We start from the raw sequence: 56,343 nt of genomic DNA on the forward strand, positions 1-56,343 counted from the left end.
CCACGTGGAGCTGGCTCGCAGGCGGTGGTGAGGCCGATCGGGCCGCCGCCCATGATGACGACATCGGTGTCGAAGCTGTCCGACTGGGGAGCAGACATGGGGATCCTTTCGCCGCAATTGCCGCGGCTGTGACTGGAGACTGGGAGACTGGAGACTGGAGACTGGAGACTGGAGACTGGAGACTGGCAGCGTCGCTGGAGGACAGCGCTCAGGGAAGTGCGTCGTTCATTTCTCGTAGGACCGCGATGGCCACGGCGAGGCGTTCGGCGCCGATCTTGTCGAGAAGGGCTTCGTCAAGCGGCGCGACCGCCCGCTCCGTGGCGGCGAGCGCTTCCTGCCCCGCCTCGGTCAGGACGATAAGCTTTGCGCGTTGGTGGTGGGGGTTGGCCTCGAGCGCGACCAAACCGCGTTCGGCAAGCAGATCGACGACACGTTGCACCGCTTGACGGGTCAGACCCATGTTGCGGGCGATATGAGCGACGGGAAGGGGTGCGGGCGCGTAGCCAAGCGCACCCAACACCTGCCACCATGCGGTGCTGAGACCGAGGGGGCGGACCAACGCGTTACCGGTCTCGACGAGGCGCCCGTTCGTCTCGAAGACAGCGATGGAGAGCTGCCGAACCAGTGTGGATTGATCGCTCTCGTTCATTGACCACCTATCGTCACATCGACAACAGGCTGTCAAATCGGAAGCGAGTGGTTTGGTTCCGCAGCATCGTAACGGCTGAGCATCCTTTAATGGATACATGCCCAACGGATACCTATGCCATCTCAGCGATTGCCAGCGTCGTATTAAGATGGATGTTCCGACAGCCGGCAGCTTTCCTTCTACCTTTACCGCAAAGCGGACCATCCGCTTTCCACCCTACCCCGTCATCACACGTCTCCGAACAGCGACATCTGCGCGGCCGGCGCCCTCGGCTTCGCCACCTCCACCGGCACGCGGACGGCCGGTAAACTCGGCGCCCGAGCCAGCCTCTCCGCGTGCAGCCGTTGGGTCTCGGCGAGGCGACGGGCCTGACGCTCCGGGGTGTCATCGCGCACTTCGGTCGGGTGACAGGGACGGAGGTCGATCCGGAGGAAGCCGAGCTTGCATGCCGCCCTGCGCTCGTCGGGAGTCGACCCCTTCCCGTTCGACGGCTCGTGGTCGAGGCGAGACCAGACGGCCTCGACGAAGGCGATCTCGCCGAGCACACGGTCGAGGACGGGGCCGGTGCACCGCTCGGTGGCGGTGGCGCGGAGGCGGTCGATCTGGGAGATGCGGCGTTCGGCCGGGGTCACGACGCCCTCCTCCCACCCGCCTTGTACGCCTCGACGAAGCTCTCGACGATCGCGGGCACCATCCTCGGGTCGATACCCTCCAGGGCGCGGACGGGGATGCGGAGCATATCAGGACCGCCGAGGTCGACACGGATCGCCCAGTTCGTGATCTCGACCGATCCGGTGTGACCCGGCATCGACCTGACCTTAGCTGCGATCAGGGCGCGAAGACGGTCGAAGTACTCCTCGCGGTCCCAGAACTCGTCGCTAGTGAGCATCTCGGGCTCTGGCTTCACCTTCGACAGAACGTCGAGCAGGATGGCGTCGGTCTCCTCCTGACAGTCGACCTTGTGAAACTCGGGGATGCCGCATCCGGCGGCATAGGAGCGCTCGGCGATCTCGCGGATGGCATTGGCCGGCGCGACGACGATCTGCATGTGGGGCGGCTGGTCCGGATCGTCGTGGTTGCCGACGACGAAGTTCTGGCTGCAGGTCGGTGTCTCGTGAACCGTGTTCATGATTTGTCCTCCAAATGGAAAAGATTGGGCCGAGCGAGCGGCAGGATGAATGGCGGGCAACAGGTGCAGGCGGTCGAGCGCGTCCTCGACGATCTCGGCCGGGGTCTTGCCGTCCAGGTCTGTCACGGGAAGACGGAGCCAGCGGTTCGTCAGCAGGCTGTAGAAGAACCACTGCGTCCCGGCGTACGACAGGACGGCCCACGCGTCCCGCAAGTTCGCCTGGGTCACGATCGGGAACCGGACGAGAGCCGGGGTGGCGTCGAGGTGGAAGCGGACGGCAGGGTTCACGACCTCACCTCCATCCCGAGGCGACTTGCGACGACCGGATGGCACTCGCGCAGCCAGTCGTCCTCGCCCTCCTCCAAATCGTCAGGTCGATCATGACGGGCGAATCCTGATCTCGACCCTCGGATCGTCGCGCAGCATGCGAAGGGCCATCCCGGCCGCCTGGATCGCGATGCACTGAACCTCGTCGGCCGCCCACGTCGGGGTCGCCCTGCGCGACAGTTCGGCGATGATCGCCACCATCGAATCCGGACGAGCCACTCTGGCCTCGCGGTCGCGCATGTCGAGATGGACGAGTCGCCTGTAGACGTCACGGCGGGACACGCCGAGGGCCTTGCGGATGAACGGCAACGAGCGGCCGGCCTCGACCATCTCGCGGAGAGAGGTGTCCATCTCGGTCGACCAGGCGACGGTCGTGCGCTGGTAGCCCATCTGAGCGCGACGCAGGATCACGGTGATGATTGGGATGTCGAACATCTCCGCGATGTCCTTCGACGACATGTCGGATCCTAGAAAGGTGCCGAGGATGGCGTCTTCTTCGAGCGTGTAGTCGGTGTTCCGGGGCATCTTGCTCACGACTGGCTCTCCTCGTTGACGACGGTCAGCACGTACGCCCTCACCTGTCGGATCTGGGCGCCCTTCCGCTTCAGCTTGTGCACGTACACACGCACCTGCTGGATCGGGACGCGGCCGGCGACGGTCAGTTCTTCCGGCGTCGCGGGTCCGGCGGCGAGACGGTCGGCCATCCGGCGCATGACGCGGCTCGTCGACTCGAGGTGCGGCTGGGCATCGGCGACGTAGCGGTGGACGTACTGGATTTCATGACCGTCGGCGCGCAGCAGGGCCATCGACACCCTCACCGCGTTGACCGCGCTCGAACCGGGGGACTTGGGGACGTGAAGCGCCGTCAGGTCATCGACCGTCGCCGCATGCCCGTCCGCCTCCTTCAGCAGATCGAGGATGCGGTCGGCCAGCGTCGGCGTTTCCGGGCGCATACCGGCCAGGCTGTGAGTCGACAGGTGCGGGAGGCGGCGCTCGACGTACTCCGTCGGCAACTGGAGGCGCTCGCCGATCCCGCGAGGCGTCAGACCGCGCACGTGAGCGGCGTAGATCTTCGCATCCATCGGACGCTGCGCCCCTCTGTTAACGCTCACCAAGGACATCGAAAAACTCTCATAACCGGTACGTCATTTACAAAATAAGACGTACCGGATACGAACGTCAATGACCTGTTAATAGGTACGCGAAATAAATCTTGGAGAGGGCTATGATCGCAGCCACGAATCAAATCGAGGAGGCAGCACGGGTGGGCCGGAAGCTCCGATACCCCGAGCACATCAACGTCGCCGTTCCCGAGGGGACCAAGGCTCGTCTCGACGCCCTGCTCGACGACGGCGAGGAGCGGCTGTCTCTGATCCGAGATGCCTTGGAGCGTGAGATCAGGCGCCGGGAGAGGCTGTCGAAAAAGATTTCCGACAACGACTGATTGTCGCTTGCCGAAGACGCGGCCAGTCTGAAAAGCGGCGATCATGCCGCCCGGAGATCAGATCATGTGGAAGGCAATCAGAGCGGCCCTGGGGGCCATCACCAACGCGCTATCAATGACGACGTCGATGTTCGCCAACGGCCTGTGGTGGATGGACCGGACGGTGACGAACACCTGGAACTGGATTGCTCGATCGACGTCGGGAACGAACTACCGGCCGGCCCCGGTTCACGACGCCGAGCGTCACGTGGACGCGATCGTCGAGCGCGCACCCGAGCCTGTCACTCCCGCCGACGACATGGCCGATCGCGGACGTCAGGTCCGTTCCGCGGCGACGCGCATTCTATGTGGTGATCGTACGGCCGGAGCCGATCTCCCGTCAGACGTCAGGCTTTGGTTGCTCGCGCTCGACAAGCCCGACCTGAGGATCGTCCTGGCGGCGAGCGACACGATGATCGGTCGCCATGCGTCGGGTGACGTGTGCATCAAGGGAACTGGTGGCCGGCCGGTACCCACGCCCGACGTCGAGCGTGACCTCCTGACGATCAAGCGAAGGGAGGAGGCACTGACGCGGGACATCTCCGCGCAGGAGCGGCAGCACCTCGAAGACCTCTTGGCGGTTCGATCGACGAGGGCGATGGAGGCTCTCGACGAGCCCGACGTCGACGAGCCGCAAGCAGTCCCGGCCCCTCGCCTCGTCGCCTAGCGCTTCATCATGAGAAGCGCGTTCTGCAGGGCCAAGTCGGCCAGGCGCTTCTCCAGATCAGCGGCCCGTGCAGCCTCACGGTCGGCGCGGGCCCGTTCGGACCGATAAGCACGGGCGAGCTTGTCGAAAGCGCGGATCTCGTCGTCCCTGATGGCCCCGGCATCGGCAGCAGCCTGGTAGGCCCTGGCCCGGTTCACGCCACGGGCATAGGCGCCGGCGGCACCGCCGATGACCATCCCGGTTGCCATGCCCATCGCGGCGACGTGACCAAAGTGCGATGCCATTCTTCGATCCTCATGATCCGGCGGAGTCAGCAGATGACCACACCAGACCCTAACAAACGACTAACGCCAGAAGACGCCGCGGCTCTGAACCGGAGGGCCGCAGCCATGCGCCAGGCCGACCGTCGGGCCCGGAAGAAGCTTCTGGACGCGGAGGAGGCCCGTCTCGTCGCCGAACGTGAGGCCGAGGCCAAGGCCCTTGAGGCAGCACGCGTCGAACGGATGGCCGATCTCGAGAAGCGTCTCCTGGATGCCCAGACGGCCCTGCAGGGATGTCAGGAGAGGTTGGACGACGCGACGACGCTACTGGCCCTGCACTACGACACGGTGAGGATCAATGCTGGGGGCGTGTCTAAAGGGGTGTGCAGGATCATCAACGAGGCGAACGTCATCGCCTTGGATGCCTTCAATGAGGCGACGAAGCGATACTGGACCTGTTTGCCAGAGCAGGCGGTCGAACGGGCTCACGATCTGATCCGGTCGATTGAGCATCGCATCACCACCCTGCCCTCCGTCGACGACCCGATCACGATCGGCAAGGATGTAACCCTGCCCGGCACCCCCGTTACTCAGACAGTTCGCAACGCAGATCGACCAGTCGGCAACGCCGATAGGTCACAAGAGGCCAGCCCGATTTCGGAGGAGGAGCAGGCATGGATCGACCGTCAGGACCGTGACCCGTATGACCCGTACCAAGACTACGTGGAGAGGATGGAGGCGATCGCCGAGGGGAATGAACCCGACGACGATGACGACGGGGAGCGCTTCTGACACACCAGTGTGACGTCGAGCCAGGAACACCCGCGAGGCCGCCCAGGACACCCTGTGGCGGCCTTTCTCGTGCGCGGTGCCCGGATCATCGTCGCGTGACGTCACGGCGATCCTGGGCGATCTCTGACGGTCGTGGCAGGGCGGCCGGCGTGTGGTGGCGTGGTGGCGGGCCAGGAGGGCGTGACGTCACGGTGAAGGGCCGGTCGGAAGCGTGACGTCACGCTGGACGGGATCGGGTCAGGGCCGGCGACCAGGCGGATGGGGCGGCGTCGAGGTCGAGGGTCGGGCGTGTCAGGATGGGATGGTGACGTATCGGGTGGATCGAGGGAGCGAGGGTGGAGGACTGCCTCCCGAAGGAGAGCTTCTCTTTTCGATTCGAGACGGTTACGTCGCGATTTCGTTTGACAGAGGTGCACTTACCTGGATAAGTGAGCGACAGCGAGCTTATCTAAACAATAGTTAGTTCTGTTCGCTACGCTCACAGAACGTACCTTCTGCAGAGATCTCGGTTTGCGTGGTCTTGCGTGAAGAATCGAAAAGAGAAGTTTTTCCTGCGGGGAGAGACTGATCTGACCTCGGTGACGCTGACACAGACTGGAAAGGTGGGTGACGCTGAGATGCTCGGCCCGACCCACTCGGAGACACCCCCGCTCCGGAACACCGCCCCCGCGCCCTGGCCCCTTCTCACGAGGACCAGACACCATGACCACCGACACCGTGCAGAAGTCACTCCCTCTCTGGATCGCCTGTCCCGCCGCATCTCTGTGCCCCGGTGACGCCATCCGGGTGACCCGCGACGTCGGCCTCCTGACCGGACGCCGGATGACCAACGGGCGCCCCGAGTACGTCACCGTGCCGACTGGTAGCGGCCACTACCCTGGCAAGCCAAAGAGGAAGCCCACCACCGTCCGCCTCTCCGGACGCGTTCTCGACGTTGTTGACAGGCCTGCGACCGGAACACGTCCAGCCGGCCGGTACGTACGCATCGAGTGGATCGGGACGGCCACTGCATGCGACCCCCGCGCCGACCTACCGATCCTTTACCATCCTTACGAAGAGGCGGCGGCCAAACTCGATCTACCCGGTATAGACCTCGCCAGGGCGCGTGAGGAAGGTCCCCAGGACCGAAACCGTTCGGCCGGCCTTGAGTGGCTCCGGGAGCGTCTGGTGAAAGCCTGTGGCGACCGTGATCCCGCCGAGGCGCTGTCGCGCTGCGTCGATCCTCGTGAGGTCAGACGCCGCCGTCCGGGTGGAAGCCTCGAAGGCCGACACCTCTTCACGATCGGCTCCCACGTCGCTCAGGACGTGCTGGACGGTGTGGCTCCCGTCAGGGAATGGATGATCCGCCAGATCGACGGACGCGTCGAGATCCCGACCGCTCACCACCTCGACGATTTCGATCCCGTGCAGGTCCAGGACTATCTGTACCCACCCGGCTCGCCGGCTCGCGAAGAGGTCGATCAGGTTCAGGCTATACAGGAGGCTCACCCGACCGCTGTGATCCGCCTTGTTCGCCAGAGACCTACGGACCCGTCCGAGCCCGACGAAGCCCTTCCTACCCCTTCTCCGGCGCCCTCGCCGACCATCTTCAAGGTCGACCCGAGCCTGTACGCGCAGCCCGATGAAGATGACCTGATCTACGAGTAGAGTGCTGATTCCGAAGGAGAAAATGTCGTCGAAACCCTTGCCGAACGCGGGTGACCAGCACATAATCCAGGTGCTTTAGACGTGATCATGACTAGGCCGGCCGGTGACCCCGAGCCGGCCATTTTTTCGATCGGGGGATCGGATGGCAGACCTGGTGGTGTCGATCGACGACCGTGAGATCCGGCGGGCCGCGAAGGCGTACGCGAGGCTCGGTGAGAGCGTTCCGCGTGCTATTCGGGACAGTCTGAGCGAGATCGCTGTCGACGCCCAGGAGAGGCTCCGGGACAGGTGGCAGAGGGACATCGAGGGCGGACCGGCGCGGTTTTCGGAGATCCAGCCTGGCGGCCGGAAGGGCGCCGTCCTGGATCGCAGGGCAAGGCAGGATGGCGATGGGATCACGTCCAGCATCGCCGTGAACAGGCTCCAGTCGACGTACCTAAAATACTCGCTCGGTGAGGAGCGTGTCAGGACGCCGGGAGACGCCGGCGCGGCCTCGGACTACAATTTCATCTGGACTGGAACGAGGGCGGCCATGCGCGGTGTCGGCGTCACGGTCGACAAGCACGGCAACCTGCCGAGAAACTCGCTCCGGAAGCTCATACGCGCCTCGACGTCGCAGAGAGACAGGGACCGGGCCAACGTCAAGAAGAGGGCTGCCGAGGCCGGGCGTGAGGCCACGGACGAGGATTTCAGTGCCTTCAGACAGTCCAGGAAAGCGAGGTCAAAAGGAGAGATCCGACGCGTCGACCAGCGGGTGGGCGCCGGCTCCGGGTCGCAGATTTTCTTCGGGCGCCTGCGTCGAGGTGGAAGCGGTCCGGTCGGCTTCTGGCAGCGCCCGTTCGATTCCGAGGGCAAGGGCCGTCCGAGCTTGCTCGTGCTCGGCGTCGAGAGGTCGACTTATCGGTCAGACAAGCTTCTCGACGGGTGGAACGAGAGCGTCATGCAGGCGGCTGAGGATCTGTCTCGGAAGCTCCAGAAGAGGCTCCAGGCGTCGCTCAACGGGCGTGGGGACAGCCAGGAGTAGGCACACGAAAAGAACGAGAGGATCACCCCTCGCTCCGATTGATGGGTTCCGCTCGTTTACTGGCCCATCTCCTTTCCCTGATCGCCTTAATCGCCTCTCGTCTCGCGTGTGCTGGTTCTGGCATCGGACCAATGATGTCAGACCGGAATGATACTCGTTCCCAGAGATCTGCCAGCCTGTCGAGGACATCGAGAGGAGGGTTCCGCGCCCCGGATGCGTACGATCGGATTGAGCCGACCGAGATATTCAGAAAGGCCGCGGCCTCATCATACGTCATGCCGATCAGAGCGATCAGATGGGCAAATGTCGTTCCGGCCGCCCTTCGGGCATTAGTGCCACCCTTCGGTCGGCCGGCCTTCTTGATATCGGCCTCGTCGGCCATGTGACCCCCTCGGTCCTGTCTTAGAACGCCACCATCGGATCTTCGGCATTACGGCGAGCCTGCTCGTAGCCCGCCTTGATCTCCTCGATCTCGTCGTCCGTGTGCGGGAGCATGTAGACCTCGTTCCAGCAGCGCCCGTCGTCGTTGTCCTCAGGTGCGGTGCAGTCGGCGGCGAAGCCCTTGGTGTACTCGCCGGTGAGGTTGGGGCGCTTCTGGATATTGAGGTGTCCGCACCTGTCGCAGGTGCCGGCGTAGATCGTCATGTGCGCTCTCCTGCCTGATGCAACTGGATCGTTGCGGAATGGTGCACCGACGGATCAGTGCTCACATCCGCAGGGGTCTTGTCAGTTCTCCTCGTCGTCCTGAACCTCGACCTCGTAGATCCTGTCGATAATCTCTTCGCCCTCCTCACGCGACGTGTAGTCGAGGACAATGATGCGGTAGGAGCCGGGAAGCGCCTCATCCTCCAGATGGGCGACCTCCTCATTGTACGCTTCGAGTGCCCATGCCTTCCGATCCTCCGGATTTCCGATCTCGATCGTTCCGTGAAAGGCGATGCCGTCATCGGGTAGAACGGGTTGATCACGATGGTTCGGAGTGAAGCTCATGTGATCTTCGTCCGGCTCTTCGGACCGGACCGTCAGCATCAAGTTGCGACTGGTTTCCCAGGGCTTGATGCCGGTCTGGATCTCGCACTCGTAGTCGTCTGCCTCACGGGCCTCGTCGAGCGTCTGCGGGACATCGCCCCTGTAAATCAGGGCGACCACTGCCGTTGCCCCGTGCCCGCGGGTATCGCAGGTCTCGTGTACCGATCCGACAGTCTGGTCGTAGTTCTCGATGGCCTCGAGCCATTCGGAACCGTCCTGGAGATAAACGAGGGCGCCGGTCTCGACGAGGTAGATCGCGGTCTGGTGCATGGTTGAATTCCTGTCACTTCGTACGGCCATCATGGCCGCCTCCGTGAACGAGAATGTAGATTTCAAATCGACAATCTACAAGGGTCGAGTTGTAGATTTCGAAACTATTTTTGACGTGTGTCCTCGTCGGCTCGAACGGGTCGATCCGCGTCGGCATTCCATCCGATTGTCCTGTAGAAACGACAGGGTGTCGCGACCCAACCGGTTGACGCGTGAAGCTCAAGGCGGTGATCGTGAGGCATGCAGAGTAAGCCTCAACGCCCATCCCGCAAACACCACTACATCCCGGAATTCTAACTGAAGCGGTGGGCGAACCCGGAAGGCAAGCTGACCGAGTTCCGTAGGCATCCTAGGGCCGGCGTTCTACACCGTGAAACCGCGCCTGGAGGGACCGGGTACGAGTTTGACCTCTACTCCATGAAGGGCGCGCCGACCGGGTCATCGTTCGAGGACATTTTCTTCAAACCGATAGACGGGCTTGCATCGGTCACCCTCGACATCATGGAGCGCCACGGCGCTCAGTATCCTTACATGATGGAACATCGTCGCGCCTGGAGTACGTTCGTCGTCTCCCTACTGACGAGATGCCCTGAGGACATCCAGACCTTTCGAAGGCACTGGCATGCCGTCGTCATGTCGAACTCGCCCGATAACCATGAGGAGTATGCACGGCTTCGGCGTGACGGAGATCCCGACAGCCTGGACGAATACATGCAGCGACTCCCGCCTGAGATGGTGGAGTCGAGCATGTTCGAGACATTGACGGACATCATCTCCTCCCAGCCAATCGGGCAGGACCTGAGTTCGCTGAACTGGACGATCCTGACCGCGCCCGTTGGAGCGCGAGAACTTCTGACGTCGGACAGGCCGATCTTATGGAGCGACGACTTCGGAAGTGCGCGTGGTCACATGATCATGCCGATCGGACCCAGGAAGCTCTTGATCGCTGCACGAGATCCAATGTTCGCCACACGGCTCCGCGACTCTTGCGGTGTCGAGGAACTCATAGGTCTGTGCAACATCGATATCGTCCAAGGTGCGGCAAAGTTCGTTTACGCAACGAACCGGAACCAGCACCGCTTCATATCTAACCGGCTCGGGGTAGCACCGGCTGTCCGTCATATGGATCGTGCCATCAACGCACGCATCCACCGAAGGGCTGATCCTCAGGCACCTGCTGGATCGTAGGCGCCAATCTCCATGACCGATCCCGCAGGTTCAGAACTGCCTTCGCTTGGCTGGGGGACCCCATGGATTTTCGCGCACACATGGGTGGTTCGCGAGGGCCGGCCGTGCGTACTTTTGGGGAAAATGGTTCGGACCCAGCAGGCCAGCAGGTTCTGGGGTGTGCTGCATCCTCATCAGTCACACGAGTTGATACGTTCAACCTACTGACATTGCAGCGTCTGTAGCACGTTTCAAACGCTTCGTTCCCCAACGAAATCGCCAGATCGACCTGCTGTAATGCCGGGTGACCATCGCCGTCGGACCCCGCAGGTCTGTCTTCTTGACCTCCCTGACGCGGTTCCGGTGGCTTGTGACCATCCTGCTGGACCATCCATCGGTCCGGGATCGCCGTGTCGAAGCTCACCCCAGCGCAGGAGGACGCCGCCGACCGGGCCGAGCGTCTGATGTCCATGTCCAAGGCAGCGGCCCTCATGGGTCGCGACAGGAACACGCTTGCCGCCTGGGCTGCCAAGGGCATGCCTATCGCCCGGAAGGGTGAGAGCGGGTCCAGTCACCTCGTCGACCTGAAGGAAGTGATCTTGTGGAGAGAGGAGCAGGTCCGTCGTGAAGAACGGACCCGATTTCCAGGCGCAGGCGAGGACGGCCTTGGAGAAGGCATGGGAGGTCGCATGTCTCCATCTGACCTCCTGAAGCTGGAGAACCTCAAGCTCACACGTCTGAAGGTCGGACAGGCGGCGGAGATCCTCGTCGAGCGGTCGATCCCCGAGATGGCCGAGGAGCGTGCGTACGGCATTCTCCGTCAGGCCATCATGGCCCTGCCCGAGCGCCTCACTCGCGAGATGGCGGGCTTCCCCGAAGAGAAGAAGCTGATCTGGCGCCAGAAGGCGCAGGGGTGGTGCCGGGAGGCGCTCAAGCAGTCGGCCAAGGTGATCGCCGACGCCATGGGCACCGTCCCGACGAGACCAGACGATGCGGTATGAGGATCCCGAACTCCTCGCCCGATGCGCCGAACTCACGGAGATCGGAGCCGACGCCTATCTGAAGGCCGCCGCTTTGGCTGCAGCCAATCTCGTTCCCAGCGAACCGGAAGACATTCCGACCTGGGCGAAGAACAACGTCATCATTCCGACGTCGGTCTCGGACCGGTCGGGGCCCTACGAGATGAACGCGATCCAGTGCGCGATCGCACGGATGTGGCAGGACCCGTTCATCCGGCAGGTCGACTACCTCAAGATCGCCCGCGCCGGCGCGACGCTGTTGATCTCGACGGGCATGGCCTACCACACCGGCCATCTCGGCTTCGACTCCCTGTTCTTCGAGAGGACGGAGCCGGACGCCCAGGCATTCCACGACAAGAAGCTGTACCAGATACTCATGGCGTCGCCGTCCCTGGCTGCCATGATGCGGCCAGACACGAAAGCGGGCATCCAGGACGGCTGGTCGGATCGCATCTTCCGGAACGGCGCGTCCCTGCAGCTTCGCTCAGGCAACAAGCCGATCAAGTCGATCAAGGGCTTGTTCGTCGCGATCGACGAGGCCGGCGACGAGAAGTACTCCAAGGGCCCGGAAGGCAACATCGTCACCGTCGTGCGGGGTCGCCTTCAGGAGTTCTGCGCCCCGATCCTGTTCGTCTGCGGCACCCCGACCGTCGTCGGCTGCTGCATCTCGGACGAGTACAGCCGCTCGGACAAGCGGCATTGGTACATGCCCTGCCCCCACTGCCAGGAGATGATCCGGTACGAGCCTGACGTCCGGCCGGGCCGGCGCGACCAGGACACCGGGACCGGGCTCCGGTACGTGCGCAACGAGCGCGGTGTCGTCGAGGACTCCTGGTACGCCTGCGCGTGCGGCGGACTGATCGAAGAAACCTCCAAGATCGAGATGCTCGAGGCCGGCGAGTTCCGGGCTACGGACATCGGCGAGCCCGGTCATGTCGGCTGCTACACCTCGGCCGCTCACTCCACCGATCCGCAGATGACCTGGCGCCACGTCGGGGCGAACCACCATGCGTCGCTCCGGAACGAGAAGACGCGCCAGGCATACGTCAACCTCACCCTCGCCCAGCCGTACGACCCGGCCCCGCCGATCCTCGTCGACACGACGAAACTTCAAGAGAACGTCCTCGACGCCGAGGCTCTCCCCGACGGCATCGACTGCCCCGAGGACGCGGTCTACCTCGTCGCGGCGATCGACAACCAGAAGGGCGTCAGGGACGATCCCCGGAACCCGCCCCGCGGCGAGATGACGGTCATGGCGGCCTGCCGGAACAACCGGTGGCACGTGATCGCTCACCACGTCATCTCGCACCTCGTGCAGGAGCGCGACGGCCACACCAAGAGGATCGGCTTCGACCCGTTCGACGAGGACTACGCCGACCAGGTGTGGGACATCCTCGACAAGGAGTACGTCGCCGGTGACGGGCGCCTCCTGAAGATCAGGAAGTGCCTGGTCGACGTCGGCTGGCAGACCGAGGCCGCATACAAGTTCTGCACCCTGCCCGGCTCGCGTGAGCGTGGCATCCTGCCGATCCGTGGCGACACGACCGAGCGGGCCGGCCGGCGTGTGACCCTCCTGCCGACGAACGGGACGCTCCGGAAGTCCAAGAAGTCGGGCCGGAACTACCTCTGGATCGGCACCAGGGATGCCAAGGACGAGTGCGCCCGTCGCCTCGCCATCCCCGCACCGGCCCCCGGATCGATCTCGTTCTCCCGCAGTTTGCCCGAGACCTACTTCGAGGGCCTGATCGCCGAGCGTCTGGTCGAGACGAAGCCGGGCGTGTCGACGTGGGTCCAGACCGGATCGAACACGGGCGAGCCGTGGGACTGCCTTCAGTACTGGTACGCTGCCAAGGAGCTTGTGATCGTGAAGAACCGCCGTCTCCGTGAAGAGGTCGACGCCGTCGATCCCACCGTGGCCCAGGCCGCGATCGAAGCCCGCCTGGCGACCGAGGAAGCATCGACGATCGTCGAGGGGGCGACGACCGATCTGGTGGTCCAGCCTCCCTTGCAGGGTTCCGGCTCGGACGCCGATCCTCCCTTGCAGGGTTCCGGCTCGGACGCCGATCCTCCCGAGCAGGAAGCCGTCTCGTCGTCGGGGCTTCGTATGCGCGTCGTTGAGCGCAAAACCCGGCGGACCGAGACGACACCGGAGGTGACCAGCAGGATCGAACGCATCCGCAGGCGCCAGTCCCGGTCTGGCGTGGGGTGGTGATGTGAAATTCGATCTGTTCCGGTCCCTGTCGGACGCCGAGCTGGACGCTGCGATCAAGGCGTTGGTCACCCAGATCACGTCCGGCGCCACGACGATCACGTCACCCGATGCCGGCAGCGTCGGATACATGACGACGAGGGAGGCGGAACGCCTGGTCGAGAAGATGGAGCGCAGTCGCTGTTCCCGCCTCGGCATCCCGTTCGATTCCGGGCGTCGCATCAGATACACCAAGGTTTACGTGAGGCAGGGCCTGTGACCAAGCGCACCACGACGCCGGCCGCACCGGCCGTCCGCAAGACCCGTCGCGCACCCGAGAGCAAGGCGACCGGTCGGCGCGCCGCCGTGTCCCGTACCGGCCCCCTTGCCGGCCTGGACGTCGCCGCCCGGCACCCTCTCCTGCCACGACTCCACGCGCCGTCGCCGACGCTGTCTGTCCGTCAGCACGCGTACGAGCGCCTCCTGTCCGGCCACCTCTACGAGCAGGAGCCGCTGGTTACGCGCCTCGTGAACTCAGCTTGCGAACTCTACATCGGCAGAGGACCGGTGCCGGTGTCACGGTTCGCGGACCTCGACGACCTCTGGTGCGCGGTCTCGGAGAACTTCGACAACATCGACGATAGGTCCTTCGGCGCCATGCTGCGTCAGGCCGGCCACCGCACACTGATGGTCGCAGGCGAGTTCTTCGTGCGTCGCCGCGACCGCACGGATTCACCTGAGGCCGACTTCCTCGAGGTGCCGATCGAGTGGGAGGTTCACGGTCCGCAGTACGTGCCGCTTGACTTCACCCAGGTCGAGGGCGGCCTGCGCTGGACATCGGGCATCGCGACTTACAGGTCGAAGGCTATCCGGTACAAGTTCTGGTCCGAGGACCCCTACGACCCGTCCCTGTCGACGCGCCTGCTCGACCTCGACCGGTCCGAAATCTACCATGTCGCCGATCCCTCCCTGGGGTCGAGGCGCGGTCGACCGATTCTGGCGCCGGCCCTGCTCAGGGCGATCAAAATGACCACCCTGGAGGACAGCGAGCTTCGCAGGAAGCAGGTTGCCAGTCTCATGTCCGTTTTCGCGGTCCGGCCTGCCGAGGCGTCCGACGACGAGTCGATGCTGCCCACCGACGAGGAGGTCGACGAGATGCTCGACGCCGTGGCGCTGACGCCCGGTGGCGTCTTCCAGCTACCCTACGGCTTCGACATCAAGACGTTCGAACCGAAGGACGAAGGGGCGAACTTCGAGCGCGCTCTCCGGTGGCAGGTGATGATGATCGCAATGGCGGTCGGCATTCCGTTGAACGAGGTACTCGGTGACGAGGGCGTCGAGCGGTGGGGCCGCATGATGTCCCAGCGCGTCCAGCGCCAGGCCGATCTCGTGCACGAAATGTACGAGAAGCGCCTTCTGAACCGCATGTGGCGCGACTTCATCGACGCAGCAATGGCGGCCGGTCTCTGGGAGCCGCCCGCCGACCTGAAGCCGTGAAAACTCTACGCCTGCGACTGGCAGTGGCCCGTGATCCCGGCCGCCAGGTTGGACCAAGAGCTGAATGCGCGGATGGGCGCCGTCGATCGCGGTATCATTCCGCAGGGCCATGTCACTCGGGCGCTGTTTGGAATGAAGCCGGACGTGGCTGCTCGCGCCGGTGCCCGAGACCAGGCCCGCTTGCAGAGCCTGGGCTTCCAGGCAGGACAGGCCGTGTGGAAGCCGGACACCGAGGTCGCAGCCCGTATCCAGGCCACGGTCGATGCCGAGGAAACGGCCGAGCGGGACCTTGTGGACAAGGCTCTCCTCGAGGACTCGGTCTTGGACTGACGAGAGACAAATTAGAAACGAATGATTTCTAACGTCGTCGGTATTGATTTTTTCTGGGCGGTCTGCCATTTGTCTTCCCGTCCAATCACAGTCGACAGGAGACGAAATGACAAACGTTTTTGCAACACCCGCGAAGATTCAGACCGGCAAGCGGCTATTCGACATCGGGATCGAGTACTTGGAGAGTGAGGGCTACGAGATCACTCGCGTTCCGAAGGCAGGCAAGAAGAGCCTGCGTCGCGTCGCGAAGAATGGTCGCGAGTTCAACGTGGCCGTCAGAACGTCCCAGGACCAGTGGTTCGCATTCCCACGCGGCGACGACGGTAGCTGGCTCGGAATGGACGACGTCGACGTCGAGCGCGTCATCGTCGTCGCGCTCAACACGAGGGAGGAAGGCAAGGAACAGATCGGTCTGGTCCACGACTTCCCCGCGTCCGAGGTCCGTGATCGCCTGAACCGCAACTACGCGGCACGTCTGGCGTCGAACCCCGACCTCGATATCTCCCACGGGAACTGGATCTCGCTTTACGGTGTCGAGGCGAAGGAGCCGATCTCGCTGGTCGGCGCGGGCATCGGTCTCAAGCACAAGCCGGTGGCGCGCATCCCGCTACTCGGCACCAGTGCGGAAACCGAGCTGGACGACGAGGACTACCTTGAGGCCGACGAGTCCGGCGAGAACGAGACGGTCGAGGCGTCCGCGGACGAGGGTCTGACGATCCCCGAGGCGAAGCGTCGTCTGGCGATCACTCTCGGTGTCGATCCGTCCGCGATCAAGATCTCGATCGAGGCGTGACAGAAAGCGCATCGTGAGGATACGGCACCACATAAAACGACACGATCCCACTTGTCGCAGGATCGTGAACGCTTTATAACCTCATTCGCTGGCTCAAACAGCGAAGGAGAGACATCATGTCGAATGAAGTCATCACGATCTCACGTACTGACCTCATGGCTGCGCTTGCGTTCGTACCGCAGGCGCAGCGTGGGGAGTTTGCCCTGACCCTTCTCGGGCTTCAAGAGCCCAAGATCGGGACCACGACGGTGTTCGGTTCGTACCCGCTCACCGTCGATCAGGCCCGACTTCTCAAGTCGAAGCTCGACGACAAGACCAACCTGCTGATCCGCCGTATGCTGATTCAGGAGAAGGACGGTCGGGCCGAGGTTCGCTGGCCCGAACTGAAGAAGATACTGGGCGAAGATACCCTCAAGGGTCCGTTCGCCCGTGGTCGCCTGGGCGGGCTGCATCGGTCGCTTGCGAAGATGGAAGGTGTGCCCTCCAATTCCAAGCTCATGCTAATGGGCGAGTCCTGGGTCGAGAACCCCTCGGTTCCGGACGACTATCTTGATGGCGTCCTGTACATCGACGGTCCCGCCGTCGATGCCCTTAAGGTGGCGTACGATGTCCCGGACTGGGACAACGAACACGGCCACGGCTGACGAAACCGATCGGGAGGGGCGACCCTCCCGATTATCGTTCCGCTACAATCCATGACGATCAACGGTGCCGGAATGCCAGGCTACTCGGAAAAAGCTCAACCCTACCTCGATGCAATCGGCGCCGCAGTCCTGTCGTCCGCCGAAGTCCGTGACTGGATCCTGACCGGCATACCCGGCGCCATTCCGTACCTGGGTTCGACGCCCGTAGCCGACGAACAGCGGGCGAAGCGCGGCGCCACCAAGCAGCCCTTCTGGGCCAACTACTGGTGCGGACGGGACAGCCGATGCACGTGCCGGATCGAGGGAAGCAAGGCTCTCGAGTCGGACGCGATCTTCTTTCTCAGGAACACAGAGGGACGGACGCTTGGCCTCCATGTGGAGTTCAAACACCCTCGCGAGACGTTCGGGTACGGCCAGCCGGAAGGGTATCCGCTCCGGGCGGCCTGCTTTGCGAAGACGTGGGCGGGCAGGAAGACGATGCTGCCGCACGAGGATTGGGCCACGGTCATATTCTGTGGCGCCGAAGCCGTTTCCGATCCGCGCATTGGCTCGTTCCAGCGGATCATCACGCACGCAGAGGCCCGTCAACGGATACGTGATTACCCAGTAGTCTGATGCACCAACAATTGGAGAACGCTGCAGAATCCCATGCTGAAACAAAGGTCGGACGTATCGATCGCTACTGCTGCTAGGCTCGCATTCGAAGTCGGTACTTTGCCGCCTCGCCTTTCCTATCCATCAGATCAAGTTCGTTCCGAGCTAGATCGAAAGCCTGCTGGTACGTCACACCGTAGGCGAGCGCCCTGTAGAAGCCTCTCGTGAACATGGCCGCAGCATCGTCGTCGATCGAGTCATCGCAGCCGATCACGGCATCCACGTGAGCGTCCATCTCACCCGCCATCGAGTCGGAGTAGCAGGCGTTCAAGACCACGCACTTCACCCCTCCCACCAGACCGATCAGGTTCGCCAAGGTGCTGGCAGGGATGTCGTATGAGTTTCCGTCCCTGTCCTCGAAGACGAGAAGACCGGTGTCGCCATGACCACTAAAATGGACGACCTCCGGCCGGTTGTTCAGCATCTCGGATTGAAGCTGATCGGCTCGGACCGCCCACGCGTGCTCGACATCAACCTTGACCTTCGGATCCCGGACGGTCGCGATCTGCGTTTTCAGATCGTTCGCCTCCCGACCGATGTTCAACGGATCCTGGTCCAAGGGGCTCGCGGCCAGAAACAGAACCTTCATGACGTGAACCTTTCTGGTGAGATCTCGGGCCTGACGGAACATTGTATCGAGGCTGCCGGTGTTCCCGAACATGTCGATCATGCCCAGTTGCACGTCACGGTCCCGCAGCCGTCCATATAGGGCCGTCCGCTCCGCGCTCACCAGAAGGCGATCGAGAAGAGCCGGATTGGCCGCGACGATTTCGAGCACCTTCTCGCCGTAGGGTGCGAAGGCATCGGAGAACTTGGCGAAATGCACGGCGATCAGTCCTTTGACGCCGTCGTCGGAATCGAGGTCGTACCAGTCGAGGGTGAGGTCCTGAATGCCGTCGTAGAATGTCCGCGACACGCCCTTCGCGAGGCCCATGCGCGCCTCGACCTCCGACGCGTACGTCCCCCGGTAGACGAGGTCGTGTCGAAGGGTCTTGTCGCCGATGCGCTCCGCACCGAGCTGATAGAGCTTGGCCTGGACGTTGACCGGTTGCTTCTCGATCTCGTCGAATCGCATGCCCAGGTCGTCCAGCGAGAGACGACGGTTCTCCATGACGGACCAGACGCTGTACTGACGAACGATCCTGTCGTCGTACTGACAGAGTTGCCGGACGATGGCCCCGTTCGTGTGGCGCGGGTGCAGAAGGTTCTGAATGTCCCGGTTCAGGCCGACTAGGAGGAGCGCGAGTTTCAGAACCTCCGCATCCGACTTGTCGATGTCGATGACGAGATCCTTCATCTCGATCCTTCGAGGATCGGTCGTCTGCATGGAGGCGAGGATCCGGATGGCCGGATCGATGCTGGGCAGGTCCGCGACCATGTCCAAGGCACCGTTGTAGACCTTCGAGAGCGCGGCGACTGCTGCGCCTACGATCTCGGGTTCGTCCTCGAACCGCCTGATGGCGTTGCTCAGGTAAAGTCCGCTTCCTTGCCTGGTGCCCAGTCGCGCAAGCGCATTGAGCCCCCAACGGACGACCTTCTTGTCCGTTTCACCCAGCAGGAAGCCGCAGATCAGCCGCTCGAAGGCGTGGGCGGCCTCGGCGTTGAGAACGTCACCCTTTCGGTAGAGTCCCGTGAGATCCTGCAGAGCCACCTTCTTCCTGAAGGCCGATCCGTTCTCGATCTCGAACTTGAGTAGGGCCGTCTGCCCATCCGATATGGTGGGCACTAGAACCTTTCATCAGCTTCACAGAATGCGTCGAGAGTGGCCTTGGTCCACGGCTCGAAGTCATCGATGTCGTTATGGGTCCTCAGATCTAGCCAGCGCGGATCGTTCAGAGACAATCGGCGTGTCGTCGGCTCGAACCATGCGGGACAGGTCCAGTCCATCAGGACGAGCAGAACATCCCTACGATCGTCCTCGTGCACCACCACGGACCCGCGAGGCACAGGGTCCGGTATCTCCCCTCCATGCATCGCAACTGCGGAGATATCCAGATCGGACATAAGTGCGTTCAGCGAGTTCTCACGCGTTCCGAAGTCGCCGTTCGAGAAGAGCGTGCAGTCGTAGAAGCTCACGACGCCGGGGAACCCGATCGTTCGCTTGTTCATGAACGTGTCCTGATCGGTCCGATACCGACCCGTACGATACGACAGAACCTCGGTACCCCGGCGAACGACGGAGAAGGTCCACACGACGAGGCGGTCTCCGGCCTCCTTTCGCGACTCAAGATAGTGGATCGCCTTGCAATCCTCCGCTTCTTGCAGAAGCCCATGCCAGTCATGCAAGAGAGCGCTGTCGCAATGGGCGATGAAATCTCTGTCGATGCCGAGGAAGGGGGCGACGTGGAGATCGCGGATGCGCCGTCGCGCCTCGAACTTCTCCTTGAACTTCGCGGGGATCGTAGGATCGGCGACGAGTTCGTTCAGGAAGAAGACGCCTGGTTCGGTCCGAAAGAATGCCGAATACGAGCTGTAGAGCACATCCTCACTGAGGCGGGCCTGCAGCGTCTTGACCTGCGTCCGCCCGTAGAGCCTCTTCGGCACGATTCCGGCGGCGTATGCAGAATCCAGGATGCCGGACGGCGTCATCGGACGCCGAGCAGCACGGAGCACCTGTTGGGCTATTTCGAGATACGAATCCATCAGTCCAGGTTGCACATCGGGATTGCCCGAAGTTAGACGCCAATTTCGCGCTCAGCAAGCGCCCTGCGGTCGCAGCACAACCGCTCGGAGAGCGGTCACAAGTCCCCTTCCGGATAGAACGAACCGCCGAACCCGATCATGCCGCGTCCCTTCTGCAGCTTGGCGTTCGCACAGGCGCCCGTAACGATCGGCATTAGGCTCCCGTCGGCGTTCCCGGAGATCGCGAATTCGACGCCCTTCGTCTTCCCCACGAGCGCATCGAACTCGTCGCCGCTCGCAAACTCGCCGACGCCGACCTTGAGCATGGCGGTGTGTTCGCAGAGACGTCGGCCACCGGGCTTCGTCTCGTCCGCCCAAGCTTCCAGCTTCCACGCGTCACGGCCCTTGCGCTCGATCGACAGGAAGCACGTGACGGTCGGAAGGCACTGCTGCGAGTAGGTCCCATCGGCCGGGACATCGACCTTCCCGGCCAGGGCCGGCGTGGCGGCGAGAATGGCGACGGCGGCTGCGGTGAGCATGCGGATCATGTCGGTCTCCATGTTGACGTGAGACCAGTCCAGCACCCCGCGTCCTAACGCCTTGCTGGCCCGATTCCTAAGATTGCTGGTCACTCCGAAAAATCTTCAGGACCTCCCTGACGCGGTTCCGGTCCCCTTTGAGACGATGCCCTTCGAAACAGATCGAGGGCACCCGTCGTGGGCAAGGTCATCAGCATCGAGAAGGCGCGTGGAGGTGCTCGGTTCAAGCCGATGGCCACCCGTGGTCTGCGTGCTGCCGCGACCCCACCGACGAGTTTCGACCCGAAGGCGCGAACGTTCACGTTCGTCCTCGCGACCGAGCGCCCCTGCCGGACCTACCGCTGGGCGGGCTGGGACGTCGTCGAGGTCGACGAGGTCCTGCCGATGTCTGGTCTCGTCGAGATCGAGCGCCTGGTCGGTTCGCCGATTCTTAACTCGCACTCTTCCTGGAACCTGCGTGACGTCATCGGCGTGATCACATCCGCGAAGGTCGAAGGCGACAAGCTCGTCTGCACCGGACAGCTTTCCGAGCGGTCCGACGTCGCCGACATCGCCCGTGACATCGGGGCCGGTGTCCTGACGTCCATGAGCGTCGGCTTCTCCATCCTCGAGGATGGCATCGCCTTCGTCCGTCTGGCTCGGGGCCTCCCTGTTCGGGGTCCTACGCTGGCCGGTAGCTTCCACGTCCGACGGCCGGCCGCTGCTGCGCGTGTCGACCGACGAGTTCGGTGCGCAGGTCCGCGAGTACCGACCCGTCATTCAGACGGTGGTCGTCGGGTGGACCGTGTCGGGGGGCTCCGGGGACCGCGACGCCGGGTGGACGCTGAATTTGGAGGAGGTCTGATGACCCTGTGGATCGATGAACGTGGGCTACCCTTCAACGCCGCGACATCGTGTGTCGAGGCGAACGCCTACGTCTACGGCTTCAAGATGTCGGTATCGGAAGGCCAGGCGACCGAGTTCGAGTACGAGGCTCCGAACCGCGGGCTCAGTGCCGTCCTGACTAACGCCTTCGAGCGCCTTGTTCACGTCGCCTGGTCTCCGACCGGCCTCGCCTCGGACGCCATCCACCTTGCGATGGGCTACATCGTCGAGTCGCCCGGCGACCTGCTTGCCGAGACGACGACCATTCGTGTGCGTTGCGCACCGATCGACCTCGACGCGGCGATCCTCGCGTGGGCGATGGTCAATCTCGTCAATCGTCCGAACACCGATCTGAGGTTCTCGGAAGATCCCGAGAGCGTCGACACGTACATCATCGGACGCTGCGTCGATTATCATGTCCATCCGACGACGCATGCCGTTTCGGTGTCGGACACCCTGACTGGCGACAGGGTCGTCGACCTGACCGCCGAGCTTGTCGAAGAGGCCGGCATCACTTGGTCGGCCGGTTCATTCGGTGAGCCGCAGAAAGTCCTCTCCCTGGAATTCGAATGCCAGTGGACGCAGGAGGCCAAAGGCGTCGTCGACATCGCGTCCATGATCTCACCGTTTGCAACAATGGACAGCGACCCAGGCTCCATCCTGCAGTCGCCCGTCACGGTGCGCGACGTCGACGGGATCGATATCGTCTCCGGGGGGATTCGCGCTTCGATCGAACACTGGCGTGAGGTTGAATTCCGACTCGCCGGATTCGAGGCCGTCTACGAGACAGAAGTGCTTAGCGAGAAGCTCGTCGACAGCGAAGAGGCCGCAGTCGGGACCGGCAATGGCGGGACGGCCTTCAGGTACAGGTTCAAGACGAAGCCATCCTGGGAAACTCTATCTCTCGATACCTTCCGAGACGAAACCGGAACCATCCCGCCGGGAACGATTCCTGACAACGAGAACGTGAGCATCAATGACTCCGAGATCCGCCGATCCACGTCGGCGACCGTGGCTTACGAGGCGAGCCGCGTCCGCGTCATCGACTACATGGTGTCATGGGATTTGTCCCAGGCTAGGTCCGAGAAACTCGTCATCCAGATGGCATTCCCTGTTCCGTCCTCCCCCCGTGAGAAGCCGGAGGTGCTGACCGCCTCACTGCGCGACGACTACCTCGAGCCGCCTGCCCCGTCGTACGACTACACCGTCGCGTACAAGGCGGGCGACGTCGTGACGTCCGGCGCCAGGCGGTACCGAGCGACAAAGGACATCGAGCCCGGCAAACCGGCACTGCTCCTGTCGAACGGGTGGGCTCGGTATGCGGAGAGCGAGGAGCGCATGTCCGTCGTCCGGTCCGCCCAGGCGATCGAGTTCCAGCAGCACCTGCTATGCCGTCTCCTCCGTGAAGGTCGTCGGAGGCTCCGCTCGGTCAACCTTCAGATCGAGGTGCCGTTCTCCGTCGGCGTCGGTTTGTCGACACGCGACTCCGTAAGGATCGTCGTTCCCTGGACTGAGGCCGAAGACAAGGCCATCGTAGGGAAGGTCATCGGCATCGAGATGTCGATGGACGGAGATGGCAAGGCGACCTGCAGCCTGACCTTGGGCGTCTGCATGTACGGCTCGACGAGTGGCCGTCCAGGCGACCTCGACGACCTCTACGCTCCACCGATCCCCCCGATCGATCCGGAAAGCACCGGCGACTTCGCTCTCGACAAGCGGGTCCGGGCGCTCCGGGCTGGCAACCCGAGAGCCATCGTGAAGTCGGCGCAGGTCCAGAACACCGACACAGCCCAGGTCGCCGAGATGGCCACGCTCGCTGGCCTCGGCGCGGATCCTGCCCTCGCATCGGTCCGTCTGCCGACCAGGCTCGTCATCGATTTCGAACCGCTCGGCGAAGAGGACGAGATCCACACCGACTACATGATCCAGTCGACGCTACTGGACGCACCCAGGGGGTACGCATGACGACGGCAGAGCAGGACAGACAGTTCCGACGGGCGATCCAGAAGACGCTTCGGGACCAGAAGGAGGCCAAGGTCGGTCAGCGCCGGCAGGCCCGACTGAGGGCAGCCCGTCTGCGCGAGATCGAGGACCTCGATGCAAAGGCAACGAACGGTGGGAATGCCGCCAAGGCCCTCTGGATCAGCTTCGAGGCGTCACCGGTCCTGTCCGACACATGGGGCGGGAAGGTCGTCCGGCACCGTCTGAGGTCTATCGAGTACGTCACGGATGACGACGGATCCGGCGATCCGATCGAGCCGCCCGACGGCATGCAGAGCTTTTCCGCCGACGAACTCGGGAAGAACAGCCGTTATCCCGGTCGCATCGGACTGAACAAGAAGAGGGAGTTCGAAACGGTCGACGAGGACGAGACGACCTAGTTGACCATCCTCTTTAGTTCGGTGACCTCTCGCTGAAGCCACTGGACGTCGTGCTGCACATCCTCATGCCATCGAACGTCGTGCTGACTCGCTTCGTTAGTGGCTGCTTCGAGTGACGCCAGCTTCTCGCGCACCTCGGTCACGTCGTCCTCGACCTTATTGAACCGCTCTACGATCGCGGTCCGGGTGACGAGGTTCGCGCTGCTCTCGCTGGCATACATGAACAGCGTCAGGACCGCCGTCGTCGCGTACCAGGGAATCTGAATGATCAGCAGGTACCGGGCTGCGATATCCAACGCGATGGCGATGGCCAGCGTCCTCACCATGATTGAGAGAACCTCGGTCCCGTTCAGCATCACCCACCCGCCCTGCTTGATTCCAAGGCGACCATGACGCCTTTCGCTGGTGCTTGGTGTCAACGGGTTGTCAGGCGACGACCCTGAGCTTCGGCTTCTGGACCGCCCTCGCCTTCGGACTCGGCGTCGCCTCGAGCACCGTCTTCGGCGTCACAACGAGATCGACAACGGTCCCAGCCGGCACGTGATCGCCGACGAGGTAGAGCGCCATCGGCTCCTGTCGGTGCACCTGCCTCCCGCGGGCGGCATTCTGGATCAGGTCCTCGTCCCTTAGTTGGGCGAGCATCCGGGTGTGCCACACGCCCTTCGTTCCCGGCCCTTCGGCCTGGGCGTCACTCCCGTCCCGCATCGGCCAAAAGTGCTCCGAGCGGACCCACTGAATCGTACCGTCACGGCCGACCAGCGCGGGTTCGGGATCGGCGTCGTCGTAACTGAGAGCGGCGGCGAGGTCGTCGAGCGCGTCGGGCGATGGAAGGAGATTCCCGATGATGACGATCGCCTCCGAGGACTCGTACGCGTTCAGTCCCTTGAGCGCGCCGTGGTGGCCGAACCGGATCCGGTCCGGCCACTGCATCATGCCGCGGAGCGCGTCTTCGGCCACACCGCGCACCACGACGAGGATCTCACCAAGGTGCTGCTGCGCTATCCGCGTGACCAGTCCTGCGGCCTCTTCGAGCAGGGGCGACCGGCCGGTCCGCTCCATCTCGTCGACCGCCTTGCGCAGGGCCGTCCCCGACATGCCGTTGTGGCGCACGAGTGTGAGGTGCTGTCTCAATGGAGCGGTGACGTGGATCGTCTTGATCGGCGTCCCGAGGATTTTCTCGTTGATGTGCAGGTCGGCCGAGCCGTCCAGGAGGATCCACGGTACACTGCGGAAGTTGAGGTCGTTCCTCCATGAGAGGTGGACGGTGTCGCCGGACAGACGGATCCGAGCTTCGTGCGACGGGACGACGATGGACGGAACGTCACGTGCGGCGACGATCATGCGTCTCCTCTCGTCGACGATCCTCCAGAACCGAGCCTCCTCACGCCCGTATGCGTCGTCCGCGGACAGGATGTGATCGAGGCTCTTGATCGTGGATTTCGGATTGACGCGGGCCGCACGGCTGTCACCTCGAGCCACGGTCGCGATCGCGCCGACGAGCAACTCCTCGCCGTGCGGGTGATCGGCGAACGCCGGGGCGATGTCGTCGCCGGCCTTCAGGCGGCGGTATGCGATCGCCACTGCATCGTCCCGGTTCGCCCGGTGGATCTCGCCGAAGTGGCCACGGGCGCGCTCGGCAGCGCTCACCGGCGGAATGCCACGCTGCCGGATCAGGGTCTCGAGGGGCATCGTTGCGGAGTCGAGGACGACACTATGAAAGCTCTCGTCGACGATGACGATCTGAGCGGCCTCGATCAGACGCTTGTCGACGGGCATGCTGAGAAGCGCGTGGGGCGCCAGGATCAGGTCGCAGGTCTCCAGGTCCTCGTACTGCGAGAAGGCGGGGCACTCGACGAAGTGCGGGCACTGCTCGGTGCGCTGACCGGCGGCCGACGCCACGACGGCTTTGCAGACACGGCCGGGTGAGACCCCTTTTGCTTCGAGCCGCTCGACGACCGGGTTCTTGCAGACCGACGACCGGCCTCTGATCTGACGAACGACGAGCCCGGCCCGACGGGCGTCCTCGGCGATCTCGTTGAGGTTGCGATGCTGAGGGGCGAGCATGACGGCGCGGAGCGGCGCTCCGACGTCCGACCGGAGCCCGGCCAGCGTCTCGACGATCCGCGTGGTCTTTCCGGTAGCCGGAAGGCCGCGAAGGCAGGATACCGGGGCCGGACCGTCCTCCTCGCGATACCCGAAGGCGTCGAGCAGCAGGGTCTCGATCGCGTTCTTGGTCTCTGCGGTCACGCGAGCCGAGGTCGGCCGGACGTCTCCGGGGATCTCACGAGCCTCGATCAAGCGCTCGCGCTGTCCGCCACGGCGGGAGTAGTCCTCGTGGGTGATGGGCGGCACCGTGATCGAGACGCCGGGGGTGCGATGCGTCGGGACACCGTCCGGGGCAAGCCATGTACCGAGTGACAGGATCGGAAACGGGGCGGCGTAGCTGTCGGTGACCCTCGGCTTGCGGGCTGCCGGCGACGGCATCAGATGGACGTCGGCCGTCCTGGTCTGGCCGCCGGACGCCTTAGAGTACGCCCCTGCGTTCCGGATGACGGGTACGGCGGCGCTGCCCAGCGCCTCGGAGATACGTCCGACCTTGTCGGCGATCTGGTACCGGATGCTCTCGTCCGTCGAGAAACGCGCAACCTGTCGACCGCTGATCGAAGGCGCATGCGTCACGGCCTTCTCGCAAAAGACCCTGTACGTCATCTCGCGCAGTCCGGCGCGTCCGTCTTCGGTCGAGGCGGCATGAGGGTTGGCCCGGACGATCAGCGTGGCGATCCGGAACATGAAACGCTCGCGCCCGTCGGTCACGCGCCCGCGGGAGTCTAGGACGTAACCCGCCGTTGAGATGTGCGGGACCCTGATGTCGTCGCGCATCTCGAAGCGGACGGGCTCCTGGTTCCGGCCCATCTTCCGATCGAAGTCGCGGATGCCGATCTTCTCGTGCACGGCAGCCAGGAAGGCATCGACCTGCTCGACGGTGACGACCGGGACCGACCACGTCGAGGTGGTGAATGGTTCGTACCTGGCGTCCTCCCACGTGTACGGCTTTCCGCTCGCAGCATGCTCTCCATACGCCATGAGCAGCCGGCCGTTCCCGAGGATCGAGAAGCAGTCCGCGGCCTCGTGTGCGAGGGTGAAGTCCTTGGTGATCAGGTCGTCGGGATGGGCGAACCGGAAGATGGATGCGAAGCGGGTATTGTGACCCGACATCCGGGTGAAAGGCGTCGTGGGTAGATGATCGGCCATGGCGGATCGGATGACCTCACGCCCTTCGACGCTGTCGGTGTCACAGTCGATTGCGAAGGTGTTCCCGGAGGGCTCTCCCAGGAGCATCGCCGTCGCCTCGACGTGACGGCTCATGTCCGAGAACTCACGGGCCCAGCTTTCGATCTGATCGAGATTGGGACCGACGCCAGTCCGAACGTACGCCTTCCACGCCTTCATTGGGACGCGGTCGGCCCTCGACGGGATCATGGCCCAGCCGTGCACCGTGGCGACGGGCGCGACGGTCCGGAAGGCGTCGTGGATGCTCCCGCGAGGGCGGTATTGTGGCGTCATGGGGATCGCTTTTCGTGTCATGCGTCGGGCGATCTGACGCCGCCTCGACCCCTACTATGATGCCACGAAATCTTCTCTCGTCTATGGGTTAGACAGTAAAAATCATTTCCCCACATCCTGGGGCGAACTTCCCCCACATTTTCGGACCCTCGTGGGGGAAGTCTTTTGGTAGATTGTACGACTTAGACAACATCGAAAACCCAACGTTATGGGTTCTTGCTGTTCCGTCGGACTGGCCCCGGATCGACCCGATCTGCGCGCGGACGGTCCGTGGCCGTTAACTTTCCGTTAACGGGTCCCGTTATGCCGATGTTGTCGAACGTTTTTTGGCGTTCACCCCCTTCCCCGCAGCCGATTCTCATGTCCAGCTAATTCCGATGCAGGGCGGCGGGGGCTTCCCAGCGAATACATGACGAGTCTGATGCGTTGCTTCGGATATTCGTTCGAAAATTCGAGGATCGGATCCGACTGGCTCGGACTCGATACCGTCTCGACGTGCTGGGGACCGATTCAGCGTGCGCGAATCCGTAAACGTGACTCCGAGGGTGTTCCGCGACGCGATGGACGACATCGCGGTCGAGGCCAGCCTGATGATGAAGAAGCGGGGCATGCGCCTCTGCGACGTCCGCGACCGCATGAAGGTGTCGGACAAGCGGGCGAACGCGATCAGCCGCTACCTGCGGGGCTCGGACCATCCGGTTGGAATCGTCGGAGCCGTCAAACTCGCCGAAGCGATGAAGGTGCCGATCCGCATCCTGGTTGGTGAGGAGGCGGTCCTCCATCCCGAGCGCCCACGTCGCCGGAAGGCACCGCGTCCAGTCTGGGACGGCCAGCTCGCGCTTCCACTCGATATCGTCGAGTACCACCCGTGAGGGTCCTCGCTCTCGATCTCGCGACCAACTCCGGCGTCGCCATCGTCGACGGTGATGCGACCATCGTGTGCACGTCCTGGCCGCTCCTCGACGGCGTCCGCACGTCAGGTCGCCACGCTCCTCCGCTCGACGTCCGTCACGTCCTCGCCGTTCAGTCCCTCCGGAACCGCCTGAAGAGGCTGATCGCGATCCACCGTCCGGACGTCGTCGCCGTCGAGCGCGAGTTCGGCCGGGGCGTCGGATCCCGGCTGCTGGTCGCGCTCTACACCGCCGGCCAGGAAGCCGCCTACGACGCCGGTCTTCCATGCCTCGGCGTCCGGCTCGGCGACTGGAGAAAGCACGTCCACGGGTCGGCCGGCTGGACCACCGACAGATACAAGGACGAGGCGATGCGCTTGGTCCCGGACGCACCCGATGCCGACGCAGCAGAGGCGACCCTGATCGCCCGCTACGTCTCCCAGACCGCCAGATCCACACCTGCCGACGCCCCCTCGGCCAAGCGCTAGAGGAAGGCCGCATGAGGCTCGTCGACGACTACCGCGCCGTTCTGAAGAAAGCTTGGAGCGTCCGCTTCATGGCCGCCGCCTTCGTGTTCTCGGCCCTCGAGATCGCCCTGCCGATGCTCGATGGCCTGCTCCCGATCCCGGCCGGCGCGTTCGCGGCGATGACCGGTCTCTGCACCGGCGCGGCCTTTGTGTCCCGCCTCGTCGCCCAACAGAATCTAGGAGGTCAGTCGTGAGCCTCATGTCCCTCTTCCGGCGGTCGTCGAAGCCCGTCGCTCGCATCTCGCCGGCTGCAAACCAGAACACGAAGCCCAAGGGACGGGTCACGAAGACCCGCCTGGTCGGCGCTGTCTTGGCATCGGCGATCGGCGTCGTGGCCGCGCACGAGGGCCTGCGTACGAAGGCGTACATCCCGATCCCCGGCGACGTCCCGACGATCTGCTTCGGCGAGACCCGCGGCGTCCGGATAGGCGACACGAAGACGGTCGCGGAATGCCATGCGATGCTGGGCCCGAGGCTCCAGGAGTTCGAAACGGCAATCCGGGCGTGTCTCACGAACCCCGACGCGATCCCGGACAAGCCGTACGTCGCCTTCCTCTCGGTGACCTACAACATTGGGTCGGCGGGGTTCTGCGGGTCGTCGATGGCCCGCCTGGCTAACGCCGGTGATCTTCGCGGGGCGTGCGACGCCCTGCTCCTGTGGGACAAATCGAAGGGAAAGCGGATCCCCGGCCTCACCCGTCGTCGTCGGGAAGAACGCGAGATGTGCCTCGCCGGACTGAACGACAACGCAACCCTGACCGCAGACCAGCGTCTTGCCGCCTTCGAGAAAGAGGTCCGCATGGCCCTCTACTACCTCGACCACGACGTCCTGGAGTGCGAACGCTGCACGCACCAGCACAGCGTGTCGACGCTCGACGCCGCGTATACGCTTCGTAGTGCACTGCGCGATCTGGAAGCCTCCAGGTGACCGACGCCGAGATTCCCAAAACCATCGTCGGCCGGACGAACACACCTTCCCTGACACCCGTCCCGTCGACCAGCTTGGCTTGGCTCGCCGAAGCGCATGCCGACGGAGCCCGGAAGTACGGCCCGCTCAACTGGCGCGAGACCCCGATCCCGCTCACGATCTACATCGACGCCATGGTGCGTCACCTGCTCGCTCTCCGCGAGGGTCAGGACTGCGCCCCTGATAGTGGGCTCCCTCACCTCGCCCACGTCATGGCCGGCGCGTCGATCGTGCTTGACGCCGAGGCATGCGGGACGCTGATCGACGATCGTGAGAACGGGAGGATCGATGCCTACGAGTTCACGCTGACGGAGATTGCCCGGATCCGCAGGGCGAGATGTGAACGAGATGCCTAAGGTTTTCGATAACAGTTCCTACCGAAAACTTAACGGCACTCTGAACCGCCTGCGGAAGAAGCTATAAAACTTTGGTTTTTTCTTTATAGCTACCGGCCGGTACATAGGATGCGACCAATCCCGGTTAAGGATTAGCCGCCTGACCACGCCGCCACTTCACGACGTGGACAACCGCCTCGTGTGCGAACACCATCGGATCGGCCGAGATCGCCTCCCGCAGTTCGTCGACCGACCCGTACGGTGCCGGGACTAGGCTGGCGTCACCGTAGACCATCCGCGTCGTCTGCTGTCCGATCGTGACGTCGAACGCCGGGTGGTCGAGGTCGCCGTGATAGACGACGTCGACGCCGGTGGGGAGCGTGATCTGGTACGACCCGTGACTGTCCTGATCGATCGTCATGCCGCGATCCCCGGCCACGTCTTCGCAACGTTGCGCCGATACTGGTGGGCGACCAGGCGGAGCATGCTGTGTGCGCTCGCGCACATGTCTTCGATCACGTGACCAAGCTCCGAGCGGTCCTCGAGGCAGTCCGTCGTGAAAATCGGACCAGCGATCGGGATGACGATGAAGACGCTGTCGCCCGTCCAGACGACGCTCAGATCGTCGGCGCGGTGCGTGAAACCGAGGGCCGTCTCACTGCCGGTGTACGCGTACTGATCCGGCCCTTCCCGTTCGGCGATAGCGATCAGGCGGGCTCGGTTTTTGTCGAACTCTTCGGTCGTCATGACCTTGTCTCCGGTGGATCATTCCACGGCACAAGGATCCTACTGACAGGTTAAAAATCGGAGACCAAAACGCAAATTCTCAATCCAGCCGCCGACAGGTGAGCTTGCTCGGCAGCGGGACTAGGTCGTCGAAGTCGATCATGCTTCCGAACCCCTCCGTCCGGAACTTCGAGACCGAGAAGTCGACGTCGACCACTCGAACCGGCGACACGATGGACTCGGCCTCGACCTCCTTCCGCAGGATCGCCACCACACGCAGTCCGTTTCTGGAGACGAATGCGACGTCCCACCGATCCGCTGGGTCAAAGGCAGGCGCCTCGCGGGTGGACAGAGCGAACCGGAAAACCTGCGTCTCGGGATCGAACTGCATCCGATACCATCCGCTGATCCGGTCCGATCCGTCGTCGCGCTTGTAGGAGCGCTCGCATTCGAGGGTCTTCGGCGCGGCGGTCGCGGCCGAGACCGATGCGGACAGGACAACGAGGCAGGCGGCGAGGATCCGGTACATGGCGCGGATCGACCTTAGAACCTCATGCCATCGAGTTTCTGGCGTTTTGCTGCATCCTCGTCACTCTGCTTCTCCTCCTCATACTTCGCCCTCAGGGCATCCCGCGCCCCGCGATCGAGAAGGTTGTAGAGGACAACGGACTTGGCCCCCACCACGCGTCGACAGTCTAGGGGTCGATCATCGCAGGCATGCACGGTGATCGCCAAGCCCTGACCGCTGGGCCCCGATGCGTCGTCACCGCTGGCGTCGAATGCGTCGCCAAAAGTCGCCGTCAGTGTCTCGGTGTCGAAGGCAACCGGTGGCCCGTAGTGCTCGATCGCCCTCTGCACCACGTCCTTCGGCGACGGGTCATCGGCAGTGAGTACCTGTACGCGAGTCACCTGGACGACCTTGATCATGGTCTCGCCGTCGGTTCGGATCGCTACGCCCCTCTCGGCGTCGTAGCATGAATGTATACCATCGTGGGCCGGCGCGAGTTGGCAGGTGATCTTATTGCGAAGTCCGAGACCGGTCCCAAGAATCTTAAGATCATCTGCGACTGCCGGTGATGCGGCGAGGGAGCCTAGAACCCCCAGTACGACCGTCTTGCGCATGCTCTGCCCCTACCCTCCGCCACATCGATCTGCGCGGGAATCTACCATGGACTACCACGCCCCGCTCGACGCTCGTACTGTCGTCGTACTCCCCGGCGCCGTAAATACGAGCCGCACCCGGCGGCTATGACACATCGGGCATTTCAGCCGGTCAGCGAGCGCGTCGAGTGGGCAGTCGGCACCTCTCGTCCAGACAAGAGTCGCCAGATCAAGTTGATACTTGTGGTGGCATTCCCGGATCGACTTAAGGCCGTCCCGGTTGCCGAACGCGCACCTGACCTCGACGGTCCAGCTTGCTCTCAGAGCCTCGCCAAGCGTCTCGACCATCTCACCAGCCGGCGTCGAGCTTCCGTCGGGCGTTCGAGACTTCGTCCGGCTGTAGAGCAGCAAAGCCGCAGAAGGTCATCAAAGTCGGTTCATGCGCACTGATGAAATCAAGGACACCGACGAAGAAGCTCTGGTGCGAGACAAGCGTTCGAACCTCGTCGGCTTCAATCCCCGTGACGTCTAGAAACCTCTGCATCAGATCCTGATCGGATGCGAGGAACGACAGAGCCTCGATCCCGATCGTCTCCGCATCCTTCCCAGACCTCGTCTTCCGATCCCGCATCTCAAGCATGATCCACTCCTTTCGTCAGGCTGACATGATTCCTATCTGTCAGAACAAAATAGGAACAAATGCTTCCCTGCAAGTCCGGTCGGAGTCATCATTCACGGATCGAATCGCATGGAGATGGACGATGTCGAAGCTCGCAGAACGGATCACCGACCTGTCGTTGAAGGATGACCTCGAGGAGGCGATCGACGACGCATTGCGCGTCACCGGCGGGAACTCAAGGGCGGCCATCGGAGCCTTGATACTGGGTCAGCGAAACCTGCAGGAAGCATATGCAGCCCGGATCTCAGCCGGCTATGTCAAGCGGAAACCTTCCTGACATCATCGGTCAGTCCAGGGATCGCGACACCACGCTTCTCGGCCAGCTTCCTGAGGGTTTCGGCGGTGATCTCGACATGAGCGCCCGCCTTCGGGCGACCGTTCACACCACCGGTTGTCCTCATGTTCTCAAGCGTGATCTCTAGTTCGAACGGCTTCGTCACCTTAAGCCTTTTCTCTCCAGCCCTCGCCTGCAAATCTTGAAGGATGACCAAGGCTGTCCCGGTCATCTCACCTGATTGAATCTTGACGCCAGCAAGTAGGTAAGCCGCCTCCGTCAGCGTGAAGGTTTCCCTCTCCATGATGGAGCGAGGATACTCAGGGTCGTTATCGGACAGGCGCTGTGTGCCCATGTACCAGGCCGCCATGACCCACTGAGCGACGAAGGCCGCCAGTACCAGCGCAATGTAGGACAGAAGGGTTGTAAGCGAGAGCAGCTCGGTCAAGGCGCTCCATTCAAGCTTGGGCATCCCGGATAGCCACTGCCACGCCACCGGCAAGAGCAGGAAGACGGCCTTCCATCCGTCGAAGAATTGAAAGGTGTTCCAGGTTGCTCGCCGCGCCGAGCGCAACAGAACGCCTGGATCGATGTCATCCTTGGGCGCCTTCGCCATGCTCAGATACCTTTCACGTACCCCAAACCCGACCTGCGTCGATCGCTGTGCAGGCGGTCTGATGCGATGTCTCGCGCTCCACCGCAAGACGTCCGTTTCCACGCTAAGTCGTTATCGTGGAAGATGGGATACCTTTTTACGAACGTCTTCCAAGCCGTTGTAATCGCACCATAAAAACGTGCGACAGCTCTTGCGCGCATCCGATTCTTCGACATGTAATTGAGGACCTGCTGATGAAAGCAGACGGCCCAGGGCGGTGTGCTACCACCGACATCCTGGGCCTGACCTCACACATGGATCTGGACCATGCCCAAGGCTCTGAGCACCATAGATCAACTCCCACACCTCCACATCAAGGGGCGTGAGGTTTTCTGTTCGACGCAGGACCTCGCGGTCTACGTCAACAAGACCCACGGCTACGTCTGCCGCGCCGTCAAGGCCGCGATCAAGACGCAGGAGAAGGCCGTCAGACTTGCGGAAACGCAGGGACATCGGGTGCCAGAGGAGGGTCTGTTCAAGTTTGAACACACCCCCTATCAGGGCCAGAACGGCGAGACATACGACGCCTACGACCTGGACCGGAACGCCACGATCGCGATGATCCTCAGCTTCCGTGGTGCCAAGGCGACCATATGGAAGATGAGCTACATCGCGGCGTTCAACCGCATGGAGCAGGAGCTTCTCGATAGGCGCTCCGAGGACCGCACCGGCCTGGTGACCTCAACGATCTCGCTTCGGTGCAGGTCGCCCTGTTGTCGCTCGTGCAGGACAAGCAGAGACTTTTGACGGTCGTCTCCGTGACGCAGGGTCAGTTGGCTGTCGCTGCTCCGAAAGCCGCACAGTGGGACGCATACGGCGACAAAGAAGGCCAGGTCGCGCTGACCGACCTCGGGAGGATCCTCGACTACCCGCCGAAGAAGCTCGTCGATTGGCTCATCGAGAGGAAGGTCCTCTTTCGTCAGACCTCTGGTGCTCCCCTTCGCCCGATCGAAACCTACAGGCGCCGTGGCTGGTTCGTGGTCCGTACGATGGAGATCAACGGCAAAGAGCGCCTACAGACCCTAGTGACGCCCCGTGGGATCCATGAGGTCGCTGCGATGCTCGGGCGCCCGCTCGATATGCTGGGCTAGGTCGACAGGCAGGCCAGCCTGCCGCTGCTCACGCACTGACCGAGCCCGGGGTCTGCTGACTTTTCAGCACACCCCTCTTTTCCTTCCTTCGAAAGTCACGATCATGAAGATCACCGTCGAAAAGTCGGCGCTGCTGGCCGCCCTGACTCCGCTCGCACGCATCGTCGCACGGAAGCCCAACGTCCCCATCCTCGGCAATATCCTGATGCAGGCCGCCGACGGAAAACTGACCGTCATCGGCACTGACCAGGACCGCGAGGTCTACACCGACGCACCCGCCGAGGTCACGATCGCGGGCGAGGTCACCCTGCCCTGTCACACGCTCTTCGACTTCCTCCGGAAGGTCGATTCCGGGTCCGTCTCGATCGAGGTCGAGGACGGCGGCGGTCGCGCCAAGGTCGTCGCCGGCAGGGCCCGCGTGACGCTTCACACCCTGCCCACCGCGGACTTCCCCAACATTGCGGAAAGCGCCGCGACCTCGACCTTCTCGATGCCGGCCCGTGACCTGCGTCGCCCGATCGAGCGCGTCGCGTACGCGCAGAGTCAGGAGGAAACGAGGTACTACCTGTGCGGCGTCCACGTCCACGTCGCCGATGGAGACCTCGCCTTCGTGGCTACGGACGGCCACAGGCTCGGCCGCTCGACGATCCCGGTTCCGAACGGTGCCGAGACCCTCCCGCCGATCATCCTGCCCAGCGAGACCGTGGCCGAGCTTCTAAAGATTCTCGACGTCGAGGCCGAGGCGACGGTTGAGGTCAACGACCGGATGGCCCGCTTCACGGCCGGTCCGGTGACGATCGTCTCGAAACTCGTCGACGGAACGTACCCCGACTACAGGCGCGTCATTCCGTCCGGACACGACCGCACCCTGAAGGTGTGCCCCAAAGACCTCCTCGGAGCCGTGGAGCGCGTCGCCACGATCACCAGCGAACGCGGGAGCCGTGTCACGCTGACGATCGGCGAGGACGGAGTGGGACTGGCGACGCGGTCACCCGAGGCGGGCGACTCCAGCGATCACCTCGAGGCCGTGGAGTTCGAGGGGGACCCGATCAAGATCGCCTTCAACAGCAAGTACGTGACGAACCTCCTGAGTGCCATCGAAGGCGAGGTGGTCGAGTGGAGGATGACGGATCCCGGCGCGCCGGTCGTCATCCACGATCCGTCCGAGATCCAGACGCTCCGCCTCCTCATGCCGATGGGGGTCCAGTGATGTCGCAGGCCACCTTCCAGATGGCGTTCCCCTTCGGGGACGTCGCTCCGACCAAGGCTCCGCCGCCCACAATCGACGATCGCGCCACGGGTATGGTCGTCGAAGCGCTGCGATCCATCATCCGGCCCGGCGCCCCGTTGCCCTTCCACTCCATCGTGTCGTCGCGCATCCGCAAGGGTGCGACGGGCGACATCGCCGAGGCCGACGTCATACTGTTCGACGACGAGCCGGCCTCTTTCGAGTGCCAGAGGATCGGTCGCTTCGACGACGCGTGGATGACGTACTGGAGCCAGTTGGACGGCGAGCCGATCGAGTACGTCGACAGCGCGTGGCGGAGGGCGAGGTCATGAGCCGCCTCACCTCGCCTGCCAACCTCAGCGGCGATCCCGTCGACGACGCGCTCGCCCAGTTCGGCGGCGACGCCAGGGCCTGCATCGCCGACCTACTACGGTATGTCGGTGAACTCGAACGCGAGAACCTTAGGCTCCAGGTCGCGTGCACGATCGCGAACGAGGACACTAGCCACGGTTACGTGCGCGGGGCGAAGCAGGTCCTCTGAGCCGCCTAGGTGTCAGCATCTGAGCCGCTATGGGAATTCCCATAGCGGCTTTTCGTCGTCTGGATCGTCACTCCGCGGCCTCGAAATCCGGCAGGGGCAACCCCTTCTCACGATCCGCCCATGCCTGCCTGACTTCCTTCCACCTCTTCAGCGCGCTGGCGACGACGCCGGCGAGATCGGGCCGTTCCGAGATGTCGTGACCGGCGACGATCCGGTGCGCGACAAGATGTTCGATGTCCGGCAGTCGAAGGGCATGGAGAGCCGCTTCGTCGCTGATGTGGCCCGTCCGATGGTCCTCGAAGACGCGCTGGATGATGGTGGTGTCCTCAGCCGAGGCCGACTCTTCGGTCTCGCGAGCCGTCCTGATCTTCGCCATGGCGTTCTTGTGCCGTCTGGACTCCGAAAGCTTCGGCGTCTTCTGATGCGAACGTCTGCGCTCCTGGAGCTTGCTCTTCCCGGCGACCGGATCGTAGCTGTCGATCGCATCCGCAGTGGGCTTCTCGATCGCCTGGACCCACTCCCGAAGGATCCTCGCCTTGACCTTCAGGAGCTGTGCGAAATCGTAGTGGAGATCCGTCGAACCGATCCGCCCTTCCCTGTGGTCCAGGATCAGCTTCACCATCAGCTTCCTGTTCGCGATCCGACTGAAGACGGCCTCGGCGTCGAGGTCGTCGTCATCGTCATCCTCGTCATCCTCCATCCCGTTGATCACGGACGTGAAGGCATGACGCAGGCGATGCGGGGAAACGTCCGCGGAATAGCTCATCCCGTGAGACAGGGCGCTCAATGAGATGTGTCCGGGATCGGGGTTCTCGGTGGTACGCTTGCCCGTCCGGATCTCCGGGAAGAGGTACTCCGATCCCGACTGCTTCGAGATCTCGATAGCCTCGTGGACGATCTCGAGGGACCGGCCGAACAGGGGGATGGCATGACCCTGCCGAAGCTTCATCCGCTCACCGGCGATATCCCAGTACGGCCGGCGCCCGTCGAGCATCATCTCGTCCACGCGAGCACTTGCGATCGTCTGTCTTCTCTGCAGGGTCAACACGACGAACTCGGCGGCGAGTGACGTCGTCGGGTGCAGCACTCCGGATCTGGCCACAGCGATCGCCAAGCCCACGCCGGGCAGACCCGGCACTCGCACGGTGGAACCCCTCGGCCTGTCCTCGGGTCGTTTCGGGGGCTTGAGGCCGATCATGACGTTGTGCTCGACGCCGGACGCCTTCGAGTTCTCATCGTCGGACAGGAAGCCCCAGAACATCCGCATCTGGGTGCACAATTGCTCGGCACCGGAAAACTTCTTCGCCCTGCCCATCTCGGAGACGATGGCGGCGACGGTGCGCCTGTCGATATCCACGATCGACTTCCCGACGAGCGCCTTCCGGACATGCGGCCCCATGAGCGTCTGGCGGTACGACCGCCGGCTTCCGAGCCGCCGCACTCCATCGCCCAACGACGCGATGTAGGCGTCCACGCCTTCCTCGTACAACCACGTCTTCGCACGGACACGGGACATGGTCGCGACCGGAGACGGCTCGGGTCGCAGACCCAGGGCGACATACTGACCGTCGAGCCATCGAAGATCCAAGTCGTAGCCGGCCTTGACCCTGTCGATCCCGGCCCCCGCGATCCTCCTGGCGTCGGCCAGGCCCAGTGTTGGCGGCGATCCGATCTTGAACTGGTTCCTCTTCCCGTTGCTCATCACCGAGATGCGCCAGGAGGCCCCTCGCTTGCTCTGACGAAGGTACAGACCCGGCTGCTGCAGATCCGAGAACTCGGTATCCCCAGGCTCACGGACGATCTGATCGACACGGGCGGCTGTCAGCCTGGTCGGCGGCGTCTTGGTTTTCGATTCGGAAGGCACGGGTCGATCCTGGTGGCGCGGGGAAATGCGGGGAAACACCCACTCACTGCCATTCTAGGCCCACTTTTCGGACTCGCTCGCCCGAAAGTGCTGTATCGCAACGGTTTCAGAGGGTTAGGTTAACGACCAGTACGGATTCGATTTCGGATTCGAAGTCTGTGCACACTATTCGTAATGATGGGGTCAGGTGTTCGAGTCACCTAAGCGGCACCATATATCCCAAAGATTTATATATTTCTTCTGCCTTTAGAGCTTGAATTAGCCTGCGATCTGAATACGCACGGCAGTAGGGCTATGGCCGGCAGCCGACCTCGATGTTGCTGATCGGCTGACTTTCTTCTCCGGATTCGAAGCCGAGGCGCTCACACCGTCGCGAGTTCCGACTCGCTGGATTTTTGCGGCGCCTGCTTCTTAAGACGAGGCCGGCTATGCCGGCTCGCTCATCAATCCCGTATAAAGACGATCATGCTCCTGCCACAGATGATCCACGCCGAAGCGTTCGATGCCGTCTTGTGAGCGTTGCTTCATGTCGCGCAGATGATCGGGGTCGGTCAGCAGACGCTCGATGGCTTGCGCGAAGGCAGCGGTGTCGCGCGGTGGGACGAGAATGCCGGCGCGGCCACCGTCCAGAATCTCAGGGATACCCCCCACATCCGATGCGACGATGGCGCAGCCGGCTTGCCGGGCCTCGATATTGACGAGCCCCATCGGCTCGGCATGGGAGGCGAGAACGAAAATGTCAGCGCCGCGCAGGATGCGGCCTGGGTCTTCCAGCGAACCGTGAAAGACGATGCGCTCGCCAAAGCCTGTCGCGGCGGCTCGGCTCTCGAGAGCCTGCCGGTCTGGGCCGTCACCGACGATATGCAATTCACAAGGATGGCGACCCGCAAGCGAAGCAAAAGCGTCGATGATCGTATCGACGCCTTTGCGACGATGCAGGCCACAGACCGTGCTGAGCACCGGCACCGAACGGCTCCAGACGTCCTTCGAGCCGAACATGCGCATCCTCGCGCCGCCGAGCGTCGCGTTGACGATCGTCGCGAGCTGCCGCTCCTTGAACCCGACCGATAGCAAGGCGGCCCGCTCGGCCTGGCTGACCGCGACGACGCGGTCGCCGAGCCGCATGATTCGAGCGTGGGAATCGAAGGAATTGTGAACGGTGGTGACCAGCCGCGCCCGGCTGGCGCGCGTCGCGAGATAGCCGAGCACGGCGCCCGACATCATATGCGCGTGCACGATGTCGATCCGCTCCCGCCGGATGAGGCGACGCAACTGCGCCACGGAACCCAGCAACTGCTGCGGACGACGTGTGCGCTGCACCACCGTGACATGCGTGACGCCGGATGCGGCCAACGTGGGCTCCAACTCGCCGCCTTCCGATCCGTAGAAGACCGTATCACCCGTTTCGGCCTGCACACAGGCGAGATCAACGGCGAGATGGACATTCCCATGTCCCATTCGGCAATGATTGGCGAGATGGAGAACGCGCATCAGTTCGGCTTCTTTGCGTAGATGCGGACATAGTCCACGAGGAGACGCGAGGGATCGGGCGTATTTTCGATCGAGAAGCCGCTCCCCAAGGCGAGATTGACCAGCGGGAACAAGGGCTGGGCGAATTCCGGCGGCGTGTCGAACGACCAGTAGGCGACGCCGTCGAGATAATAGGTCGTCTTGTCCTTCTCGATCATTACGCCGAACGTATGGAAATCCTTCGTCAGGTCGATCCCGGTCTGCTGCATGTGACCGATATGCTTCTCGGGCGATTTTCCATCCATCTGCCAAAGATGGTAATAGCTCTGGAATTTCGTCGGCTCGTGGCCGTAGAACTCCATCACATCCACTTCCACAGCGTATTTCGAGCGCTCTGTTCCCATCAGCCAGAAGGCCGGCCAGACGCCCTCGCCCGCCGGCAGCTTGGCGCGCATTTCGAAATAACCATAGGTCTGCGCGAAACCATGTCCCTTCAGGTCATGGCCCGACAGAAGACCGCTTTCCCATTTTCCGTTGGCGTTGCGCGCCGCCGTGATCGTCAGGATACCGTTTTCGGTGGTAAAGGGAAAACCCGGGCGCGGATCGACAAATTGCGCGTCTCCGAAATCACCATGCCAGGGCGTATGCGCGATCCAGCGTGTTGTTGGTCCCCAAGCGGACACGTCGATCGTATCGAACTCATCCGCAAAGGTGATGTCGTATTGGCTGAGGTCGAGCTTCTGCTCTTCCGCACGGGCCGGCGTGCCGAGGACGGCGGCCAGCGTACCGACAACCAGAAGAAAGCGCGTCGCCAGACGCTGTAGGCGGTGGGGTCGCATCGTCTGTCCTTATGCTGGGCGAGTGCGCCGAACCAAGATCGGCGCGCCACGCGCGGGGTCTTGCCGTGCGATCAGAGCGAAAGAATGTTCCGGGGATGAATGCGTCCGCGCAGGAGATCGGCTACCGCCAGAAGGTTGCCCTTCACGCGGCCCTTGCGATCGACCCAAGGCTCGGGCCTACCCATCTTGGCGACATTCGCCGCGATATTGCGCAGAGCCTGACGGGCGGCGAGATCGGGTCGCATGGTGCGCTTGCGCATGAGATACCAGGGATTGGCGATCTGGGAATATCCCAGCCTGACGCCCGAGCCGCGTCCGCGCTTGACGCCCATGTGAACGCCGCGCAGGCGCGTCGACGAGACGAGACGCCCATGCGCCGCCAGCCGCCGGCTGAAATCGACATCTTCCAGCCAGGCGTAAAGCGGCATTTCGGCATCGAAACGGAGGCTGTGTCGCTCGGCTGCCTCCAGGCGCACGGCCATGTTGCAACCATAACCATTATAAACAGGCTCGATCCGTTCGGGCACATCGTCACGATCGGCCGCGAGAATGGCGAGGGATTCCTCCACGCTCAAACCGGGCCCCGGCGCGCCATCGGCCAGAACCGTGCCCGTGGCCATGACCACATCCTGACGCGACTGGAAGAGCCGGGACAATTCCGAGATATAGTCGGCGCGCAGGAAGAAATCATCGTCCATGAACAGGAGCACGCCGTCCCGCTCCATCGACAGCCGATCCATGATGGCGTTGCGCTGGACGCAAGCGCCGGGCGTCGAATGAACCCGCTCCACCTCGAAGGGCAGTGTCTCACTTGGCGGAAAGTTCAAGTCCTCCTCGCGGGCGGGACAGACGAGAACGCGCGCAGGCGGAGTCTCCTGACGCGCCAGATCGCGGAGCACCTCGTTCAGGATCGGCGCACGACCCGAGGTGGCGATCCCGATATACACGGGCAACTTCGATCCGACTACCAAGCTCGCGTTCCTGTCCATCATACTCATGAACTAACCGTTCGAAAGCGCGGCGACTGCCAGCCGTCGCATACAAAGACACTGCCTCGAACCGCCGATCACCATATTCTCGCCATACAAACGCCACCAGTCATTAAGGACAACAAGCAACGATCTGAATTGATATGAATCTTAATTGGATTTTTTTGCACTGCGGCAAGGCCTGAACCGATTTTCTTGCTGGACGCTGACGGAAAGTCAATGCATAGTGACTTTCATTGCCGGTTTTTCGTGCAGTGCAGCAAGCCGCCGTTCGACCGATTTCGCTGAGCCCACCGAATGGTGAGGAGATTTCGTATGCCCGGCCTGGACTTCCTGCGTCGCAAACCGTCCAACTCGGCGGCGGAGGCGGTTCCGCCTGCGGGCGGTCATGCGCGCGCGGGCCTGATCGGCAATATCACCGCACTCGGCTTTCTCCAAATCTCTGCCTATGTGCTGCCTCTGGCGATCGCCGCCTATACGACGCGCGTTCTGGGCGTGGCGGACTGGGGCCATGTCGCGCTGACGCAGATGGTTCTCAGCTTCTTCTGCCTCGTCGTGTCCTGGGGTTTCTCCTGGAGCGCGACGCGCAAGATCGCGGCGATCGGCGACGATCCTCATGAAGTCTCGCGGGTGGCGATCGCGACCATCGCGGGTCAGGTGATTCTGGCCGGCCTCATGGGCGCCCTGCTTCTCGTGTTGATTGAAACCGTTCCCTTCTTTGCCGACGCCGCCCCCTTCTACGCCTGGGGTCTTGTGGTCATCGCCGGCACCGCCCTGTTCCCCAACTGGCTGCTGCAGGGGCTGGAACGGATGAAGGCCTTTTCGGCCATCCAGATCGGCGGTCGAATTCTGACGCTCGTGCTCATCATCCTTCTCGTCCATGCGCCGGATGATGCGCCCTTGATCATCGCCATCCAGGGCACGGTTTCTCTGGTGGCGGGCTTCGTCAGCGTCTGGCTGCTGCATCGCGACGGCATTCTGATCTGGAGCCGGCCGAGCGCGCGAGACATCTTCGAAGAGATCAAAGAGGGCTCGGCGATCTTCCTGTCGACCACGGCGATCGGCATTTATGTGAATCTGACGCCCGTGATTCTGGGCTTTCTGGCAGGCCCCGTGGCGGTCGGGCAGTTCGCTCTCGCCGACCGCATCCGGCAAGCCGCCCAATCGGTGCTTCAGCCCGTTTCGACCGCTCTTTTCCCGCGCATCAGCCGTCTCGTGGCGTCCGATCCGCGCTCGGCCGCGCCGCTTCTGAAAATTTCCGGCATCGGCCTCGTGGTGATCTCGACGGGCATTACAGGTGCGCTTTGGGTTCTGGCGCCGCAATTCGTGGTGTTGATCGGCGGACAGCAGTTCGCGGCGGCGGCCGAGGTCCTGCGCTGGCTGGCCTTCCTGCCTGTGGTCATGTCCTTCTCGACCTTTCTCGGCCTTCAGATCCTTTTGCCCAACAAGCGCACCAAGGCCTTCAACACGATTCTCGTGAGCGGCGGCATTCTGAGCCTCGTGATCATCGCACCGCTGATCAAGACCTTCGGCCCCGAAGGCGCAGCGATGACCCTTTTGATCGTGGAAGGCTTCGTATCCCTGTCCATGGTGATCTACGTCCTCAAGACGGGCTATTTCCGGGGGCATTGGCATACGGGCCTCGCGGCCGCATCGGCCTGATCCGGCGCGGCGTCCATGTCGGCTCTCGTTCTCGCTCTTTTCTGGCTTCTGGCGCTGCTGGCCTTCGTTCGGGGCGTGCCCGCCCTCATCGTCCTGTTCTTTTGCGCCGTCCCGTTCGGATCGCTGGCGGCGGTGCCGCCGGCCATGACGGGCGGCTTGACTTTCACCCCCCTGCCGATCGTGGCGGCGCTCCTGTCGCTGCGCATCCTTCTCGCGCCAGGGCAGGCGGCGAACCTCCTGAGCGGAGTGCTGCACGCACGGCCGCAGGCGCTGCTCTTCACCTTTCTCCTCGTCTGCATCGTCAGCACTCTGCTCATGCCGCGTCTGTTCGCGGGGCAGATTCTCGTCGTGCCCGTGCGCGCAATCGAAGGGCCGATGGCGCCGCTGGCTCCCAGCACCCAGAACATTTCGCAGCTCGCCTATCTCGCGATCTCGGTCATGACGACGCTGACCGCCTCGGTCGGCTTGCGAAGCGCGCGCGTGCGCGCCGTCGTGCCGCGCGCGATCCTTGCCGGCTGCCTCGTGACGGTTGGAACCGGCCTTCTCGACTACGCCAGCAATTTCGTTCCGCTGGATGCCATTCTCGACGCGTTCCGAACCGCCACCTATGCGCTTCTGGTGGATGCCGAGGTTCTGGGCGCGCGGCGGGTCGTCGGCCTGATGCCGGAAGCGTCTGCCTTCGGCAGCACCTGCGTCGTGCTTCTGGCGCTGCTGTATTTCGCACGCCGCGCCTTTCCGGTCTCCGATCCGATGCGCCTTCTCTCGCTGCCCGCCTGCGGCGGGCTCGCGGTCTTCGCGATCATGTCCTCGTCCTCGGCGGCTTATGTCGGACTGGGTGTCTTCCTGGCCTCGGTCGGGCTAGAATGGATCTGGCGTGTCATGCGCTTCGATCAGGACACGATGAACGCAATCCGGGTGGAAGCGCTGATCGGTCTGCTCGCGCTGGCGGCGATTGCGGCCTTGTTCCTGCTCCAGCCCGCCCTGATCGATCGAATCGCCTTTATTCTGGACGATCTCCTCGTCTCCAAGACCAGTTCGAGCTCCTTCGAAGAGCGCAACATGTGGACGCGCACGGCGTGGGAGGCCTTCGTCTCGTCCTGGGGTCTCGGAATCGGAGTCGGTAGCTCGCGAGCTTCGAACTTCTGGGTTGCGCTGGCCAGCAACACGGGCCTTATCGGCGTCGTGCTTTATGGTGGATTCGTGCTGGCCTGCTATCTGCGCCGCCGGCCGAAGCGGGACGGGCAAGCCGCCGCACTTCTGACGGCCGGTCGCTGGGCGCTTCTGCCCGGCTTCGCCATTGGCATCCTGATCGGCACCAGCCCGGATTTCGGTTCACTCACCGGAATGACGATGGGTGTCATGCTGGCGGCCGGGCGCTCGCGCTACGAGACATCGCCCGTCGTAATAGAGTCGGATCGAAGCGACCATTCGACCGAGCAGTCCGAAATATCAATTGCTTAAAACTGTCTCTGATGCCGTTTTATTGGGATATTCAATATTCCATCCTTGACTAAGAGTAACGACGATGTTGCTTTGCACCATCGCAGCGAGAAGAGCGGATTCATGCACTCCACCAGTCAGCCCAAATGGGTCATTGTCGGCGCGGGCTTCACAGGTGCCGTTCTAGCGGAGCGCATCGCCGGGGTTCTGGACCAGAAGGTTCTGGTGATCGACAGGCGCGATCACATCGCCGGCAACGCCTATGATTATCCCGGCGCCTACGGCGTTCTGATCCACAAATACGGCCCGCACATCTTCCATACGAACAGCGAGGCGATCTGGACCTATCTGTCGCGCTTCACGGAATGGCGGCCCTATTTCCATCACGTGCTGGCGCATGTGGATGGGCGCTACACGCCGATTCCGTTCAACCTGAACACGCTAACCGACCTTTTCCCGGCCAGGATGGCCGAGCGCCTGAGCGATGCGCTGATCGGCGCCTATGGCTACGGCACCAAGGTTCCCATTCTGAAGATGCGCCAGGATGGCAATCCCGAACTCACCTTCCTCGCCGACTACGTGTATTCGCGCGTTTTCGAGAATTACACGTTCAAGCAATGGGGCATGAAGCCCGAGGATCTCGCGCCATCCGTGAGCGCGCGCGTGCCGGTGCATGTCAGCCGCGACGATCGCTATTTTCAGGATCGCTTCCAGGCCATGCCGGTGGATGGCTACACCGCCATGTTCAAGCGGATGCTGAATCATCCCAATATCGACGTGTCACTGAACACCGAATACGAGGCCGTTCGCGAGCTTTATCCGGACGCCAAGGTCGTCTTCACCGGCCCGATCGACGAGTATTTCCGCTACCAGCATGGGGCCCTGCCCTATCGCAGCCTGCGCTTCCGCCTCGTCGAAACGCCGGAGAGCATGGTTCAGCCGGTCGGCACCGTGAACTACCCCAACGAATTCGGCTTCACGCGCATCACCGAGTTCAAGCATTTGACCGGGCAGAAGGGCGAAGGCTCGGTTCTGGTCGAGGAATATCCCGAGGCCTATGTGCCGGGCACGAACGAGCCCTATTATCCAATCCCGACGGAAGGCACGTCGCAGGCGCTTCAGCCCTACCAGCAGATGGCGCGCGACCTGTCGGGCAAGGTCTGGTTTGCCGGGCGTCTGGGTGACTACGCCTACTACAACATGGATCAGGCCTGTGGCCGGGCTCTCGCCCTGTTCGAAAAGCAGCTCGCCCCAGCGAGCGTCGGTTGATCGGCGGGGCTCGGAGGCATTGATGGCAACGGTTTCGGTGGTGATGGCGACCTACAATGGCGCCCGGTACATATCGGCCCAGCTGGAAAGCCTCCGCGCCCAGACGCATCTGCCTTCCGAACTGATCGTCGGCGACGACGGATCGAGCGACGCGACACTCGAGATCGTCGCCGCCTTCGCGGCCTCCGCACCCTTTCCGGTTCGCATCCAGAGAAACGCGATGCGGCTTGGCTATGGCGAGAATTTCCTCACCAATGCCAAGCTTGCGACGGGCAATTACGTCGCCTTCTGCGATCAGGACGACGAATGGGCGCCGGAGAAGCTCGCGACCTGTTTGGCGCATCTTGAGCGCGAACAGGCGGTGATGTGCGTTCATGCCGCCTCGCTGATCGATGGCGAGTCGCAGGAAATCGGCACGTTCGACCAGGGGATAACGGGCTTCGAGATTCGCCCGACTTTGTCTCTGGAGCCTTGGGACGTGTTTTTCGGGCTGACGCAGGTCTTCCGGCGCGATCTTCTCGACCTCATCCCGTCCGACCGGCGCGGCCTCGACAATCACGCGGTCGGCTCGCCTTTGTCGCATGATCGCTGGATTCACTTCCTCGGCGACAGTTTCGGCAAGACCGTGATTCTGCCCGACCGGCTGGTGCGCTATCGCCAGCATGGGAAGAACGCTTATGGCGGCTTGCGCAAGGGGCTGCTTCTGCGCCTGCGCGGCAAGCTCGTCGCCTCCGCCGAGATCATGGACATGCACCATGGCATCGCCGCGCACCGCGTGAGCCTCCTGCGCGAGGCAGAAGCGAACGCCTCGGATGCCGGGACCAGAGCCCATGCGCGGGCGGCAGCCGCGTATTGGCAAGGTCTCGCCGACCTCTACCGCGATCGTAGGGAGGTCTATCGCGCGCCGCGTCTTGGCGAACGCCTTGCGGTCTTCCGCCGCCTCCGATCCGCCAAGGCCTATGAAGCGGGCGCGGGATTGGGCGGCAAGGTTCTGGTGAAAGACTTCTTCCTTGGCGTGTGCCGACTGCCGGTCGATGCGATCACGCCCAAGGACCACCACACGGCGACGGTGGCAACGCCGCCCTCTCCGCAAAAATGATTCCCACCTTTTCGATACACTGCCCTTTCGGAGCCTTTGCATGACTCGTTGCGCCTATGGAAAGATCGCGGTTCTCGCGCCGTCGAACGTCCAGACGGGCGGACCGGAGCTCCTGCATCAGCTTGTCCACGAAATCCGGCGGCAGGGCGGTGACGCGTATATTCATTACGTGCCGGACCCGGAAGCGCCGGTTCCCGAGCGCTATCGGATCTACGATACGCCGCCTATGAAGAAGCTCACGCTCGGCAAGAACGATTGCCTCGTGGCGCCGGAAACCATGGTCCGGCAGATCCCGCTTTTCTCCAAGGCCGAGCGGTTCATCTGGTGGCTAAGCTTCGACTTCTTCTTGTCGCAGCGCAGCGGCCCGCAGCGTCTGGCCGCCAACACCTACAAGCGCTCGCTGGTGAAGGCGCAGTCCTTGTCGGGCACCAAGCATCTTTTCCAGTCCCACTACGCGCGGGCACGCCTTGAGCGCTGGGGGGTGTCAGGCGGCATTCTGTCGGACTATCTCTCGGTCGCACCGGCCAAGGCCGACGCGCCGGCCCGAGAAGACATCATTCTCTACAATCCCAAGAAGGGCCTGCCGATCACCGAGCGGCTGCAACGCGCTCATCCCGGCCTCACCTTCAAGCCTATCATCAACATGACGAAGGCCGAGGTGGAGGACGCCTTCGCCCGCGCCAAAATCTACATCGATTTCGGCGAGCATCCCGGCAAGGACCGCCTCCCGCGCGAGGCCGCCTCGCTTGGAACCGTGGTGATCGCAGGCCAGCGCGGCTCGGCGGCCTTCGCAGAGGACATGCCGCTGGAAGACCGCTACAAGCTCGCCATCGATCCGTCGCTGGAAGCCAAGTTCGGCGCTCTCGTGGCGCAGGTCTTCGGTGATTTCGAGACCCATTTGAAAGCGCAGCAGCCCTATCGCGACTTCATCGCGGGCGAGCGGGACATGTTCTCCGAGCAGGTCCGCGCGGCGTTTTTCCGCTGACGATCAAACCATAGTCTTTGCCCTACGAAAGAAGCGGCCGATGCCCAGCGCATCGGCCGCTTCTTTCGTTCGGACATTGCGACAGCGCTCAACGGCGACACGCCATCGGTTCGAAACGAAAGAGCCCTCCGACCCGGCATTCGGGGCGAAGGGCTCGAACCGTTCCAAACAGTGGTCGGACGATCAAACGACCTTGCTGAGATCCGCCTCGTCCAGCACGACGCCGGAGCATTTGGCACGCAGCCCATGCACCGAGCGAATGGCTTCCGTCAGCGACTGGCGCGGAATGCTGCCCCACCGGGCCAGCACGATGAAGCGATCGACCGAAGGCAGCAGCGCCGAAACATGCAGCGCCTGCTCTAGCGAGGTGCTTTCGATCACGACGCGATCGAAGCGGCCGGACAGGCCGGACACGCTGGAACCTAGCGTTTGAACGCCCGTGCGATTGGCCGACTGGCTGAGAACCGGCAGATTGCCTGCCGGAATGACCGTGGGGTTCTGGTGGCTGCCGGGCTCGGCGACGAGAGAGCGCGCGCTGTGCCGCGCCAGCGCGCCCGCCGCCGGTGTCGAAGCACGTTCGGGATTGCGCGCGATCAACAGCACTTCATGGCCGAGTTTGGCCAATTCGTCGGCATAGGCTTTGGCGATGAAGGACTGGTTCTGGGCCTTGTCGTTTTCGAGCGGCGTGATCGCGATGACCATAGGCTCCAGGCGCATCGCGTCCGTCGCCACCAGAAGGCGCTGAAGCGTTCGGTCGAGAATACGATCGGCCTTGTCAGGAGACACGCCGCCAAGAAGACCGGCCTTCTGGCTGAGCGCCGGAATAAAGCCGAGGAAGGGCACGCCATGCGCTTCCACGTCCGCGCGCCCGCGCAGCGAGCGGTCGAAGAACTCGCGCCCGACGCCGACGGCCGCGCCAAGGGCCCCACCCAGCACGAGCGAAAGCGCCATGACGATCTTATATTTCGGGAAAAGCGGCGAGTCCGGCTGGACCGCTGTGGTGATGATGCGCGCTGTGTCGATCGGCAGAGAGCGCTGCTGGATCAGTTCCTGATAGCGATCGAGATAGTTCTGGTAGAGCGACTGGTAGGACTGCGCCCTCTGCTCCAGCGTGCGCAGCTGGACCATGGTGGAGCTGACGCCCTCACTCTTGGCGGTTGCCGCATCGACATTCTTGTTGATCGCCGCGAGTTCGGATTGGCTGCGAGCGAGCTCGGCCTGGTAGGCGTCGAGCGTGCGCCGAGCCTCGGCACGGATTTGGTCGGCCAGACGCTCTTTCTCGGCCGTGATAGCCTTGGCCTGCGGATTGTCTGCGCCCCAGCGCGCGATCACCGCGCGCTCTCTCTCGGCGGCGAGAAGGTAGTCGCTGGCGATATCGCTGGACGAATTGGCACTGTTGCTGCTGCCGCGCTGGCGCAGACCAATCAGGGTCTGAACGTTTCCGTCCTTGATCGCAGCGGAATAGATCTCCACCTGAGCCTGCGCCGCCGACACGCTGGCACGCGCGTTGATCAGTTGCTGGTTCAGGCCTTCGAGTTGCTGATCGGTCACCAGACGCCCATCGGCCGCGACCAGCCCATTTTCGGCGCGGAAGCGCGTGACGGCTTCGGCGGCTTCGCGCGAACCACGACCGATTTCCTCGATGCGGACTTCCAACCATTTGCTGATGCGGCTCAGGCCGTCGAGGCGCCCCTCGACCTGATCGGCCAGGAAGGCCTTGCCGTAGGCATCCGCCACTTCGCGGGCCAGCGTCGAGTCCGAGGAATCGAAGCCGATCTCGATCACATAGCTTCGCGCGATGCGGAAGACGGCTAGGTTGGATTGCAAATAAGCGATAGCGCGCTCATCCGCGCTTTCGGCTTCCTGGGGCGTTTCGGTCTTCGGCTCGCTCCTCGAGAAGAGCGAACTCAGCGAGGACAGAAGGCCGTGGCTTTTGTGCATCTCATCGACGCGGGCGCCGAGGTTGAGATCCTTGACGACACGCTCGGCAATGCTGCGCGATTCGATCAGCGCGATCTGCGTCGCGATATATTCGTCCGCCTCCCCCAGCGCGCGTCGATCGCGATCGGCCTGCATGAAGTTCGGCGGCTCGGAGAACAGAAGCCGGATCTGCGAGCGATAGGTCGGTACGGTGTTGAGGAGAATAATCGCTGCCAGAACCGCCGCCACGCCCGCGCCGATCGCAACGAGCAGGATCTGCCGCCGAACGAAACCGAACAGGCGATACAACTCGTCGCGCAGATTGCCCGCGCGGCCTTCGCGCACGCCGGCGCCACTGAGGGGCGGAAACTTCATTTCCATACTACAGTCTCCACCATGCCCTGCTGGTCTTGATTACGCCTGATCGGTTTTCGCGGGAAGCAGGAGATCGCGCTCCTTCAAATCGGCCGGCTCGCGATTCCAGGATGGGCGCTCGAACGCAGATTGCTTGCGCGCCCATTCGGTCTCGACGAATGTCTGCATTTCACGGCGAAAACGAGCCGCCGAGAAATTTTCCGACCGCGCGCGGATGGCCTTCGAATCGAATTCGTCCGCCCGCGCCTCGAAGCGCTCGACCGCTTCGATCAAGCCGTCCACAGTCTGGTCTCGAAAGAAGACACCCGCACCCTCGTCGCCGATGCTTTCCACCGCGCCGCCCGCGCCATACGCGATGACGGGACGCCCGCTCGCCATGGCCTCCACGGGCAGGATGCCGAAATCCTCCTCACCCGGGAAGACCAGCGCGCGGCAATGGCTGAGATGATGGCGAAGCGTCGCGAAGTCGCAGCGCCCGAGGAAGGTCACCGTCGGACCCGCGATCTTCTTCAAGGCGTCGAGATGCGGCCCGTCGCCGATCACGACCAGCCGCTTGTTCATTCGCGTGAAGGCCTGAACCGCAAGGTCCGGCCGCTTGTAGGTGACGAGCTGGCCGGCGCAAAGATAGTAATCGTCCACCGTTTCCGCCGGCTCGAAATCCTCGATGGCCACGGGCGGATAGATCACGGTCGACATGCGATTGTAGACGCGCGCGATACGGCGCGACACGTGAACCGAGTTCGACACGAACGCGTCCACACGCGCCGCCGTCGTCACGTCCCATATGCGCAGAAAGGGGGCGACGAGCGAAAAGACGAACCGCGAAACGGCGCCCAGTTCCCGGCGATAGACGTGATAGTGATCCCAGATGTAGCGCATCGGGGAATGGCAGTAGCAGATGTGTAGGGCATCGGGTCGCGTGACGATGGCTTTCGCCGGCCCCGATTCGCTGGAGATCACGAGGTCGTAATCCGTCACGTCCAGCTGCTCGATCGCGAACGGCATCAACGGCAGGAGCTTCTGGTAATGCTTGCGACTGCCGGGAATGCTCTGAAGAAAGGAAGTCGTGATCTTATGCTTGCGCAGGATGGGCGACAGGGTCGCCTCGTCGACCACGAGGGTAAAGATGTCGGCTTGCGGGTAGAGCTTGCAGAGTTCTTCGAGAACCTTTTCGCCGCCTCGCATTGTCACGAGCCAGTAGTGGACGATCGCTACCTTCACGCTTTCACTCCCCAGTTCCCGAGCGACCAAGTCCGATGACGATGCAGGCTCGCCACTCTCAAGTTCCGGGATGTCGGCATCCGACATGACGCGAAACGGAAAAGAGCAGCGCATCGAAGCCACGGCTTCATCGAAAGTTTTCTCCAAGCACCACAATCGTGACGCTCTCGCCGGCGCCTTGCGACGAGAGAGCGCGATCGCGGACCTGTGGAGAAAGCTTCCGTTAGGTCAATAAGCTGCGCACCAGCAAAACGCCGCATTGCGCATATTCAGTCAGATTGTGCACATTGCGGTGCAGCATTGCAACGCTTACGCGCATCAACATGAGCTTATCCACGCTTCGCGGCCGTTTTGAGAAGATCGGAGCGGTCCGAACTCCATCTCGCTACTTAACTCTTATTAAGCCCTGCGAAAGCCGCGTAAATAAGCCTAAAAATTTCGACAGTTTCACCCGATACGACTGCAGTTCATTGGCGCCGAGGATCGCGATTCAGTTCGAAGCCGGATGCGTCGCCGCGCTGTTTTGGAACCATGAGCTGGTGAAGTATCATCCGACGGCTGCGAGCGCACCGCTTGGCCGCGACCTTCCGCTTGGGCGGAACCGGCCAGCATGCGAGAAGTCCACCCGGCTTCCCCAGTTGGACGGATCTATCGGCCCTTCCTCAAGCCCTACGCCCATCGACGGTCGAAAAGGCGGCCAGTCGAGTCGCAGCTTGCCGGACGCTGAACCGACACAGGAGGCACCCGCGCTTTTCCACCGCACCCTCTTGATCCCGCGCCCTCCATCCTTTACTGCGGGCTTACCGGAGAGGTGGCCGAGTGGTCGAAGGCGCTCCCCTGCTAAGGGAGTATACCAGAGATGGTATCGTGGGTTCGAATCCCATCCTCTCCGCCATGAAGCGCCATCACGCGATCCATCATATCCGATCATTCCCCTTTAAAATGTAGCAGTGCTTCCCTCTTGGGGTGACAATCGCGATTGGTAGCTTGCTGAGCTTGTTTCCTCGGAAACGCTTGCGATGCCCTGGCAGATCGGGGCGCTTCGGCGCGGGGCAAGATGCGATACGCCGGACCGTTTGCATCGAATGATAAGTAGCGTTCGAGCAACGATATGATCACTTTGATCGCATGGCGGATCATCGCGACGGGGGTATCAGCCCCGTTCGGACAAACGCTTCATACCTTCTTCAGTATAGAAACCACTTTCGGCCCGATGCTCCAGTTCTGGGCCGAACCATCTAGCCGCTGCCTTATTATAGGCCCATGAACGCTCGTGAGTTCGAGAGCGCGGAGAGGTGTGACGTGCACGGTAAGACTATGCGAATGTCTGTTCGCGCCAAAGTTGTTTGTTTAGCACTTTCAGTGGCTCTTCTCGTATCCGTCGTTAACATCTGGCAGTCTTACCAGACCGCGATCACGGACGCCGGCCACAAGTCCGAGGCGCGGCTCTCGTCCAACATGCGGGTGGCCTGGAAGACACTCAATCCCCGGAACGAAACCTTCACCGCCGAAAATGGGGAGTTGAAGCTCGGCTCCCGTACTCTGAACGGCGATACGAGCATCGTCGATGAGATCGCAGACATGTTGGGAGGCGCGGCGACGGTCTTCATGGGCGATACACGCATCGCCACCAACCTTCGCAATGCCGACGGGACGCGCGCAACGGGCACGAAACTGACATCGGCCGGAGCCACGAACATCAGTTTGATCGGCGGACAGCCGTTCCGGGGCGAAGCGCAGATACTCGGAAAAGACTATTACGTCGCCTACGACCCCATCAAGGACGCCTCCGGCAAGACGCTTGGCCTCCTTCTGGTCGGGCTCGACAGAGCCGCCTATATCGCGGGCATCAACACCATGTTCTACACGATGGCGCTGACCAATCTGGCGATTGCAGTCGTGGCCGCGCTCGGAATTTTCTACGTGACGGGACGAATGTTCCAGCCGCTGAATATCTTGCGGGATGCGTTCGGCCGTATGGCCGGCGGCGATCTGAGCCGTTCGGTCGAGGCGACTCGCAGTAGAGACGAGATCGGTGACCTTCAGAATGCGGCTGCGGCGATGGCCAAGAGGCTTGCGTCTACGGTCGGACAAATCCGGGAAACGGCGTCGCAGGTCTCCTCCGGGGCGGCCAATTCCTCGATGACGGCCCAGCAACTTTCCTCCGGCTCCACCGAGCAGGCTGCCGCGTCGGAACAGGCCTCGGCGGCGATCGAGCAGATGACCGCCAATATTCGTCAGAATGCCGACAACGCGTCCACCACGCAAAAGATCGCCGCCCAAGCCGCCGAACACGCTGGGACAACGGGTGAAGCCGTCGCGCAGTCCACACAGGCCATGCGCGAGATCGCCGAAAAGATCGCTCTGGTGCAGGAGATCGCACGTCAAACCGACCTCCTGGCGCTGAACGCCGCCATCGAAGCGGCCCGCGCCGGGCAGCATGGCAAGGGCTTTGCGGTCGTCGCTTCCGAAGTGCGCAAGCTGGCTGAACGCTCTCAGAGCACCGCGACCGAGATCGGCAATCTGTCCACGCGCACGCTGGTCGTGGCCGAGGACGCCGGTTCGCGCCTTCAGCGCCTGGTGCCGGACATCCGCAGAACGGCTGAGTTGGTCTCGGAAATCTCGGCGGCCTGCCGCGAACAGTCGATCGGCATCCAGCAGATCAATCAGGCGATCGGGCAGTTGGATCAGGTCACGCAGGCCAATGCCGGTGCGGCCGGTGAGATGGCGGCGACGGCCGAGCAACTCTCGGGCGAAGCGCGGCGGCTGAACGTCCAAACCGACTATTTCAAGCTCGCCTCCACCCCTGCTCCGGTTCCATCGCCGGCCGCCGAACGTGAACCCGTGATCCGGCCGGTGGCGGAATCGTCGCGGCCCTCCCCCTCGCGTCATGTCGGACGCGATGACGAATGGGAGCGGCTGAGCGCCTGAGAAGCAGATGTTCCAGAAGGCCGCGCCCCGAAAGGGCGCGGCATCTTCAGTTAAACTCCGGCCGGAGGATCAGAAATCGCGCTGAAGGCGCAGGAAGCCGCTGGTCTGATCCACCTGACCCACGCGGTCGAAGTCGACATTGCGGTATGAGACCTCCAAGAGGGAGGCCATTTTGGACGTGATCTGGTAGCCGAGATTGCCAACCAGGGCGTAATAATCTCCTCGGCTCGTGAGCGTGCCGAAGCGTCCATCGGGCAAGGTGCCGAAGAAGCCGGTGTCGAACGTCCGGCCGAACTGACCTGAGACGGCGAAACCGACCTGTCCGACCTTCTGCGCGTAGCCCGCGCCCACGGCATATTCGAGGAAGATCGGGACCGAGCCAGGCTCCGGGTTCAGAACCGTCGGATTGTTGGCCGCGAAGGTGCTGGTTGTCGCAAGCCCGGCGATCGAGGCGTAGACGGTCGGGTCGAACGCATAATGCCCTTCGATCTTCAGCGACGAGTCGGGCGCAATAACGTTCTTGAACAGAACGCCGCCCTTCAAAGCGAAGGCGTCGTGAGAACCATCCTGAAGCCGGGTGGGCAGATTGGGCAGGAAGAGCGGATAATACTCCAAGCCCTGATACAGGAACGGATCGAAGCCGATGGCGCGGGCGGCGTCTTCCTGATTGAACGTTTCGTCATAGACAGCGGACAGGTAGGCCCCGCCCCAGGCGCCGGAATAGACGAGCTTGGCGTGGATATCGGGCACGATGTCGCCGGTGGAATCGTCCTCCAGCCCCAGCGTCGCCGAGAAGCCCCCTCCGGCGAAGGTGTAGGACACCTGATTGGTGTTGAAGTCACCAACCACGAGGTCGGTGTCCGTCAGCAGCCCGTCTTCGATCCCGCCGATGTCGGATGACCAAAGGGAATCGCGGTAGCCCGCGAGAAGACCACCAAGCTGTACGAATCCCTGATCCATCGCGACCGTATTACCGGTGCCGGACAGATTGGTGTTCTGAAGACGTGCGTAGGCGCGGAGCGTCCCCCATTCCGTTTCTTCCCGAATGTCGAAGTTCAAGCGCGTACGCACGCTGGTCGAGGCTTCGTAATCGTCCCCTTCCAGATTGCGTGCCGGGCTGCCGGCGACGATCGTGTCGAAGCGGAGATAGCCGCCGAAGCTGAAGCAGGTCTGCGTTCCCGGAATGAAGAGAAATCCCGCGCCATAGACGTCGCAGACCCGGACATAATCCGCCGGGTCCACCTGTTGCATGACAGGGACGTCCGCCCCATGCGCTAAGGATAAAGCCGGCACGCTGGCGCCAATCGCCAGGAAGACGCTGCGCAATGTCATGTGGATGTCCCCGCTTCACGTCCTGCAACCCGGCGCGCCGCTCCGCGGCATCCCTCCTCGCCGAATTACCAATGGTGCCTTAGCATCCGATCGGATGCGAGCGTTAAACGCAAGGTTCCGAAGCCCTTCGAAATGGAATCGAGGGTCTTCGGTTTCGCAATGTTGCGAGAACCCCACGATTCAACGGGACACCGAAGTGGTGCCCCTGTCCAAGTCGGCATAACCATTCGAATCATGGCGCGCGATATTATGGGCGTGTTTCAATCGACTTTCAGCCGGCTAAACGATTTGGGAGATTAACTGACTGCTTCTACGTGCTCGACTCAGACAGCGCGTATCGTCGATGCCCTCGGCCATTCGAGGCGCGGGTTTGCAACCATCGAAAGAGTCCCTC

60 protein-coding genes and 1 tRNA gene are annotated in these 56,343 nt (G+C 62.9%); 34 read left to right on the plus strand and 27 right to left on the minus strand.

The annotated features are described in order from the left end of the window. Positions 1-208: 208 nt before the first annotated feature. The 5 genes from NS365_RS05425 to NS365_RS05445 form a co-directional block, all read right to left on the minus strand. Entirely contained in the window at positions 209-649 is a 441-nt protein-coding gene (locus tag NS365_RS05425; RefSeq protein ID WP_058599269.1) for a MarR family winged helix-turn-helix transcriptional regulator, read from the minus strand. A gap of 227 nt (positions 650-876) precedes the next feature. Next, positions 877-1,281, minus strand: coding sequence for a hypothetical protein (locus NS365_RS05430; RefSeq protein ID WP_058599270.1), 405 nt, complete (start codon positions 1,279-1,281; stop codon positions 877-879). Next, positions 1,278-2,066: a hypothetical protein gene (locus NS365_RS05435; RefSeq protein ID WP_058599271.1), complete on the minus strand. Its 789-nt coding sequence runs from the start codon at positions 2,064-2,066 to the stop codon at positions 1,278-1,280. Before NS365_RS05435 ends, NS365_RS05430 begins: the two co-directional genes overlap by 4 nt. Before the next feature lie 90 nt (positions 2,067-2,156). Continuing rightward, positions 2,157-2,639 (minus strand): hypothetical protein, encoded by a 483-nt coding sequence (locus NS365_RS05440; RefSeq protein ID WP_058599272.1) that lies wholly within the window; start codon positions 2,637-2,639, stop codon positions 2,157-2,159. Further along, complete coding sequence (locus NS365_RS05445) at positions 2,636-3,187, minus strand: hypothetical protein (protein WP_058599273.1); 552 nt, start codon at positions 3,185-3,187, stop codon at positions 2,636-2,638. Before NS365_RS05445 ends, NS365_RS05440 begins: the two co-directional genes overlap by 4 nt. Before the next feature lie 143 nt (positions 3,188-3,330). Between NS365_RS05445 and NS365_RS05450 the strand changes: the two genes are divergently transcribed. Beyond that, entirely contained in the window at positions 3,331-3,549 is a 219-nt protein-coding gene (locus tag NS365_RS05450; RefSeq protein ID WP_058599274.1) for a hypothetical protein, read from the plus strand. 43 nt (positions 3,550-3,592) lie between these two features. Next, entirely contained in the window at positions 3,593-4,255 is a 663-nt protein-coding gene (locus tag NS365_RS05455) for a hypothetical protein (RefSeq protein WP_058599275.1), read from the plus strand. Here NS365_RS05455 and NS365_RS05460 read toward each other — a convergent pair. After that, the gene (locus NS365_RS05460; protein ID WP_058599276.1) at positions 4,252-4,539 is read right to left on the minus strand and encodes a hypothetical protein; all 288 of its coding nucleotides are present in this window, start codon (positions 4,537-4,539) and stop codon (positions 4,252-4,254) included. The genes NS365_RS05455 and NS365_RS05460 overlap by 4 nt on opposite strands. Positions 4,540-4,644: 105 nt before the next feature. On the opposite strand from NS365_RS05460, the gene NS365_RS05465 reads away from it, so the two are divergent. The 3 genes from NS365_RS05465 to NS365_RS05475 all read left to right on the plus strand — a co-directional run bounded on the left by NS365_RS05465 (position 4,645) and on the right by NS365_RS05475 (position 7,978). Beyond that, positions 4,645-5,307 carry a hypothetical protein gene (locus NS365_RS05465; RefSeq protein WP_058599277.1) on the plus strand — a complete coding sequence of 221 codons (663 nt, stop codon included), beginning with the start codon at positions 4,645-4,647 and terminating at the stop codon, positions 5,305-5,307. Positions 5,308-6,009: 702 nt separating this feature from the next. Continuing rightward, complete coding sequence (locus NS365_RS24040) at positions 6,010-6,954, plus strand: hypothetical protein (protein ID WP_153003671.1); 945 nt, start codon at positions 6,010-6,012, stop codon at positions 6,952-6,954. Between the two features lie 142 nt (positions 6,955-7,096). Beyond that, positions 7,097-7,978: a hypothetical protein gene (locus NS365_RS05475; RefSeq protein ID WP_058599279.1), complete on the plus strand. Its 882-nt coding sequence runs from the start codon at positions 7,097-7,099 to the stop codon at positions 7,976-7,978. Positions 7,979-8,000: 22 nt separating this feature from the next. Here NS365_RS05475 and NS365_RS25320 read toward each other — a convergent pair whose 3' ends face one another. From NS365_RS25320 to NS365_RS05490, 3 genes are all read right to left on the minus strand, one after another. Next, complete coding sequence (locus tag NS365_RS25320; protein ID WP_058599280.1) at positions 8,001-8,360, minus strand: helix-turn-helix domain-containing protein; 360 nt, start codon at positions 8,358-8,360, stop codon at positions 8,001-8,003. Positions 8,361-8,380: 20 nt separating this feature from the next. Beyond that, entirely contained in the window at positions 8,381-8,623 is a 243-nt protein-coding gene (locus NS365_RS05485; protein WP_058599281.1) for a hypothetical protein, read from the minus strand. A gap of 81 nt (positions 8,624-8,704) precedes the next feature. After that, entirely contained in the window at positions 8,705-9,277 is a 573-nt protein-coding gene (locus tag NS365_RS05490) for a hypothetical protein (protein WP_153003672.1), read from the minus strand. Positions 9,278-9,574: 297 nt separating this feature from the next. Here NS365_RS05490 and NS365_RS05495 point away from each other — a divergent pair, with 297 nt between their 5' ends. The 9 genes from NS365_RS05495 to NS365_RS05535 all read left to right on the plus strand — a co-directional run bounded on the left by NS365_RS05495 (position 9,575) and on the right by NS365_RS05535 (position 17,530). Continuing rightward, on the plus strand, positions 9,575-10,465 hold the full coding sequence (locus NS365_RS05495) for a DUF4238 domain-containing protein (RefSeq protein WP_082684441.1): 891 nt from the start codon (positions 9,575-9,577) through the stop codon (positions 10,463-10,465). Between the two features lie 389 nt (positions 10,466-10,854). Then, the gene (locus NS365_RS05500) at positions 10,855-11,445 is read left to right on the plus strand and encodes a hypothetical protein (RefSeq protein ID WP_058599284.1); all 591 of its coding nucleotides are present in this window, start codon (positions 10,855-10,857) and stop codon (positions 11,443-11,445) included. Beyond that, positions 11,435-13,675, plus strand: a complete 2,241-nt coding sequence (locus tag NS365_RS05505) for a terminase gpA endonuclease subunit (protein ID WP_058599285.1) — start codon at positions 11,435-11,437, stop codon at positions 13,673-13,675. The genes NS365_RS05500 and NS365_RS05505 overlap by 11 nt, the downstream gene beginning before the upstream one ends. Position 13,676: 1 nt before the next feature. Continuing rightward, complete coding sequence (locus tag NS365_RS24425; protein WP_058599286.1) at positions 13,677-13,931, plus strand: hypothetical protein; 255 nt, start codon at positions 13,677-13,679, stop codon at positions 13,929-13,931. Then, positions 13,928-15,148 (plus strand): phage portal protein, encoded by a 1,221-nt coding sequence (locus NS365_RS05515; protein ID WP_058599287.1) that lies wholly within the window; start codon positions 13,928-13,930, stop codon positions 15,146-15,148. The genes NS365_RS24425 and NS365_RS05515 overlap by 4 nt, the downstream gene beginning before the upstream one ends. A gap of 30 nt (positions 15,149-15,178) precedes the next feature. Continuing rightward, on the plus strand, positions 15,179-15,478 hold the full coding sequence (locus NS365_RS05520; protein ID WP_058599288.1) for a hypothetical protein: 300 nt from the start codon (positions 15,179-15,181) through the stop codon (positions 15,476-15,478). A gap of 106 nt (positions 15,479-15,584) precedes the next feature. Beyond that, entirely contained in the window at positions 15,585-16,271 is a 687-nt protein-coding gene (locus NS365_RS05525) for a hypothetical protein (protein ID WP_058599289.1), read from the plus strand. A 116-nt stretch (positions 16,272-16,387) separates the two neighbouring features. After that, on the plus strand, positions 16,388-16,915 hold the full coding sequence (locus NS365_RS05530) for a hypothetical protein (protein ID WP_058599290.1): 528 nt from the start codon (positions 16,388-16,390) through the stop codon (positions 16,913-16,915). Between the two features lie 51 nt (positions 16,916-16,966). Beyond that, positions 16,967-17,530, plus strand: coding sequence for a hypothetical protein (locus tag NS365_RS05535; protein WP_058599291.1), 564 nt, complete (start codon positions 16,967-16,969; stop codon positions 17,528-17,530). A 73-nt stretch (positions 17,531-17,603) separates the two neighbouring features. Here the strand turns inward: NS365_RS05535 and NS365_RS05540 are convergent, their stop codons facing one another. The 3 genes from NS365_RS05540 to NS365_RS05550 form a co-directional block, all read right to left on the minus strand. After that, entirely contained in the window at positions 17,604-19,295 is a 1,692-nt protein-coding gene (locus tag NS365_RS05540) for a CHAT domain-containing protein (protein ID WP_058599292.1), read from the minus strand. Further along, positions 19,295-20,212, minus strand: a complete 918-nt coding sequence (locus tag NS365_RS05545) for an HTH domain-containing protein (protein WP_082684443.1) — start codon at positions 20,210-20,212, stop codon at positions 19,295-19,297. Before NS365_RS05545 ends, NS365_RS05540 begins: the two co-directional genes overlap by 1 nt. 95 nt (positions 20,213-20,307) lie before the next feature. Next, positions 20,308-20,823, minus strand: a complete 516-nt coding sequence (locus NS365_RS05550) for a hypothetical protein (protein WP_193753397.1) — start codon at positions 20,821-20,823, stop codon at positions 20,308-20,310. Between the two features lie 84 nt (positions 20,824-20,907). On the opposite strand from NS365_RS05550, the gene NS365_RS05555 reads away from it, so the two are divergent. Then, positions 20,908-23,559: a hypothetical protein gene (locus NS365_RS05555; RefSeq protein WP_058599295.1), complete on the plus strand. Its 2,652-nt coding sequence runs from the start codon at positions 20,908-20,910 to the stop codon at positions 23,557-23,559. Next, positions 23,556-23,975 (plus strand): hypothetical protein, encoded by a 420-nt coding sequence (locus tag NS365_RS05560; protein WP_058599296.1) that lies wholly within the window; start codon positions 23,556-23,558, stop codon positions 23,973-23,975. Before NS365_RS05555 ends, NS365_RS05560 begins: the two co-directional genes overlap by 4 nt. Here NS365_RS05560 and NS365_RS05565 read toward each other — a convergent pair. Beyond that, positions 23,972-24,331, minus strand: coding sequence for a hypothetical protein (locus tag NS365_RS05565; protein WP_058599297.1), 360 nt, complete (start codon positions 24,329-24,331; stop codon positions 23,972-23,974). The genes NS365_RS05560 and NS365_RS05565 overlap by 4 nt on opposite strands. A 70-nt stretch (positions 24,332-24,401) precedes the next feature. After that, positions 24,402-27,539, minus strand: coding sequence for a bifunctional DNA primase/polymerase (locus NS365_RS05570; RefSeq protein ID WP_058599298.1), 3,138 nt, complete (start codon positions 27,537-27,539; stop codon positions 24,402-24,404). A 515-nt stretch (positions 27,540-28,054) separates the two neighbouring features. Here NS365_RS05570 and NS365_RS05575 point away from each other — a divergent pair. The 5 genes from NS365_RS05575 to NS365_RS05595 are packed head-to-tail and all read left to right on the plus strand — an operon-like array spanning position 28,055 to position 30,279. Further along, positions 28,055-28,411, plus strand: coding sequence for a hypothetical protein (locus NS365_RS05575; protein WP_153003673.1), 357 nt, complete (start codon positions 28,055-28,057; stop codon positions 28,409-28,411). Then, positions 28,408-28,917, plus strand: a complete 510-nt coding sequence (locus NS365_RS05580) for a hypothetical protein (RefSeq protein WP_058599300.1) — start codon at positions 28,408-28,410, stop codon at positions 28,915-28,917. Before NS365_RS05575 ends, NS365_RS05580 begins: the two co-directional genes overlap by 4 nt. 11 nt (positions 28,918-28,928) lie before the next feature. After that, positions 28,929-29,150 carry a hypothetical protein gene (locus NS365_RS05585; protein ID WP_058599301.1) on the plus strand — a complete coding sequence of 74 codons (222 nt, stop codon included), beginning with the start codon at positions 28,929-28,931 and terminating at the stop codon, positions 29,148-29,150. 5 nt (positions 29,151-29,155) lie between these two features. Continuing rightward, positions 29,156-29,884, plus strand: a complete 729-nt coding sequence (locus NS365_RS05590) for a lysozyme (protein WP_244498376.1) — start codon at positions 29,156-29,158, stop codon at positions 29,882-29,884. Then, positions 29,881-30,279, plus strand: a complete 399-nt coding sequence (locus tag NS365_RS05595; RefSeq protein WP_058599302.1) for a dATP/dGTP diphosphohydrolase domain-containing protein — start codon at positions 29,881-29,883, stop codon at positions 30,277-30,279. The genes NS365_RS05590 and NS365_RS05595 overlap by 4 nt, the downstream gene beginning before the upstream one ends. 124 nt (positions 30,280-30,403) lie before the next feature. Here NS365_RS05595 and NS365_RS05600 read toward each other — a convergent pair whose 3' ends face one another. The 5 genes from NS365_RS05600 to NS365_RS05625 all read right to left on the minus strand — a co-directional run bounded on the left by NS365_RS05600 (position 30,404) and on the right by NS365_RS05625 (position 32,725). Continuing rightward, positions 30,404-30,679, minus strand: coding sequence for a hypothetical protein (locus NS365_RS05600; RefSeq protein WP_058599303.1), 276 nt, complete (start codon positions 30,677-30,679; stop codon positions 30,404-30,406). Further along, on the minus strand, positions 30,676-31,005 hold the full coding sequence (locus tag NS365_RS05605; protein WP_058599304.1) for a hypothetical protein: 330 nt from the start codon (positions 31,003-31,005) through the stop codon (positions 30,676-30,678). The genes NS365_RS05600 and NS365_RS05605 overlap by 4 nt, the downstream gene beginning before the upstream one ends. A gap of 79 nt (positions 31,006-31,084) precedes the next feature. Further along, positions 31,085-31,513, minus strand: coding sequence for a hypothetical protein (locus NS365_RS05610; protein ID WP_058599305.1), 429 nt, complete (start codon positions 31,511-31,513; stop codon positions 31,085-31,087). Between the two features lie 14 nt (positions 31,514-31,527). Further along, positions 31,528-32,106, minus strand: a complete 579-nt coding sequence (locus NS365_RS05615; protein ID WP_058599306.1) for a hypothetical protein — start codon at positions 32,104-32,106, stop codon at positions 31,528-31,530. A 328-nt stretch (positions 32,107-32,434) separates the two neighbouring features. Next, positions 32,435-32,725 (minus strand): DUF3572 domain-containing protein, encoded by a 291-nt coding sequence (locus NS365_RS05625; protein WP_058599308.1) that lies wholly within the window; start codon positions 32,723-32,725, stop codon positions 32,435-32,437. A gap of 121 nt (positions 32,726-32,846) precedes the next feature. On the opposite strand from NS365_RS05625, the gene NS365_RS05630 reads away from it, so the two are divergent. Beyond that, entirely contained in the window at positions 32,847-33,041 is a 195-nt protein-coding gene (locus NS365_RS05630; protein ID WP_058599309.1) for a hypothetical protein, read from the plus strand. On the opposite strand, the gene NS365_RS05635 is transcribed toward NS365_RS05630, so the two are convergent. Next, the gene (locus NS365_RS05635) at positions 33,022-33,654 is read right to left on the minus strand and encodes a hypothetical protein (protein WP_058599310.1); all 633 of its coding nucleotides are present in this window, start codon (positions 33,652-33,654) and stop codon (positions 33,022-33,024) included. The genes NS365_RS05630 and NS365_RS05635 overlap by 20 nt on opposite strands. Before the next feature lie 306 nt (positions 33,655-33,960). On the opposite strand from NS365_RS05635, the gene NS365_RS05640 reads away from it, so the two are divergent. The 5 genes from NS365_RS05640 (at position 33,961) to NS365_RS05660 (ending at position 36,553) form a co-directional block, all read left to right on the plus strand. Beyond that, positions 33,961-34,440 carry a Rha family transcriptional regulator gene (locus NS365_RS05640; protein ID WP_058599311.1) on the plus strand — a complete coding sequence of 160 codons (480 nt, stop codon included), beginning with the start codon at positions 33,961-33,963 and terminating at the stop codon, positions 34,438-34,440. Then, positions 34,416-34,784 (plus strand): phage antirepressor KilAC domain-containing protein, encoded by a 369-nt coding sequence (locus NS365_RS05645; RefSeq protein ID WP_244498377.1) that lies wholly within the window; start codon positions 34,416-34,418, stop codon positions 34,782-34,784. Before NS365_RS05640 ends, NS365_RS05645 begins: the two co-directional genes overlap by 25 nt. A 103-nt stretch (positions 34,785-34,887) precedes the next feature. Continuing rightward, positions 34,888-35,994, plus strand: coding sequence for a DNA polymerase III subunit beta (dnaN, locus tag NS365_RS05650; protein WP_058599313.1), 1,107 nt, complete (start codon positions 34,888-34,890; stop codon positions 35,992-35,994). Next, the gene (locus tag NS365_RS05655; protein ID WP_058599314.1) at positions 35,994-36,344 is read left to right on the plus strand and encodes a hypothetical protein; all 351 of its coding nucleotides are present in this window, start codon (positions 35,994-35,996) and stop codon (positions 36,342-36,344) included. Before dnaN ends, NS365_RS05655 begins: the two co-directional genes overlap by 1 nt. After that, entirely contained in the window at positions 36,341-36,553 is a 213-nt protein-coding gene (locus tag NS365_RS05660) for a hypothetical protein (RefSeq protein WP_058599315.1), read from the plus strand. Before NS365_RS05655 ends, NS365_RS05660 begins: the two co-directional genes overlap by 4 nt. Before the next feature lie 67 nt (positions 36,554-36,620). Here the strand turns inward: NS365_RS05660 and NS365_RS05665 are convergent, their stop codons facing one another. From NS365_RS05665 to NS365_RS05680, 4 genes are all read right to left on the minus strand, one after another. Next, positions 36,621-38,417 carry an integrase family protein gene (locus tag NS365_RS05665; RefSeq protein WP_058599316.1) on the minus strand — a complete coding sequence of 599 codons (1,797 nt, stop codon included), beginning with the start codon at positions 38,415-38,417 and terminating at the stop codon, positions 36,621-36,623. A 426-nt stretch (positions 38,418-38,843) separates the two neighbouring features. Continuing rightward, positions 38,844-39,908, minus strand: a complete 1,065-nt coding sequence (locus NS365_RS05670) for a glycosyltransferase family 4 protein (RefSeq protein ID WP_058599317.1) — start codon at positions 39,906-39,908, stop codon at positions 38,844-38,846. Further along, positions 39,908-40,726, minus strand: coding sequence for a glycoside hydrolase family 16 protein (locus NS365_RS05675; RefSeq protein ID WP_058599318.1), 819 nt, complete (start codon positions 40,724-40,726; stop codon positions 39,908-39,910). The genes NS365_RS05670 and NS365_RS05675 overlap by 1 nt, the downstream gene beginning before the upstream one ends. A gap of 71 nt (positions 40,727-40,797) precedes the next feature. Then, positions 40,798-41,673 carry a glycosyltransferase family 2 protein gene (locus tag NS365_RS05680; protein WP_244498369.1) on the minus strand — a complete coding sequence of 292 codons (876 nt, stop codon included), beginning with the start codon at positions 41,671-41,673 and terminating at the stop codon, positions 40,798-40,800. Between the two features lie 357 nt (positions 41,674-42,030). Between NS365_RS05680 and NS365_RS05685 the strand changes: the two genes are divergently transcribed. The 5 genes from NS365_RS05685 to NS365_RS05705 all read left to right on the plus strand — a co-directional run bounded on the left by NS365_RS05685 (position 42,031) and on the right by NS365_RS05705 (position 48,170). Next, positions 42,031-43,377, plus strand: a complete 1,347-nt coding sequence (locus tag NS365_RS05685; protein WP_058599319.1) for a flippase — start codon at positions 42,031-42,033, stop codon at positions 43,375-43,377. 15 nt (positions 43,378-43,392) lie between these two features. Continuing rightward, positions 43,393-44,838 (plus strand): hypothetical protein, encoded by a 1,446-nt coding sequence (locus NS365_RS05690; protein ID WP_058599320.1) that lies wholly within the window; start codon positions 43,393-43,395, stop codon positions 44,836-44,838. A gap of 102 nt (positions 44,839-44,940) precedes the next feature. Next, a complete protein-coding gene (gene glf, locus NS365_RS05695; protein ID WP_058599321.1) occupies positions 44,941-46,086 on the plus strand; it encodes a UDP-galactopyranose mutase in 1,146 nt (381 codons plus the stop codon). 22 nt (positions 46,087-46,108) lie between these two features. Then, positions 46,109-47,185: a glycosyltransferase gene (locus NS365_RS05700; protein WP_058599322.1), complete on the plus strand. Its 1,077-nt coding sequence runs from the start codon at positions 46,109-46,111 to the stop codon at positions 47,183-47,185. A gap of 40 nt (positions 47,186-47,225) precedes the next feature. Beyond that, positions 47,226-48,170, plus strand: a complete 945-nt coding sequence (locus NS365_RS05705) for a hypothetical protein (RefSeq protein WP_058599323.1) — start codon at positions 47,226-47,228, stop codon at positions 48,168-48,170. A gap of 183 nt (positions 48,171-48,353) precedes the next feature. On the opposite strand, the gene NS365_RS05710 is transcribed toward NS365_RS05705, so the two are convergent. Both NS365_RS05710 and NS365_RS05715 read right to left on the minus strand, forming a co-directional pair. Continuing rightward, complete coding sequence (locus NS365_RS05710) at positions 48,354-50,465, minus strand: GumC family protein (protein WP_193753399.1); 2,112 nt, start codon at positions 50,463-50,465, stop codon at positions 48,354-48,356. Between the two features lie 39 nt (positions 50,466-50,504). Continuing rightward, positions 50,505-51,686: a glycosyltransferase gene (locus NS365_RS05715; protein ID WP_082675371.1), complete on the minus strand. Its 1,182-nt coding sequence runs from the start codon at positions 51,684-51,686 to the stop codon at positions 50,505-50,507. 805 nt (positions 51,687-52,491) lie between these two features. Between NS365_RS05715 and NS365_RS05720 the strand changes: the two genes are divergently transcribed. After that, positions 52,492-52,581: transfer RNA gene (locus NS365_RS05720), tRNA-Ser, on the plus strand. 368 nt (positions 52,582-52,949) lie between these two features. Beyond that, on the plus strand, positions 52,950-54,617 hold the full coding sequence (locus NS365_RS05725; RefSeq protein ID WP_244498370.1) for a methyl-accepting chemotaxis protein: 1,668 nt from the start codon (positions 52,950-52,952) through the stop codon (positions 54,615-54,617). 69 nt (positions 54,618-54,686) lie between these two features. Here the strand turns inward: NS365_RS05725 and NS365_RS05730 are convergent, their stop codons facing one another. Continuing rightward, positions 54,687-55,868, minus strand: a complete 1,182-nt coding sequence (locus tag NS365_RS05730) for a porin (RefSeq protein WP_244498371.1) — start codon at positions 55,866-55,868, stop codon at positions 54,687-54,689. Between the last annotated feature and the right edge of the window lie 475 nt (positions 55,869-56,343).

Source organism: Aureimonas ureilytica (assembly GCF_001475935.1).
Classification (GTDB): Bacteria; Pseudomonadota; Alphaproteobacteria; order Rhizobiales; family Rhizobiaceae; genus Aureimonas; species Aureimonas ureilytica_A.

Coding starts and splice junctions, on each gene's coding strand:
- NS365_RS05425 (WP_058599269.1), bottom strand. CDS start 649: ATGAACGAGAGCGATCAATCCACACTGGTTCGGCAGCTCTCCATCGCT.
- NS365_RS05445 (WP_058599273.1), bottom strand. CDS start 3,187: ATGGATGCGAAGATCTACGCCGCTCACGTGCGCGGTCTGACGCCTCGC.
- NS365_RS05450 (WP_058599274.1), top strand. CDS start 3,331: ATGATCGCAGCCACGAATCAAATCGAGGAGGCAGCACGGGTGGGCCGG.
- NS365_RS05455 (WP_058599275.1), top strand. CDS start 3,593: ATGCCGCCCGGAGATCAGATCATGTGGAAGGCAATCAGAGCGGCCCTG.
- NS365_RS05460 (WP_058599276.1), bottom strand. CDS start 4,539: ATGGCATCGCACTTTGGTCACGTCGCCGCGATGGGCATGGCAACCGGG.
- NS365_RS05465 (WP_058599277.1), top strand. CDS start 4,645: ATGCGCCAGGCCGACCGTCGGGCCCGGAAGAAGCTTCTGGACGCGGAG.
- NS365_RS24040 (WP_153003671.1), top strand. CDS start 6,010: ATGACCACCGACACCGTGCAGAAGTCACTCCCTCTCTGGATCGCCTGT.
- NS365_RS05475 (WP_058599279.1), top strand. CDS start 7,097: ATGGCAGACCTGGTGGTGTCGATCGACGACCGTGAGATCCGGCGGGCC.
- NS365_RS25320 (WP_058599280.1), bottom strand. CDS start 8,360: ATGGCCGACGAGGCCGATATCAAGAAGGCCGGCCGACCGAAGGGTGGC.
- NS365_RS05485 (WP_058599281.1), bottom strand. CDS start 8,623: ATGACGATCTACGCCGGCACCTGCGACAGGTGCGGACACCTCAATATC.
- NS365_RS05490 (WP_153003672.1), bottom strand. CDS start 9,277: ATGCACCAGACCGCGATCTACCTCGTCGAGACCGGCGCCCTCGTTTAT.
- NS365_RS05505 (WP_058599285.1), top strand. CDS start 11,435: ATGCGGTATGAGGATCCCGAACTCCTCGCCCGATGCGCCGAACTCACG.
- NS365_RS05525 (WP_058599289.1), top strand. CDS start 15,585: ATGACAAACGTTTTTGCAACACCCGCGAAGATTCAGACCGGCAAGCGG.
- NS365_RS05530 (WP_058599290.1), top strand. CDS start 16,388: ATGTCGAATGAAGTCATCACGATCTCACGTACTGACCTCATGGCTGCG.
- NS365_RS05535 (WP_058599291.1), top strand. CDS start 16,967: ATGACGATCAACGGTGCCGGAATGCCAGGCTACTCGGAAAAAGCTCAA.
- NS365_RS05545 (WP_082684443.1), bottom strand. CDS start 20,212: ATGGATTCGTATCTCGAAATAGCCCAACAGGTGCTCCGTGCTGCTCGG.
- NS365_RS05560 (WP_058599296.1), top strand. CDS start 23,556: ATGACGACGGCAGAGCAGGACAGACAGTTCCGACGGGCGATCCAGAAG.
- NS365_RS05565 (WP_058599297.1), bottom strand. CDS start 24,331: ATGCTGAACGGGACCGAGGTTCTCTCAATCATGGTGAGGACGCTGGCC.
- NS365_RS05570 (WP_058599298.1), bottom strand. CDS start 27,539: ATGACGCCACAATACCGCCCTCGCGGGAGCATCCACGACGCCTTCCGG.
- NS365_RS05585 (WP_058599301.1), top strand. CDS start 28,929: ATGAGGCTCGTCGACGACTACCGCGCCGTTCTGAAGAAAGCTTGGAGC.
- NS365_RS05590 (WP_244498376.1), top strand. CDS start 29,156: ATGTCCCTCTTCCGGCGGTCGTCGAAGCCCGTCGCTCGCATCTCGCCG.
- NS365_RS05600 (WP_058599303.1), bottom strand. CDS start 30,679: ATGACGATCGATCAGGACAGTCACGGGTCGTACCAGATCACGCTCCCC.
- NS365_RS05605 (WP_058599304.1), bottom strand. CDS start 31,005: ATGACGACCGAAGAGTTCGACAAAAACCGAGCCCGCCTGATCGCTATC.
- NS365_RS05610 (WP_058599305.1), bottom strand. CDS start 31,513: ATGTACCGGATCCTCGCCGCCTGCCTCGTTGTCCTGTCCGCATCGGTC.
- NS365_RS05615 (WP_058599306.1), bottom strand. CDS start 32,106: ATGCGCAAGACGGTCGTACTGGGGGTTCTAGGCTCCCTCGCCGCATCA.
- NS365_RS05625 (WP_058599308.1), bottom strand. CDS start 32,725: ATGCTTGAGATGCGGGATCGGAAGACGAGGTCTGGGAAGGATGCGGAG.
- NS365_RS05630 (WP_058599309.1), top strand. CDS start 32,847: ATGTCGAAGCTCGCAGAACGGATCACCGACCTGTCGTTGAAGGATGAC.
- NS365_RS05635 (WP_058599310.1), bottom strand. CDS start 33,654: ATGGCGAAGGCGCCCAAGGATGACATCGATCCAGGCGTTCTGTTGCGC.
- NS365_RS05640 (WP_058599311.1), top strand. CDS start 33,961: ATGCCCAAGGCTCTGAGCACCATAGATCAACTCCCACACCTCCACATC.
- dnaN (WP_058599313.1), top strand. CDS start 34,888: ATGAAGATCACCGTCGAAAAGTCGGCGCTGCTGGCCGCCCTGACTCCG.
- NS365_RS05655 (WP_058599314.1), top strand. CDS start 35,994: ATGTCGCAGGCCACCTTCCAGATGGCGTTCCCCTTCGGGGACGTCGCT.
- NS365_RS05660 (WP_058599315.1), top strand. CDS start 36,341: ATGAGCCGCCTCACCTCGCCTGCCAACCTCAGCGGCGATCCCGTCGAC.
- NS365_RS05670 (WP_058599317.1), bottom strand. CDS start 39,908: ATGCGCGTTCTCCATCTCGCCAATCATTGCCGAATGGGACATGGGAAT.
- NS365_RS05675 (WP_058599318.1), bottom strand. CDS start 40,726: ATGCGACCCCACCGCCTACAGCGTCTGGCGACGCGCTTTCTTCTGGTT.
- NS365_RS05685 (WP_058599319.1), top strand. CDS start 42,031: ATGCCCGGCCTGGACTTCCTGCGTCGCAAACCGTCCAACTCGGCGGCG.
- NS365_RS05690 (WP_058599320.1), top strand. CDS start 43,393: ATGTCGGCTCTCGTTCTCGCTCTTTTCTGGCTTCTGGCGCTGCTGGCC.
- glf (WP_058599321.1), top strand. CDS start 44,941: ATGCACTCCACCAGTCAGCCCAAATGGGTCATTGTCGGCGCGGGCTTC.
- NS365_RS05700 (WP_058599322.1), top strand. CDS start 46,109: ATGGCAACGGTTTCGGTGGTGATGGCGACCTACAATGGCGCCCGGTAC.
- NS365_RS05705 (WP_058599323.1), top strand. CDS start 47,226: ATGACTCGTTGCGCCTATGGAAAGATCGCGGTTCTCGCGCCGTCGAAC.
- NS365_RS05710 (WP_193753399.1), bottom strand. CDS start 50,465: ATGAAGTTTCCGCCCCTCAGTGGCGCCGGCGTGCGCGAAGGCCGCGCG.
- NS365_RS05725 (WP_244498370.1), top strand. CDS start 52,950: ATGAACGCTCGTGAGTTCGAGAGCGCGGAGAGGTGTGACGTGCACGGT.
- NS365_RS05730 (WP_244498371.1), bottom strand. CDS start 55,868: ATGCAACAGGTGGACCCGGCGGATTATGTCCGGGTCTGCGACGTCTAT.